This is a genomic window from [Pseudopropionibacterium] massiliense (assembly GCF_900607225.1).
In the GTDB taxonomy this organism is placed as follows: domain Bacteria; phylum Actinomycetota; class Actinomycetes; order Propionibacteriales; family Propionibacteriaceae; genus Arachnia; species Arachnia massiliensis.
In genome coordinates this window covers 2693298-2749602 of the sequence record NZ_LR027842.1, presented here as the reverse complement: position 1 = coordinate 2749602, position 56305 = coordinate 2693298, and the positions used below count along the sequence as shown (strand labels likewise).

Sequence of the window (56305 nt, the reverse complement as noted above, 5' to 3'; positions counted from 1 at the left end):
GAGCGTTCCATCGCCATCGGCATCCTCATCGTGGGGTCGCTGGTGGTTCTTGGTTCGCTTCTGGGCGGCATCTGGGTTGTTCGCGCCGGTGCCGTCGTGGCCCTGGTGATGGCGGTGGCCGCCGTCTCCGTGGCCTGGATGGAGTTGAAGCGCGAACGAGCGGAACATCGCGAGGAGGTCAAGCGCCAGGTGGCGATTCGCGTCGAGCAGGCCGAACGGCATCACGCGGAATCCGTCGCGATGATCGATCGCTTCAATGAGCGCGCGCAGAACCTCAAGTCGATGATCGCCAAACTGCGCCGCCAGCTGGGAGCCGCCAACTCGGAGCTCAGCACCATGCGCGGAAATTCCGCATGGCTGCGTGGCGAGGTTGCCGAGCGGCAGTCCCGCATCGACGCACTCGAGGCCAGGATCGCGGAGCTGGAGGAGCGTCTCGTCGCGGAGGAAGAGGCCCGCCAGGAGATCGAGGAGTCCAGCAACATCGTCGAGCTGCCCCGTTACGCCAAGGGCGAAGAGGCCATCGAGCTGTGGATCAGCGACGACGAGCACCCCACCATGGTGGACCTTGCCAAGCTCAACATGGCCCACTACGACGAGTCGCTGCCCATCCGCAAGGAGGCCTGAACAACCGTCCCGTCGGGTGTGCAGAGCTCACCCGACACACACCACCACCAACGGATCCCCGCCCAGATGGCCTGAAGGCCACTCGGACGGGGATCTTTCTTTCGCCCCGCGGGGCATGCGCTCCACGGGAAACACCCCATGGGCTTGGCCTCCGCCGATGCGCACAGTTCGGCCAGAACGCCTTCGTGAAGGTCTCGAGGACGAGGCTCACGACGCCGTCATGGGGCATCACATGCCGCGAAGAGACCAGCCGGCATGAATGACTTTGTCATCCAAACGGCCAATATCTCCTGTCATCCGATAGGTCAGCAAGGTGGCGTCCGAGGGATGATCATGCCCTAATCGTCAAGGTTTCGTGCATGGCAAGCGGTATTCCCCGAGGCCCCTTCGCATTGATCGTGGTTCATATTCGACTTCAAATTTTGTGAAAGTGATGTATTGTTGCCTACGTCCCAAGCAAGCAAAGAGCTTGTGCAAGTTTTAGATGAACAGGAGTTCCCATGGCTCGTGAGGTCCAGATCTTCCTCAAGGATGATATCGACGGTTCTGTCGCGGACCGCAATGTCACTTTCGCCCTCGATGGTGTCGAGTACGAAATCGACCTGAGCGAGGCCAACATCACGAAGCTGGTTCAAGCTCTCGAACCTTGGACCGGTTCCGCTCGTCGCGTTCGCAAGAGCTCCAAGCGCAACAACCAGCGTCGTTCCAATGACGGACCGTCCACTAACGATGTTCGCAACTGGGCGCGCGCTCAGGGCCACGAGGTCAGCGATCGCGGTCGCATTCCCACCGCCATCATGGCGGCCTATGAGGCTGCCCACTGAAACCTGAACGGTCGGCTCTGCTTGGGGGGAATGGGCCGAGAAGACACAAGTCACTTCAACTGAAGCGAACCCTGCAAGGGGGCGGGAGCACGAGTTCCCGCCCCCTTGGGTGTTGTTCTGGGTCTTCCCGGCGCCCGGTGTGAGGAAGTTCGGGTCGCGTTGGCGTGATTGTCTCCGGAGTAGCGGAATTACCGAAATGTGCAGTGGTTCATGAGAACGATTTGGAGTTTCGAGCGGGTCAGGTGTATAAGCGGGTTGCCCGTTTTTCTCGGGTGCGGAGGGAAACCGGCGCCACTCTCGACGGATCTCCTGATCCACTTCGAGGGAATAACCTTCTCGGTGGGCCGGAAGGCCGTGCCGTCCAAGAATCGGCGAACGCGTTCGGGTTCCTCGCCCCGCTCCCGAATCGGGAGATGTCGCTTCGCGCGAGAGACCGAGCCGGTGACTCGCCCCTGCGCACGTCCCCGACGCCGGGCCATCGCGACGGCGAGTCGGATCGCGCACGCCGTGAGCAGCGATCCCGAGACTCTCCATCACATCGTGTGGGGCTTGCCGCGCCTGTCCGGTGCCTCCGACACGGGTCCCGGCTCCGTGCTTTGCGGGGAGGCGGTTCCGGGCTCTGTGGGCCATGATCCAGCAGGATCCTTGTGTAACCCTCTAAGCTGGTATGAGCGGAGTCGACGCAACTTCGTCGCACACCGCAGGAGGAGATAGAGAATGTTCGAACGCTTCACTGATCGCGCCCGCCGTGTCATCGTGCTGGCGCAGGATGAGGCCAAGCTGTTAAACCACAACTACATCGGTACGGAACACCTGCTTCTCGGTCTGATTCACGAGGGCGAGGGAGTGGCCGCCAAGGCGCTGGAACAAATGGGAATCTCCCTGCAGGCCGCACGCGAGCAGGTGGTCGAGATCATGGGTCAGGGGCAGCAGGTGCCGTCCGGGCACATCCCCTTCTCGCCGCGCGCCAAGCGCGTGCTGGAGCTCTCGCTGCGCGAGGCCCTGCAGATGAACCACAACTACATCGGCACCGAGCACATCCTGCTCGGGCTGGTGCGTGAGGGCGAGGGAGTGGCCGCCCAGGTGCTCCTGAAGCTCGGCGCCGACCTCGGCCGGGTGCGTTCCACCGTCATCCAGCTGCTGGCCGGCTACCAGGGCAAGGAGGCGTCCATGGCCGGCGCCCCCGAGGCCGGGCCGGAGAAGTCCAGCTCGCAGGTGCTCGACCAGTTCGGGCGCAATCTCACCCAGGCCGCGCGCGAGAACCGGCTCGACCCGGTGATCGGTCGCGTCAGCGAGATCGAGCGCGTCATGACGGTGCTCAGCCGCCGTACCAAGAACAACCCGGTGCTGATCGGCGAACCGGGAGTCGGCAAGACCGCCGTCGTCGAGGGCCTCAGCCAGGCCATCGTCCGCGGCGACGTGCCCGAGACCCTGCGCGACAAGCAGATCTACACCCTCGACCTGGGCGCCCTGGTGGCCGGTTCCCGCTACCGCGGCGACTTCGAGGAACGCCTGAAGAAGGTGCTCAAGGAGATCAAGACCCGCGGCGACATCATGCTGTTCATCGACGAGATCCACACCCTCGTCGGTGCCGGCGCCGCGGAGGGGGCCATCGACGCCGCCAGCATCCTCAAACCCATGCTGGCCCGCGGTGAGCTCCAGACCATCGGCGCCACCACCCTCGACGAGTACCGCAAGCACATCGAGAAGGACGCCGCCCTGGAGCGCCGGTTCCAGCCGATCCAGGTGGCCGAGCCCTCCGTCGCGCTGACCATCGACATCCTGAAGGGCCTGCGGGACCGCTACGAGGCGCACCACCGCATCACCATCACCGACGAGGCCCTCACGGCCGCGGCGACGATGGCGGACCGCTACATCCAGGATCGGTTCCTGCCGGACAAGGCCATCGACCTGATCGACGAGGCCGGTGCGCGGCTGCGCATCCAGCGGATGACCGCACCGCCCGATCTGCGCGAGTTCGACGAGCAGATCGCGAAGCTGAAGATGGAGAAGGACGCCGCCATCGACGCGCAGGACTTCGAGACCGCGGCCCGGCTGCGCGACGACGTCACCCGCATCCAGGCGCAGCGCGCGGAGAAGGAGGAGGCCTGGAAACAGGGAGACTCCGACATCCCCGCCGTGGTGGGCGAGGAGGAGATCGCGGTCGTGCTGTCCAGCAGTACCGGAATCCCGGTGTTCAAGCTGACGGAGGAGGAGTCGGCGCGCCTGCTGCGCATGGAACAGGAGCTCGGGAAGCGCTACATCGGGCAGGAGGACGCCGTCAAGGCCCTCGCGCGCTCGATCCGCCGCACCCGTGCCGGCTTGAAGGACCCGAAGCGTCCCTCCGGTTCCTTCATCTTCGCCGGCCCCTCGGGCGTCGGGAAGACGGAGCTCACCAAGGCGCTCACGGAGTTCCTGTTCGGCGACGAGGACGCCCTGATCACCCTCGACATGAGCGAGTACTCCGAGAAGCACACCGCGTCCAGGATGTTCGGTTCCCCGCCCGGCTACGTCGGCTACGAGGAGGGCGGCCAGCTCACCGAGAAGGTGCGCCGCAAGCCGTTCTCGGTGGTGCTGTTCGACGAGATCGAGAAGGCCCACCCGGACATCTTCAACTCGCTGTTGCAGATCCTCGACGAGGGGCGCCTCACCGATGCCCAGGGTCGCGTGGTGGACTTCAAGAACACCGTGATCGTGATGACCACGAACCTCGGTTCCCGCGACATCAGCAAGGGGGTCAACCTCGGCTTCTCGCGGGCCGGTGACGAGGCCTCCAGCTACGAGAAGATGAAGGCGAAGGTCTCCGACGAGCTGAAGCAGCACTTCCGCCCCGAGTTCCTGAACCGCGTCGACGAGATCGTCGTGTTCCACCAGCTCACGCAGTCCGACATCGAGCGGATCGTGGACCTGATGGTGGCGCAGATCGAAACCCGTCTGGCGGACCGGGACATGGGCATCGAGCTGACCCCGGCCGCGAAGACCCTCGTCGCCAAGCGCGGCTTCGACCCGGTGCTCGGGGCGCGTCCCCTGCGCCGCGCCCTGCAGCGCGACATCGAGGACGTGCTCGCCGAGAAGATCCTCTTCGGGGAACTGGCGTCCGGGCAGATCGTCCAGGTGGGCGTCGCCGAGGAGGGCGCGGAGCTGCCGTTCAAGTTCACGGGAATCTCCAAGACCCCGCCGGAAATTCCCGCGGAGGCCGGTCCCGTCGAATGAGTGACTGAACGACGAGGGCCCCGACCACATGGTCGGGGCCCTCGTGTCGCACCAAGAGGGTCGTGTCGATGGTGGTTGAGCAGGGTTGCGAGGAACGAGCGGCCCGTGTCGAAACCCCATGGTGAGGGTGTCGACAGAATCTTTCAGACGGGGGGCTGGGGGCGGGCGTATGCGGCCTCGGTGATGCGCAGCAGGGCGTCGCGGATCAGGCGGGCCCGCGCCGCCCCGATCCCGTCGAGCTGCTGGAGCTCCGAGACGGAGACGCTGAACAGCTCCTGCAGCGAGAACCGGTCGATGAGTTTGGTCGTCATGCCCTCCGACAGTCGTCCCACCGAGATCAGCAGTCGCGCGCCGCGGGTGTGGATCGGGGTCTCCAGGTAGGGGGATTCGCCGAAGCCGATGCGTTCCGCGACGAGCTGAGGGCTCAGCAGCTCCTCCGCGGAGAAGTTGTGCAGCGGCTCCAGGGTGAAGAGCGACGGGTCGGCGAGGTTGTGTGCGTAGTCGGTTCTCAGCTGCTCATCGAGGCCGGTGAACTCGCCGACCAGTTCCGCGTGCTGCAGCGCTATGAGACGACCCTCGACGCCGAGGGTGTCTATGTGGAACTGGGCCTCCGCGGACAGGCGCCGGGTCATCTCGAAGCGCTGGGCGACGAGCACCAGGTCGCGGGTGGTGACCTGTTCGCCGACCTCGAGGGCGTTGAACTGGTGGAGGATACCGTTCAGCCGGTCGACGAAGCGGGCGAGGGTCGCCAGGGTCTGGTTGGCGCGGCTGATCATCTGCCCGGAGGTCTCCACCACGTGCCGGTCGCCGTCCATGAACAACGAGATCGTGGACATCGACGCCGACACCGTCACCACGGGCACCCCGGAGGCCTGCGCGGTGCGGTCGGCGGAGCGGTGCCGGGTGCCGGTCTCGGCGGTCGGCAGATCGCCCGCGGGGACGAGGTGCACGCCCGCGGCGATGATGCGGCTGAGGTCGTTGGACAGGATGATGGCGCCGTCGAGCTTCGCCAGTTCCCGCAGGGCCTGGGGGGTGAACTCGACGTCGAGCCGGAAACCGCCGGTGGAGACCTGCTGGACCTTCGGGTTGTTCCCCAGTACGACCAGGGCGCCGGTGCGGCCGTGCAGGATGCGGTCCAGGCCGGCGCGCAGTGGGGTGCCGGGCGCGAGGCGCCGCTGGTACTGGCGTAGCCGATCCCGCTTCATTTTCCTCCCGAGCCGTCGATACCGGAGCAAGTTTACAAACCCGGTGAAACCCGGTCTTCCGGAGGCGTGGCCGGGCGACTATTGTTGAATACATGGAAACCAACTCGCCGGATCGCGAGTCGGCGGCCCGTCTCCTCGAACTCGCCGACGACGCCCGCGCGGCGACCGTGCGGGCAGCAGCTGCGCCGTGGTGGTCATTCGCGGTGCTGGGCGGGGCTTTAGGAGTCTGCTGGGGTCTCCTTCTCGCCCGCGCCTGGGTGCTCATAGGTATTGGGCTCGTGGTGGTGGTGCCCGTGAGCATGTGGCTCAACCGGCAGGTACGCTCCCGTGGGCACTATCTCTTGTCGCCCTGGTTCCATCTCCAATTTCTGGTGCCGTCCTCGCTCCTCTACCTGCTGAGCGGTGTGGCGATTGGCCGGCTCTGGGTCTCGATCGCTTACGGCGCGGCCATGTCCGTGGTGTGCCTCGTCACGTTCCTGCTCGACGAACGCTGGCGCAACCGGCGGTTCGCCGAGGGACGGTTCGAGGAGCACGATATCTGGTGACCACCTTCGACGAGACCATCCATTCCCCGAACCGGCTGCGGATCTGCGCGGCGCTCTCCGCCGCCCGGCAGGTGGAGTTCGCCGCCCTGCTGGAGGGGCTCGGGGTGTCGAAATCGCTGCTGAGCAAACAGCTCAAGGTGCTGATCGACGCCGGCTACGTCACGCTGGAACGCAAACCCCAGCGCATCGGCCGGCCGCGCACCTGGGTGGGGCTGACCGCAGCGGGTCGCAAAGCCTACCGGAATCACGTCGCCGCCCTGCGGAAGATCATCGAGGAGAACTGAACCCGGTATTCCCCCTCAAAGCGGGTTGGGCCGGGCCGCGGCGAAGGATCGGCCCGTGTCGAAACCATCTTGCGGGTGTCTGGGGTCGGGTTTGCCTCTCGGTTGCGGGGTGGTTTCGACTCAGCCGTTCGCTGGCGCTCACGTGCTGGCTCAACCAGCTTCGGGGGAGGGATGCTCGCGACTCGGCTCAACCGGCTTCACAGGGGCTTCGGTTCAGGTTGCTTCTTCGCCGTGTGGGGGAGTGCCGGCGGGACGGCGCAGGTCCAGGATGCCCAGGGCGTCGGCGAGGGTGTCCACCTCCACCACCTTCAATCCGGCCAGGCGGGGCACCCTCACCGTGACATCCCGCGACCCGCGGGGCACCAGCGCCAGTTCGAAGCCGAGCCGGGCGGCCTCCGCCAGGCGGCGTTCGGTGCCGGGGACGCGACGCAGGTCACCCGCCAGACCCACCTCCCCCAGCGCCAGGAGACGCTGCGGGTGCTGCCGGTCCAGGGCGGCCGAGGCCACCGCCACCGCCACCGCCAGATCAACCGACGGGTCCGTCACCTTCGCCCCGCCCACGGTGGAGGTGTAGACGTCCGACTGGCTGAGCGGCAACCGGGCCTTGCGTTCGAGGACGGCCAGGACCATGGCGATGCGGGACGAGTCGAGGCCGTGGGTGGCGCGTTTCGGGGAGTTGCCCGGGGTGGGGGCCACCAGGGCCTGCACCTCCGCCAGCAGCGGCCTGCGTCCCTGCAGGGTGACCGTCACGCAGGTGCCCGGCACGGGGGCGGAGCGGGCGATGGTGAACAGGCCCGACGGGTCCGGCACCTCGGCGATGCCGGTCTCGCTCATCTCGAAGCAGCCCACCTCGTCCGCGGGGCCGAAGCGGTTCTTGGTGGCCCGCACCATGCGGAACCCGGAGTGGCGATCCCCCTCGAAGCTGAGCACCACGTCCACGAGGTGTTCCATGGTGCGGGGCCCGGCGATGGAGCCGTCCTTGGTGACGTGGCCGACGATCAGCACCGCCATGTTGCGGTTCTTCGCCACCCGCGCCAGGGCGGCCGTCACCTCCCGCACCTGCGCGGGTCCACCCGGGGTGCCGTCGGCCCCGGTGGCGGAGATGGTCTGCACCGAGTCCACGATCAGCAGCGACGGCGAGACCTCCTCGACGTGCCCCAGCACGGTGGCGAGGTCGTTCTCGCTGGCCAGGAAGAGGTCGTCGTGGACGGCGCCGGTGCGGGAGGCACGCAGCTTCACCTGCGAGGCCGACTCCTCACCGGAGATGTACAGGGTGGTCTCCCCGGTGCCCGCCCACTTGGCGGCCACGTCGATCAGGAGGGTGGACTTGCCCACCCCGGGTTCGCCGGCCAGCAGCACGACCGCGCCCGGCACCAGGCCGTCGCCCAGCACCCGGTCCAGCTCCTCGATCCCGGTGCGTTTGCGGCGGGCATCGTCGGTGGGGACCTGTGAGATGCGCTGCGCCGAGCGCGACGGGGATGCCGCGGCGACCTTCGTCAGCTTCGGGCCGCCCCGTTCCACGACGCTGCCCCACGCCTGGCACTCGCCGCAGCGCCCCACCCAGCGGGCGGTGGTCCAGCCGCACTCGGTGCACTGGAAGGAATCCTGTTTCGCCATGCCGGGGAGTCTACGGACGATCACCGACAAAGCCGGTCCCCTACGTGACACCACCCAGGCGGGGCGAACAACAGGGGAAGGAGCGCGGATCCCACCGAAGCCGGCTCAACCGGTCTCGGTCAGATGACCACGGTGCCCTTCGTCGGTGACTCGAAGGTCACCTGGGTGATTCCCGGATGTCCGTTGGGGGCGATCAGGTCCAGATGAACCCCGTCGAGTGAGTCGCTCACGGGGATCCCGAGCCACTCGGACAGACGGTCCGCGGAACCGGAGATCTGGATCTCGGTCAACCGCAGCGTGGACCCCAGCGCGGTTGGGCGCAATCGCGCATTCGAAACCCATTGCAGGAAGAACGGAAGCTGGGGGTCGGCCATCAAACCCTTGATCCCGAGTTGGCGCCACTCGAGGATGCGGCCGTCGGGAAACTGGCGGGAACCGGGCACCGCAGCACGTTCCAGGCGTTCCTCGAAAGGCGCGATGTCATCGACGCTGACGGCCCAACCCAGCCAGCCGCCGCCCATCTCGGAACGGGCCCGCACCGCCTGCCCGAACGGAGCCTTCTCGGCCGCGGGGTGGTCGAGGACCTCCACAACCTCCAGGTAGCGGGAATGCGTGAGGGGAATGATGCAATTCCGGGTTCCGAACCGGGGGTGGAAACCACCTTCCTTGAAATCAACGCCCAGCTGTTCGGCCAAGCAGGCGACATCGGCCTTGATGCCCTGCGGTCCGCTGGCAAAGATGATGTGATCGACGCGCATGTTCTCATTCTGCCTTTTACGATGTGCCATGTCCCAATCGGATGGTGCGACACGTCGTGACGATCCCGTGCCCTGGCCTCGGCGCCGTCCGGTGGGTGCGACGTCATGGGCGAAAGCGCGGTGAGATTTCCCGAGATTTGCTCTGCGCATACCGTGTGGTCTGTGGACGGCGCTAGGGTGGGGCCGTGCCCGACCCATCGATATTGCTTTCAACCACATCGGTCTATCCCGATTCCACGTCCAGCGCATTTGATTTCGCGGCCGAGGCGGGATTCGACGGGGTGGAGCTGATGGTCGGGGTCGACCAGATCAGCTTGGACATGGAGGCCATCGCGGGGATCAGTGACCGCTACGAGGTGCCGGTGAGGTCCCTGCACGCACCGACCCTGCTGATCACCCAACGGGCCTGGAGCAGTGACCCGTGGGAGAAACTGCGGCGCTCGGCAGAGGCGGCAGAGCGAATCGGCGCCGACATCGTCGTGGTGCATCCCCCTTTCCGGTGGCAGCGTGACTATGGCGAAGGGTTCGTCCGGGGCATCCGGGAGTTGAACCGCACATCGGGGGTGACCTTCGCGGTCGAGAACATGTACCCGTGGCGCACCCCAGCGGGTTCGTTCACCGCCTATCTGCCGGACTGGGACCCGACGAACCTCGATTACGACCACCTCACCCTCGACCTCAGTCACGCCTCGACAGCCCGGCTGCGATCCCTCGACCTGGTGGAGCGGTGGGGCGACCGGCTGGCCCACGTCCACCTGACCGATGGGAAGGGCTCGTTCAAGGACGACCACCTGCTTCCCGGAGAGGGCGACCAGGAGGCCTGGGCGGTGGTGCGTGAGCTGGGGCGGCGTGGTTTCGAGGGGCACATCGTGCTGGAGGTCTCCACCCGCCGGGCCAGAACGGGGGGAGAGCGGGCCGAGCTGCTGCGCTCGATGCTGGAGAAAACCCGGGAGAACCTGAAGTCGGGGGTGGGGGAAGCGGCTAGGAAGGGCTGAGATGCGACGCTCGGGAGACTGGATTCGGTGGCTCGTTCTCGGATCGTGGGTGGCGCGTCGCGCCGCCCGGGACCCCGGGGTCTGGGACCTGGCCAGCAACTACGTGGCCGGACGAGAGGTCGGCGCCGCCGTCGAGACCGGGGTGAAGTTGCGCAGACAGGGGCTGAAGCTCGGATTTTCCTACCTGTCGGGTCACGAACCCGGGGAGGACACCCACGCGGTGATCAGCGAGCTCCTGGAACGCCTGCAGGACATCTCGGAAGGATCCGAGGTCGCGGTGAAACCGTCGGCCCTGGGGATGAAGGGATCGCGCAGACAGGCACGGAAAGCCTTGGCGGAACTGTGTGAGACGGTCGAGAGCCGCGGCGCGCACGCGACCCTGGAGATGCAGTGGCCCGCCGACTATGACGACGTGATGGAGCTGTACCGAACGGTCCGCGAGGATCATCCAATGCTCGGGATCACCCTGCCCGCGAACCTCCTACGGGTGGAGACGGAGTGCAGACGGCTCGGGGCCGAAGGGGCCAGAGTACGGTTGTGCGTCGGCTCCTACCCCGCGGGGCATGCACTCGCCCACATCACCGAGCAGGACAAGGCCCTAGCCCTGGTGCGCTGCCTGCGAATCCTCATGGAGTCCCGGGCCTACCCGATGCCCGCCACCCACGATCCCCGGATCATCGAGCTGGCCCAGGAACTGGCGAGACGCAACGGGCGCGGACCCGAGACCTTCGAGTACCAGATGTTCCACGGGGTGCGGCCCCTGGAGCAGCGGCGGCTGGCAGACATCGGGCTGCGGTGCCGCACCTACATCCCGTTCGGTCCCGGCTGGTACGGCTACCTCGCCACCCGCATGGCCGCCCGCCCGCGCATCCTGTTCAGCTACGCCCGCGCTCTCCTCGACAAACGCTGAGGCCCGGGTTTCCCCTGAAGCCGAGCCGACCTGCTGCGTCGCCGCGGCCGGGGATGACTTTCGGAACGGGGCCTAGACTGATCCGGTGATGAATCCGGACCCGGAGGCGCGGCGACGGCTGCGCGTCGAGATGCTGGTGGTGCTGGGAATCTCGCTGGGGCAGTCGGCCGTCTACGCGTTGCTGTCGCTGATCAACAAGCTCACCCAGGAGGTGGCGCTCAACCGGCAGACCACCTCCATCAACACGTCGAAAACCCCCGACCGGCCGTGGCTGGACCTGGCCTACCAGGTGGCGAACCTGGTGTTCCCGCTGGTGCCGGTCGCCCTGGTGCTGTACCTGCTGTGGGTGTACCAACGACCCCACGGCGGTCCATTCCGTGCCATGGGTTTCGACCTGCGGCGACCCGGTTTCGATCTCGGCATTGGGTCGGCGGTGTTCGTCGGCATCGGGGCCGGCGGTCTGGTGCTGTACTACGCCTCCCGCGAGCTGGGATACAACACCTCCGTCTCGCCCGCGAACCTGACCGCCGCCTGGTGGACCGTGCCGGTGCTGCTGCTGTTCGCCGTCAAGAACGCCGTCCTGGAGGAGGTGGTGATGGTGGGCTACCTGTTCACCCGCTGGCGCCAGTCCGGCGGTGGGGTCGCCGCCGTGCTCGTCGGCAGCGCCCTGATACGCGGCGCCTACCACCTCTACCAGGGCTTCGGGGGGTTCGTCGGAAACGTCGTCATGGGTCTGCTGTTCGGCTGGCTCTACCTCAGGACCAGGCGGGTGATGCCGCTGGTGGTGGTGCACTCCCTCCTCGACATCGTCGCCTTCGTCGGCTACGCCCTCCTCAAACCCCACATTCCCTGGCTGTGAGGGAACCCGTCCGGCGGTGGGTATTCCGCGCGACCGGTACTGGTTGTTCTTCTAGGATTGGGCCCATGCGAGTTGGAGTTTTTGGAGCCACCGGTCAGGTCGGCGGCGTGATGCGCAAGTTGCTGGCGGAGCGGAACTACCCCGTCGACGGGATCCGCTACTTCGCCTCCGAGCGTTCCGCGGGCAAGGTCCTGCCCTGGACGGATCGCGAGGTCGTGGTGGAGGACATCGCCGAGGCCGACTTCCGCGGCATCGACGTGGCCCTGTTCTCCGCGGGCGGCGGTACCTCGAAGCGGTGGGCCCCGGAGGTCGCCCGGGCCGGAGCCACCGTCATCGACAACTCCTCGGCTTGGCGGATGGATCCGCGCGTGCCGTTGATCGTCTCCCAGGTCAACCCGGAGGACGTCGACAAGGCGGAGCTGGGCATCATCGCCAACCCCAACTGCACCACCATGGCCGCCATGCCCGTGCTGAAACCCCTCCACGACGCGGCGGGCCTCGAAGCCCTGCAGATCGCCACCTTCCAGGCCGTCTCGGGATCCGGGATCTCCGGGGTGCGCACCCTGGCGGAACAGATCCGGCGGATCGACGACCCGCAAGTGCTGGTCCACGACGGCTCCCTCCTCGTGCCCGACGACCTCGGCCCCTACGTCAAACCCATCGCCTTCAACGCCCTTCCCCAGGCGGGTTCCTTCGTCGACGACGGTGAGGGCGAGACCGACGAGGAGAAGAAACTGCGCAACGAGTCGCGCAAGATCCTCCACATCCCCGGGCTGCTGGTGGCGGGCACCTGCGTGCGTGTGCCCGTCTTCACGGGGCACTCCCTCAGCATCCACGCCCGGTTCTCCCGCCCCATCACCCCCGACGAGGCCCGTTCCGTGCTGACCGGCGCCCCCGGCGTCGAGTTGTCGGAGGTCCCCACCCCCCTGGAGGCCGCGGGCAAGGACCCCAGCTACGTGGGTCGCATCCGGCAGGACCAGAGCGTCGAGGACGGGACCGGTCTGGTGCTGTTCGTCAGCAACGACAACCTCCGCAAGGGGGCCGCGCTCAACGCCATCCAGGTCGCGGAGCTGCTGGTCCGATGATCGCCGTCATCGGGGCAGGGGCCATGGGGGAGGCGCTCATGGCGGGCTGGATCGCCGCGGGCACCTCACCCGACGAGATCGTCGCCGTCGACCAGGACACCGACCGCCTGGCGGGGCTGCGGGAACGCCGCGGGGTGCGTTCCGTCGAGGTGTCCGGGGTGAGCGTGGCCGAGGTGGTCGTGGTGGCCGTCAAACCCCACTGCGTCGCCCAGGTGCTGGCCGACATCGCACCTCATCTGGGGCCGAGCGCCGTGGTCGTCTCCGTGGCCGCCGGCGTGACCCTGGCGCGGCTGGCCGAGGCGTTGCCCGAGGGGCAGCCGGTGATCCGGGTCATGCCCAACACACCCGCGCTGGTCGGCAGGGGGGTCGCGGGTCTCGCGGCCGGACCCACCGTCGCCCCGGAGCAGACCGCCAGGGTGGCCGGAATGATGGGGGCCGTCGGGATCTGCGTGGAACTGCCGGAGAACCAGTTCGATGCGCTCACGGCGATCTCCGGCTCCGGCCCGGCCTACCTGTTCCTGATCGCGGAGGCGATGATCGAGGCCGGGGTCCACCAGGGCCTCGGGCGGGACATCGCGACGACACTGGTCAACGGCACCTTCGCCGGGGCCGCGGCCATGCTGGAGGAGGTGGACGCCTCGGCCACCGAGCTGCGGGAACGGGTCACGTCCCCGGCCGGCACCACGGCAGCCGCGCTGCGGGTTCTCGACGAACGCGCCGTGCGGGCCGCCTTCCTCGCCGCCGTCGAGGCCTGCGCCCGCCGCAGCTCGGAACTCTGAGCGAGCAAGGACCAGCCCCGGCTGGTGGCCCGCGGCACCGGCACGGGAAACATCAAGGTCAGGAACCCGAACCGTTTCGACGACTGGAAGAAACGCGGCCATGACTGCAGGGTCGCCCGCGAGATCGCCGCGGGGTGAGGCCCGTGACCCTCGGCCGTGCCCGCGTCTCACCGGGCGTGTGAGCAACGGTTGGCGCCCCGGTGGCGTCGCACGTTACGATAAGGAACCTGCCGGGATCGTCCCGGCATTTCCCTGTACCCCGCTTCCGGAGCGGTTACTGAAAGGCGAACAGTGGGCTCTGTCATCAAGAAGCGCCGCAAGCGCATGGCCAAGAAGAAGCACCGCAAGTTGCTGAAGCGTACGCGCATTCAGCGTCGCCGCGCCGGCAAGTGAGCTGATCCCCGCCCGCCCGAGGCGGTGCGGGCCAACCCTGCAGGAGTCTGTGCGTGATCCACACCGAGGAGACGGAGCCGATCGGGACGCCCATGGGCGCGGTCACATTTGTCGGTTTCGGCCCCGGGGACCCCGGGCTCATCACCTATGCGGGCAGCCGCGAGGTGGCAGGTGCCGATCTTCTCGTGGTCGACTCCCCGGCCATGGTGGAGGAACTCGCCTCGGTCGGCATCGAGCCGCTGGGCGAGGTCGTCCTGGTCGAGGCCGACGAGGTGGCCCAGCTGGTGGCGGCCGTCACCGACGGCCGTTCCGTCGTGAGGCTCGTCGAGGGGGATTTCTTCACCGAGGCCGGGCACGTGGACGTTCTGCGGCGGCTCCTGGACGGCAAACGCATCCGCACCCACCTGATTCCCGGGATCACGACCTGGAACGCGGCCCTGACCTACGGTGCCGTCGCCCCCACCTCGGTGATGGGTTTCTGCGACACCTCCGTCGGACTACCCGGCAAGGACGGATGGCCCAGACGCGGCACCGTGGTGATCCGCGCCACCGACGAGACGATCGCCCAGGTGGTCGCCGAGGCCCGTGAGGTCTACGGGGAGGCCGCCGAGGTGCTAGAACTGACAGGGCTCGGCGGCACATCCCAGAAGACCCGCCTCACCACATGGGGTGAGCTCGGATCCGACCCCTGCGGTGGGTCGCGCTTCCTGCTGTTCGGGCCCGGCATCGGTGATGTCGCGCGTGCCCGCGTCGACTGGTTCGAGTCCAAACCGCTGTTCGACTGGAGCGTTCTCGTGCCGCGCACGAAGGACGAGGTCACGGAGCTGACCGACCACCTGACCCGTTTCGGGGCCTCCACCGAGGTGGTGGCGACGATGTCCATCGAACCGCCCCGCACGGAACAGGCCATGGAGAAGGCGGTTCGCGGCATCGTCGACGGGCGTTTCCTGTGGGTGGTCTTCACCTCCCAGCACGCGGTGCGGGCCATCGTCGAACGACTCGCGGAGTACGGCCTGGATTCGCGTGCCCTCTCCGGCATCCACCTGGCGGCGGTCGGCCGCGGCACGGTGGAGGCGCTCGGTCGTGTCGGCCTCACCCCCGACCTGACACCCTCGGACGGGGACACCGCCCACGACCTGGCGTTGGAGTTCCCCGCCTACGACGACCTGATCGACCCCATGGCCCGGGTGCTCGTACCGACCGCCGACGTGTCCGTGGCAGACCTGGTGCAGGGATTGACGAACCTCGGCTGGGAGGTCGAGGAGGTCACCGCCTACCGCACGGTGCGGGCCGCCCCGCCACCCGCCGAGATCAGGGATCGCATCAAGACCGGGTTGTTCGACGCGGTGGTGTTCACGTCGTCGTCGGCGGTGCGCAACATGATCGGTATCGCAGGCAAACCCCACGTGACGTCCATCATTGCCGCCATTGGAAAGGCCACCGCGGCGACCTGCGAGATGCACGGCCTCAGGGTGGACGTCATCGCGGACTCCCCGAGCTTCGAGTCGGTTGCCGTCGGCCTGGCGAGGTTCGCGGACGAACGTCGCGCCACCCGCTTGGCGCAGGGACTGCCGGACACGAAACCCTCCCAGCGGCGGCGTCGACGTCGCAAGGACCCGAACCGGGGGTCGTGATGCAGCAGCCGACGGTGGTTCACCTGATGCGGCACGGGCAGGTACACAACCCCGAAGGGGTGCTGTACGGGAGGCTGCCCGGTTTCGGGCTCTCGGAACTCGGCCACGAGATGGCCGCCCGGCTCGCCGACCACTGGGACGGTGTGCCGTTGACGCACCTGCGCTGTTCACCGCTGCAACGGGCCCGGGAAACCCTCGCGCCCACCGCCGAGCTGTTCCCGCAGCTCGACGTGGTCATCGACGAACGCGTCACCGAGGCGGCCAACGCCTTCGAGGGCAAGGTTTTCGGCGCCGACAACAAGGCCCTGCGCGACGTGCGCATGATCCGGTACGTGTTGAATCCGCTGCGCCCCAGCTGGGGTGAGCCCTACCGGGAGATCGCGGCGCGGATGCGGGCCGCACTGGTTGATGCCTCCGCCGCGGCCGGGCCGGGCGGGCAGGCACTGGTGGTCAGCCATCAGCTTCCCATCGAGATGGTCCGCCGCGACGCCGAGGGCAGGCCGTTGGTCCACGATCCGCGTCGCCGCCGCTGCACCCTGGCCTCCGTGACCTCCTTCACCTTCTGTGACGGTTTCGTCACCGCCGTCGACTACGCGGAGCCCGCGAAGGACCTGCTGCCTCCCAAACGGGGGCGGCGATTCCGGGTCGGGACCTGACCATGCGGCGCATGCCGAGGCCCCTTGTCAGCTCTGGGGGATGGGAGTGCACAATGGTGGCTTGTTTTCCCAACTCCCGGAAGGAGCCGACGTGAGGGAATCCTGCACCACGTGCCCCATCGGGCACGGGCGGAAGTGACGTCCCTTGTCCGACACCTCCACGTGGCTGATCGACCTGTTCGAGGAACAGGGACCGACGATGCACCGGCTGGCCGTGATGCTCGGTGCCGAATCCGAGTCGGGTCACATCCTGCGCACCTCGCTGCTGGGGCTGGCGAAACGTTCCAACAGGATCGTCGACCCGTCGGCCCGGGTGGAATACCTGGCGGAACAGGTGGTGCACCAGGCGCGTTCCGTGCGCGGACAGAGCGGAACGCTGGAGCTGCTGAAGATCGCCGATCCGCGGCAGGAGGAGATCCGCCGCGCCGTTCTCGCCCTGCCCATCCGGCTGGCAGAGATCCTGCTGGTCTCCCACTATCTCTCCGTTTTCGGACCGGAGCTGGCCGGGATCATGCGGATGACGGTGCGGGGCTGCAACCAGCGACTCGAGGAAGCTCTCGACGCGCTGCGCCGGGCCGTCGGCGAACCGGAACCGGTCAGCCTGCCCGGGGTGATCGAGTCGCTGTCGCAGGAACTGACGGCCGCGCTGCGCTCCGCCGCGCGACTGGTCCAGTCCCCGGGGACCGAGACCCTGGAGGCGGAACTGCGATCCCTCAAAGGAGCACGGGCGCCCGGGGTTCCGCTGCTGCTTGCCGTGCTGGTGGTGCTGCTGGTCCTGTTGCTGGTGATCTCCGCGACGTGGTTGTTCGGGCGCACCCACCAGTCGACAACCGTGCCGACCCTCGTCGAGTCGCAGCAATCCGTTTCACCGCAGGTGCGAGTGCTGCCTGCGCAGGTGCAGGCGGTCCCGGTGTACTACGTCGGCCGGCAGGACGGGAAGCTGCACCGGGAATTCCGCAACCTGGCGGCGTCCGGGGACATGGTCTCGACGGTCGTGAACGCCATCCTGGCGGTGGCCCCCCTCGACCCCGACTACAGGTCCGCCTGGAATCCCGGGGGGGTCATCGGCGTCAGCCGTGACGGGGCGGTGGTGACCATCAACCTGCCCGCGGACGCCTTCCCCGAGGGCACTGACGACGGGATCGCGCAGCAGGCCATCGGCCAGGTCGTCCATGCGGTCCACGAGGTCCTCGACGTCCCGGACCTGAAGGTTCGATTCACGGCGAACGGAGAGGCCCCACCGGCCGCGTTCGCGGGCGAGCACCAGATGCAGGGGCTGGCGTCGCTGGCGAAGTTGTGGATCGACACCCCCGGAAACGGCGTGCGACTGGCCGCGGGGGCCGTGACCTTCTCCGGCGTGGTGCAACCGGATGCGGGGCAGCCCCGGGTGCTCATCACCGACTCCAACGACACCCTGCTGGCCTCGCAGGACGCCCAGACCGAGGTGGTGACGGGCGCCGACGGCTGGCGCGCGTGGTCGGTGTCGCTGACCCTGGCGGCCGGAAGCTACCTGGTGCGGGTGGAAACCACATGGACCGACGAGGCGGGAAACCAGCAGGTCTCGCAGGAGACCCGCAGCATCACCGTCGAGTGATTGCGCGGTCCGGTAGTTGCCTCTTCAGTGGGAGGCGACCCAGCCGGCCACCCTGGATGTCCAGCGGGCGGGCATCAGACGGGTGGCCTCGGCCAGGATCGTGTTGCCCACCCCGTCGACGACGTAGGGGCGGTGACGTCGCAGCGCCCGGAAAGCGCTGTCCACCACCTGATCGACGCTGCGGCGCTGCTGCATCACCTGGTCGTTGCCGGCGTTGGAGAAGAAACCGGTCTCGGTGGGGCCGGGACACACGGCCAACACCCGCACGCCGCTGTCGTGCAGCTCCGCCCACAACCCGATCGACAGACGCAGCACGTAGGCCTTCGTCGCAGCGTAGGTGGAGAAACCCGGGATCGGCTGGAAAGCGCCGGTGCTGGCGATGTTGATGACCGCCCCGCGGCCCCGCTGCTTCATGCCCGGCAGGGCGACGCGGGTCAGTTCGGTCAGGGCCACCACGTTCAGCTCCACCTCGGCGGCGATGCGCTCCGGTGGCAGGTCGGTGAAGTCGCCGATCGACCCGAAACCCGCGTTGTTGACCAGGGTGTGGACCTCGCGGGAGGCCAGGTCGGCGGCCAGCACGGCCCGGGCACCGCGATTGGTGAGGTCGCAGGGCCAGGTCTCCACCTGGACGCGATGCGCGGAGCGCAACTCGGATGCGAGCGTCTCCAGCTTGTCGGTGCTGCGGGCCACCAGGATCAGGTTCGCCCCCTGCCTCGCGAGTTCCCGCGCAAAACCGGCCCCGAGCCCACCCGAGGCCCCCGTCACAACTGCCCAACCTGTCATGGGGGAAGTTTAGGCGTTCAAATACTGGATGCCCCAGTTGCGCAACGCCATTGCCAATCAGGGGGCCGAGAATACCTGAGCCGGTCCGCGATTCCTTATCCCAAGGCCGGTTGAGCCGGTCGTGTCGATGGTGGTTGGAGCCGGCCTGCGAGCGTCAGCGAGTGGGTCGTGTGCCCCAAGCTGGTTGAGCCGACCTGCTCGCTCTGCGAGCTGGGCGTGTCGAAACCTCGTGCGTGTTCGGGGACTGGGGTCGGGTCTGCTGTTCGGCTGCGGGTGGTTTCGACTCGGGCTGCTCGTTCCTCGCAGCCCGGCTCAACCGGTTTCGGGGAAGGCGGGTTCGGTGGCGCATGACAAGATGGAGCCATGCAGCATTTCGACATTGCCGTGATCGGATCCGGTTCGGGCAACTCCATCATCGACGAGCGCTTCTCCCACCTGGACGTCGCCCTGATCGAGGACGACCCGGTCTTCGGTGGCACCTGCCTGAACCGGGGCTGCATCCCCACCAAGATGTTCGTGGTGGCCTCCGAGAACGCCCGCACGCCCGGGCATGCCGCCCGGCTCGGGGTGGACCTGGAGTTCAAGGGCGCCGACTGGCCCGCCATCCGGGACCGCGTCTTCGGTCGCATCGACCCGATCTCGCGGGCCGGACGCGAGTGGCGTCGCAAGGGGGGTGGGGTGACCCTGTTCGAGGGCCACGCCAGCTTCGTCGACGAGCACACCCTCCTGGTCGGTGACGTGCAGATCAGCGCCGATCAGATCGTCATCGCCACCGGGTCGAGGCCCCGGCCGCTGCCGGTGGAGATCCCGGAGGAGCTGCGGTCCAGGTTCCACACCTCCGACGACGTGATGCGCATGGACGAGCTGCCCCGGCGGCTCGTCGTGCTCGGGGGCGGGTTCGTGGCCTGCGAGTTCGCGCAGATCTTCGCGGGGCTCGGGTCGCAGGTGACCCAGATCAACCGATCCGAGGTGCTGCTGCGCGGCGAGGACCGGGAGATCTCCGAGGAGTTCAAGCAGGAACACGCCAAACTGGTCAACCTGATCCTCAACCAGAGCATCTCCGAGGTCGCCACCGGGCCCGACGGCGAGGTGCTGGTCATCACCACCGACCGCAACGGCGTCGAGTACGAGTACCTGGCCGACGCGGTGCTGGTGGCCACGGGCCGCATCCGCAACTCCGACTTCCTCAACCTGGCCGCCGCCGGGGTCAAGGTGGGGGCGGGCGGGCAGATTCGCGTCGACAAGCACCAGCGCACCAGCCAGCCCCACATCTGGGCGCTCGGCGACGTGTCCTCGGACCGGCTGCTCAAACACGTTGCGAACGCGGAGGCCCGCACCGTCGCCGCGAACCTCCTCATCGACGGAGGCGAACTGGCGGCCACCGACCACCGCTACATCCCCCACGCCGTGTTCACCGATCCGCAGATCGCCGCCGTCGGCGCCACCGAGGAGCAGCTGCACGAATGGGGCACCCCCTACGTGGCGTTCACGCAGCGCTACGCGGATGTCGCGTTCGGCTGGGCGCTGGAGGACGAGGGACACTTCGTGAAGCTGCTGGCCGACCCGCGCACCTGGCATCTCCTCGGCGCCCACATCATCGGCCCCCAGGCCGCCACCCTGATCCAGCCGATGATCCAGGCCATGAGCTTCGGTCAGACGGTGCAGGAACTGGCCCGCGGCCAGTACTGGATCCATCCCGCGCTGACCGAGGTGCTGGAGAACGCCCTCCTCGGCCTGCTCAAAGCACCCCGGCCGAAGGAACTCGACGCCTGAAACCGTGCTCCCTGACCGATCTGGTTCGCTGGCCTTGAGCCCAGTTTGCTGGCCCCAATGCTGTTTTGCTGGACCTGTTGTCGTTTGCTGGCCTCACAGCGCAGGCAAACGTGAAAAAGCCCAGCAAAACGAGATCAAGGCCAGCAAAACGACGGGGAGCCCCGGAGCAGGACCCCGTCCGGTCACAGGATCCTTCTATAGGGTCGGGAGACACGCCTAGGAGGAACCCATGTCCGACAAACCCGCCATCATGACCAACCCGCTCACCAACCGCGGCACGGCCTTCACCCTGGAGCAGCGACGAGAGCTGGGACTGATCGGCAGGCTGCCGTCGGCGGTGGAAACCCTCGGTGAGCAGGCCGACCGCGCCTACAGCCAGTTGCGTTCCCACCCCACCGACCTGGCCCGCTACATCTTCCTCGGCCAGCTGCACAACCGCAACGAGGTGCTCTACTACCGGCTGCTGGTCGACCACCTCCAGGAGCTGCTGCCCGTCGTCTACGACCCGACGGTGGGGGAGGCCATCAAGAAATGGTCACGCGACTACCGCCGCTCCCGGGCCATCTACCTCAGCATCGACCGGCCCGAGGACATCCGGGTCTCCTTCGAGTCGCTGGGGCTGGGGGCGACGGACGTGGACCTGGTGGTCTGCTCCGATGCCGAGGAGATCCTGGGCATCGGCGACTGGGGTGTCAACGGCACCGACATCTCCGTCGGGAAACTCGCCGTCTACACCGCCGCCGCGGGCATCTACCCGGCACGCGCCATCGCCGTCAACCTCGACTGCGGCACCGACAACCAACAACTCCTCGACGACCCCGCCTATCTCGGTAACCGGCACCCACGGATCCGGGGGGAGCGCTACGACGCCTTCATCGCCGAATACCTGAGGGCGGCCTCAGAACTGTTCCCGCAGGCGTTGCTGCACTTCGAGGACTTCGGGCCGTCGAACGCCCGCCGCATCCTGGAGCGGTACCGCGGCACCTACCGGATCTTCAACGACGACATGCAAGGCACGGGCGCCATCGTCACCGCGGCCGTGATCTCGGGCATGAAGGTGACGGGAACGGGTTTCGCTGACCAGCGGCTCGTGGTCTACGGCGCGGGGACCGCGGGCACCGGCATGGCCGACCAGATCCACGCGGGAATGGTCCGCGACGGGCTGAGCGATGCCGAGGCGAGGTCGCGGATCTGGCTGATCGACCGCAACGGCCTGGTCACCGACGACATGCCGGACCTGCCCGACTACCAGCAGGCCTACGCCCGTCCCGCCGCGGAGGTCGCGGACTGGGAGCGCGGGACCCGCGGAATCGGGCTGCTGGAGGTGGTGCGGCGGACCAGGCCCACCATCCTGATCGGCACCTCCACCGACCACGGCGCCTTCACCCGGGACGTCATAGAAACCCTGTGCGCGGGGGTGGAGCGCCCCATCGTGCTGCCGCTGTCGAACCCGACCGAACGCATCGAGGTCATGCCCGCCGACGTGATCGCCTGGTCCGGCGGCAGGGCCCTGGTGGCGGCCGGCATCCCGGTGGAGGACGTGGAACACGGCGGCGTCACCTACACCATCGGGCAGGGCAACAACGCGCTGCTGTACCCGGGGCTCGGCCTCGGGGTGGTCGTCTCGGGGGCGGGGGAGGTCACCGACGGTATGCTGCTGGCCGCCGCCGAGGCCGTCGCCTCCCAGGTGGATCCGCTGCCGCGGGGCGCTGCGCTGCTGCCGCCGGTGCGCGACCTGCGGATGTCGTCGGCGATCGTCGCGGAGGCGGTCGCGCGACGCGCCGGGACCGACGGGGTCGCATCCCGGACCCACGACGACCTCGCCGGGGCCGTCAAGGACGCCATGTGGGAACCGGTCTACGGTCCTGTGGAGTGAACTTTCCCGGTTGTGCAGCACTCAACCGGAAAAGAAGGCCGAACCGGCCGGAAAATCGAGTTGAGTGCTGCGCAACCGGGATCTGCGCCGGTATCACCCGAAGCGACCGGTGATGTAGTCCTCCGTGGCCTTCTTCTCCGGGTTGTGGAAGATGCGTTCCGTCGGTCCTATCTCCACCAGGTGACCCGGTTCGCCCTGGGCCTTCAGGTTGAAGAAGGCCGTCTCGTCGGAGACCCGCGCCGCCTGCTGCATGTTGTGGGTGACGATGACGACGGTGTAGTGCTCCTTGAGTTCGTGGATGAGGTCCTCCACGGCGAGGGTGGAGATCGGGTCGAGGGCCGAGCAGGGTTCGTCCATCAGCAGCACGTCGGGCTGTACCGCGATGGCCCGGGCGATGCACAGCCGCTGCTGCTGGCCACCGGAGAGCCCCACCCCGGCCTTGCCGAGGCGGTCCTTGACCTCCTTCCACAGGTTCGCTCCCCGCAGCGCCTTCTCGACGGCCTCGTCCAGCACCGTACGGTTCTTCTCCCCGTTGAGCCGCAACCCGGAGGCGACGTTCTCGTAGATCGACATCGACGGGAACGGGTTGGGTCGCTGGAACACCATCCCGACCACCCGTCGCACCGCCACCGGGTCGACACCGGGGCCGTACAGGTCGGTGCCGTCCAGCAGCACCTCACCGGTGCAGCGGGCGCCGGGAATGACCTCGTGCATCCGGTTGAGGGTGCGCAACACCGTCGACTTGCCGCACCCCGACGGTCCGATGAAGGCCGTCACGCTGCGCGGTTCCACCACCAGGTTCACGTCCGAGACGGCGTGGAACTTGCCGTAGTAGATGTTGAGGTCCTTCACCTCGATGCGCTTCGACATGGATCCAGTATCCCTTCGGGTCGTGTGGCGGTCACGTGAGCCTGTTGCGGCGGGCGATGCGCCGGGCGATCAGGTTCAGCACCATCACGATCAGCACCAGGGTCAGGGCGGCCGCCCACACCCGGTCGGCGCCCGGCTGGCCCTCCGGCACGGAGATTCCCGAGTTGATCATGGTGGGCAGCGCCCCCATCGAGTTCCCGAACGGGTCGAGGAACAGGTTCTGGGTGTAGCCGATCAGGATCAGCAGCGGCGCCGTCTCACCCATCACCCGGGCGATGCCCAGCACCACGCCGGTCAGGATGCCGCTGTAGGAGGTCGGCACCACGATCCGCAGGATCGTCTTCCATTTCGGCACCCCCAGCGCGTAGGAGGCCTCCCGCAGCGAATCGGGGACCAGCTTCAGCATCTCCTCGGTGGATCTGAGCACCATCGGGAGCATCAGCAACACCAGTGCCAGCACCGTCGCGAAGGGCGAGGGTCTCTGCTCGAAGGTGGTGATCAGCAGGGCGTAGATGAACAGGGCCGCGACGATCGAGGGCACGCCCGTGAGGACGTCGACCATGAACGACACCACCCGGGCCGCCTTCGTTCCCCGCCCGTACTCGACGAGGAAGATCGCGCCCAGCATCCCGAGCGGCACCGCGATCACCGCGGTCAGCAGACCGAGCATCAGGGTGCCGTAGATGGCCTGGAGGGCCCCGCCCCTGGCGTCGGTGGCCTGCGCCGACCCGAGTGGTGTAGTCCACCACTGCAACGATGGCGTGCGGGCGTCCCCCGAACCGGTGTCGGTGATCATGACGATGTCGTGGGGCCGTGCGGGGTCGGGGGAGACGGGCGCGGTGGTGCGGGTGCGGTAGGTGTTCACCTTCTCACCGACCGCGACGTAACGCCCGCCCGGGACGTAACGCCACTCGACGGTCTCGTCCGGGGGGTCGGTGTTCACGTCGCCCCCGCACGCGTCGGCGGCGAGTCGCACCTTCTCGGAGCGGTCCATGCAGATCACGTGATAGTCGGCGCCGACGCTGTAGAGCAGCGGCGCGCCCTTGACCGCCACCGAGACCAGGATCCACAGCAGCGGGATGGTGGCGGCGGCCACGGAGAGCCACACGAAACCCGTCGCCAGGTTGTTCTTCACGGCCCGCCACCCGGTGGGGCGTTGCAGGTTCAGGGAGCCGGGGGACAACGGGGTGGACATCAGGATTTCGCCTTTCCGCGTTCGGCGACGACGCGCGCCAGGGCGTTGACCGCGAACGTCAGGACGAACAGGACCAGGCCGGCGGAGATGTAGATCCCGGCCTTGTAGGTGGTGTCGAACTCGGCGGCGTTGCGGGCGATGACGGAGGCGAAGGTTTCGCCGCCGCTGAAAACCGACACGTCGAAGGAACTGGCCGACAGGATCAGCATCACCGCGATCGTCTCACCCAGCGCCCGGCCCAGCCCCAGCATGGCTGCCGCGGTGGCGCCGGAACGCCCGTAGGGCAGCACCGCCATGCGGATCGTCTCCCAGCGGGTTGCGCCGAGCGCCAGGGCCGCCTCGATCTGTTCCCGGGGAGTCTGTGCGAACACGTCGCGGGTGACGGCCGTGATGATCGGCAGGATCATCAGCGCCAGCACCAGCGACGCCGTGAACACCGTGCCGGGGGAGGTCACCTGGGTGCTGCCGAGCAACGGGAACCAGCCCAGGTGGGCCTGCACCCAGTGCGCGACGGGTTGCAGGGCCGGGCCGAGCACCTTGATGCCCCACAGCCCGAAGATCACCGACGGTACCGCCGCCAGCAGGTCGATGACGAACCCGATCCACCGGGAGACGCGTCCCCCCACGTACTGGGTCAGCAGCAGCGCGATCCCGATCGCCACCGGTACCGCGACCAGCAGCGCGATCAGCGACGACAGCACCGTGGTCCACAGCAGCGCCGCGATACCGAAGTGCGGGGGCCGGGAGGAGGAGTCGAAGGTGGTGGATGTGAAGAAGTTCGCGGTGTTGCCCAGCAGCGGCTGCCAGGCGTTGCCGAGCAGGAACACGCCGATGACGAGCACCACCACGACGATGACGACGCCGGAGGCCCGCGCGGAGCCGCCGAACAGCAGGTCGCCGAGGTGGATGCTCCTGCGACCCCGGCCGGCCAGGGCATCGGGGGTGGTCGGGAGATCAGGTCTTCCGTTTCCGGGCGGGAAGTGTTCGTCGTTGCTCATCGGATCCCGGAAATGCTCCGGTTCACCTTCTCCCGCAGCTCGACGGGCAGGGGCGCGTAGCCGAGTTCCTCGAGGGAGGTCTGCGCGTCCTCGGAGGCGAACAGTCCAAGGAAGTCGCGCAGCAGTTCCGGGTTGGAACCTCCCGCCGAGCACACGACCTCGTAGGTGGCCATGATCACCGGGTAGGCGTCGCCGCCAGGGGCGTAGTCGATGTCCAGACGGAGGCCGTCGTCGTCGGTCTCCACCTCGGCGTCGGCGACGGCGCGGCTGGCCGTTTTCCCCGACAACTCCACCCCGTCGATGCGGGCGAGTTTCAGATCGCGTTCCAGGGCGGCGCCCCACTCCAGGTAGGTGATGGAGTTGCGGGTGCCGGCGACGGCGTCCGCGACACCCGCGGTCTTCTCCTTGCCCTCGCCCCGGGTGGCGGGCCACTTCTTCGAAGCGTCGTGACCCCAGGTGCCGCCGACGGTTTTGGCCAGGTATTTCGTGAAGTTCTCGGTGGTGCCGGATTCGTCGGCCCGGTGGAACACCGCGATCCCGGCGTCGGGAAGGGAAACCCCGGGATTGGCCGCCGCTATCGCGGGATCGTTCCAGCGGGTGATGTCGCCGGTGAAGATCCGTGCGATCAGTTCGGCGGTCAGGTTCAGGTCCGGAACACCCTCGACGTTGTGGGCGACGGCGATGGGACCGAGAACCATCGGAAGATTCAGGGCGGTGTTTCCCCGGCAGCGTTTCTCCGCCCTGTCGGTCTCGATCACCCCGTCGCGTTCCTTGCGGCTGAGCGGGGAGTCGGAACCGGCCAGGTCGACGGCGCCGCCGAAGAACGCCTTCACCCCGGCGCCGGAACCGGATGTGGTGTAGTCGATGACGGTTCCGGGGCAGGCCGCGGTGTATTCCTGGATCAGTTTTTCCATCGCGGTTCGCTGCGAACTGGCCCCCTCCCCCCGGAGCGTCCCGCCCGGGCAGTCGGGTCGGTGGGAACCTGTTTCCCCCGTGGCGACGGGGTGAACGGCGACGCCTCCGCTCCAGCAGCCGGCCAGCAGCAGGGTGCTGCAACCCAGCGTCGCGGTCAGGCGCAACTTCAGGTCACGAAACCTCACGTTCGACGAAGCTAGACACGCAAGATGACGGCACACCTACACCTGGGTTAACGCCTGGTGAACGCTGGATTGGAGCACCGTCCGATCCGACCAGGCCCGATTCGCTGGCCTTCCGGACAACTGCCTGCGCTGTAGCGCTGGCGTTTGACGCTTGGACAGGCGGACGACGGAAGGACCAGCGCACGGAGATCTGGTCGGCGTCCGGGAGGAACCGGGGCATTGATCTGCCGGCATCGCGTATCGGGGGTGATCGGTACCATGGTGGTACGCGGAAGAACGGAAGCGCCATGACCAAGGAAGCACTGGAAAACCTCCAAGCCCTCAGCGAACCCCAACCCGTTCCCGGAAATGGTGAGGAACAGCCCCGGTGGGACGAGCAGGTACGAACCGCGATGGACGCCCGCCGCATGGGTGCGAAGCTTCGCAGGGATAAACCCAAGAGTTTCCGACCTGTGGTGGGAAGGATCTGACTGCATTGCGCACCCCCACTGTTTCAGGCTGAGCATTCGGGTCGGCACAAACGGCAGGCACTCATAGGGGAGTACCAGCAGATCACCGGAGCCAAGCTCATCGTCGTCATCGACCAGATCACGCCCACGAACATGACGGTTCTTGAGGAACTTCTCTTCGACTGCGACCCTCAAAAGGATCTGCACCTTCTCCTGTCCTCACCGGGAGGCGACGGGGAGACGGCGCTGCGCATGGTGCGTTCAATGCAGCAGCGGTGCAAGGAACTCACAGTGGTCGTACCTGACATGGCCAAGAGCGCGGCCACAATCCTCTGCCTTGGCGCCCATCACATCCTCATGGGTCCGGGAGGCGACCTGGGACCGATAGACCCGCAGATGATTTTTCCGGGAGAGGACGGGCGACGTACCACGGCGAGCGCGAAGGAAATCGTCGCGGCAATCGGGGAGGCCGAAGAGCGAATCCGGGTCAATCCCGGGTCGTTCCCACTGTTCGCTTTGTTGTTGGCCGATGTCAACATGCTCATGGTGGAACAGGCCAAGGCCGCTCTGTCCCGCTCCGAAGCTCTGATGCGTGAGGCCTTGTCCGCGCAGGTGAGAACTCAGGAGGAGGTTGACGTCTTGGCGGCAAGGCTCAAGGAGCCGCTCATAGATGCACCATCCAGCCATTCCGCTGTGATCTCCGTCGACCATGCGAAGGGATACGGTCTTCCGGCAGAGCGCGCCGATGTGAACAGCCAGGAGTGGCGGCTCATCTGGGAACTCTGGACGCAATATTTCTCCGAAGGGTGCTGGCCGGCCGGGCAGAAGGCCATCTACGAGGGCATTCACGCCTCGCACCCCGGTTGATCCGGTTGGCTGTCCCTGTTGAGGTTCGCTGGCTTCACAGCGCAGGCAAACGCCAACAGGGCCAGCAGAGCCGAGGGCGGGCAGGTGGTGGGACCTTCGGCGCGACCTCTCAGCCGAAAAGGTCGAGTGCCGGCTGCTCGGAGGTGAGCCAGGCGGTGTAGGACTCGGCCTGCTTCTCAAGGTCCTCGTCGCTCAAGGTGAGGGTGCCGGCGGTGATGAAGGGCGTGACGAAACGGGTCCCGACCATGTTGCTCATGGCCTGGAAGGGGCGCAGCAGCTCGTGCAGTTCGTAGTGGGCGTCGCCGCTGTGGTCGTAGCTGGAGGCCGGCGCCCCGGGGGAGACCGCGAGGGCGATTTCCTTGCCGTGGAGGGCCTTCCCGGTGGAACCGTAGGCCCAGCCGTAGGTGAGGACGTCGTCCTGCCACTGCTTGAGCAGGGCCGGGGAGGAGTACCAGTACATGGGGAACTGCAGGACGATCCGGTCGGTGGCCTCGCAGGCGGCCTGCTCGGCCGCGACGTCGACGTGGAAGTCCGGGTAGAGGGCGTACATGTCGCGGACCTCGACGGGGTTGTCGCCGCTTCCCGCGCCGCGGGCCGCCTGCGCGAGCCGGGCATTGACCCGGGAGGCGGCCAGGTTGGGGTGGAAGAGCAGGACCGTGGTGTGCATGGGGGACTCCTTGGAGAAGAACCGGTGGGAAACCGTGCGGCCAGCGGCCGCTGTTCCGGGCCGGTGCCGGGGAAGGTCTCCCCGGTTCGCGTGGATGACCCCGCAAGTGTAGTGCGCGGTGACCGGAATCAGCGGATTCCTCGCAGGGCAGGTCGTGTTGTGGGCGCCGCAACCGATGGGACACCTCGATGAGGGGCGTCGTTCGAGTTCGCGGTGCCACGGGGTTGCCAGACGTGGAGGTCCGCGGCGTCAGGGGTGCCTCCGCGTCGCACAATTATCCCAGCTGCTTGGAGAAACTCGCCGATGATCCTGAAAATATTGACTGAAGATTATGACACTTAGTTAAGATAATTGGTGAGCAAGCAAGGAGCGTGAGGAATGCATCGGAACCAAGAAGCCGGACCCCGGCGGGTCGCCCGGGCCGTGACCTGCCTTGCCCTTGGGTTGGCTGCCGCCCTGTCCTTCGGTGGAACTGCGGTGGCCGATCAGGCGGGCACCGAGGAGAGGATCACGTCGAGCGGGGAGCGGCCACTCGCACCGGTGAGCGTGCCGAACTACGGCACCACGACCAGGGAAGGCGCCCCGGTGGCGGTCGTCGTCAGCGGGGGGATGGGCGGCAAGCTCAACGTCGTCGACCTCAGCAGCGGAAAACCCGTCGTCCAGAGGGACTTCGCCGACGAGACGAAAGATGATGTGCAGCCCTGGGGTTTCGCCACCCTCAGCGACAAGTCGGTCCTGATCGCGGCCGGGCTGAGTGGCCTGTGGCGTTACGATCCCGACGGCGACACCGTCGAGCACCTCAGCGAGGACAAGGCCGGGGTGACGGACAAGGCCGAGTTCTTCTGGGACATCGCCGTCGACGAGAACGACACCGCCTACATAGCCACCTTTGCGGGCAAGAAACATAGTGGTGGCCATGTGCTGACCTGGAGCAAGGACAACGGGTTGGGTCTCCTCAAGGGCGGCGACCCCGTCGATGCGGGGCAGCCGCAGGCCCGGAGCATCGCATACGACAACGGCAAGGTCTACGTGGCCGTCGGGGCGACCGCCCCGAAGATCTACCAGATCGACCCGAGGACCGGAGCGAAGAACGCCCTGGAGCTGCCTGCCGGGGTGTGTGCTGGTGGCTCGGGAGGGCTGGTGCCTCATCTCGAGGCCAAGGCTGGCAAGCTCTACGCCGAATCCTGCAATGAACGCCAAAACGTCATGTACGACCTCGCATCCGGCATGCCCGGCGAGGTGTTGAAAGATGCCGGCGTGGATCCTGTGCGAGACGTCGGCGGCAAGATCATTTCCCGCCCCGGGGAGGCCAGGAAGGTCTACTACGTCCGTGCGGGGCAGCTCGTGGAGTACGACCCCGACACCAACAAGCACACGCCGCTGCCCGCCGGAAACCAGCTGCTCGGGCGGCTGAGCCCGAACAGCTGGGCCACCCACGACGTGTTCGTCTCCTCGCAGATGAACAGGGGGGACCTGACCATCCACGACGCCACCAAGCAGGGTGCGGACTCCGTCACAAAGGTCGACGGCAATGACGCGCTCAAGGCGCCGGGCCGTGCCATCCAGTCGATGGTTGCCGCGGACAACGGCAAGCTGTTCGCGTCCTGGTACATGACGGCGGACCAGCTGCTCGGGATCACCCCCGGTGAGAAGGCCGACGGCACCACGTTCGAGCTGCTGGACTCCCCGACCGGGCAGGGTGAGGGGATGGCGGTGAACGGCGGCACACTGGTCGTCGGGCTCTACCCGGGCGCCAAGGTCACGTCCCGGTCCACCGAGAACGGTGGCGGCTACGAACCAGGTGGCGAATACGACAAGGCGTACAATGAATCGCCCACGAAGAAGGCGGTTGACGGGCAGGATCGTCCCTATGCGATCACCCACACCGAGGGCAGCGTGTTCGCCATCGGGACCGTGCCGAAGGACGGCCAGCTCGGCGGGGCGCTGGCTTTCTATGACACCAGTACTCGCACGATCCAGGACAAGGTCTACAAATTCGACGGTCTGAGCTACGCCAACGGCGTCCCTCAGGATCGTCTGGCCAAACAGTCGCCGATCTCCATGGCATACCGGGGCGGCAAGCTCTACATCGGCACCACTGTGCGCGGTGGCCACTCGGTGGAGGCCGAGAAAGAAGAAGCCCATCTCGTGGAGTTCGACGTCGCCAGCGGCACGGTGACGCGCATCCTCAATCCCTTCGAGGGCGAAGGCCAGAAAGCCATCACGGCGCTGACCTTCGGCGACGACGGGCAGCTCCACGGCATCACCGGGAACTACGTGTTCACGGTGGACCCCACATCCTTGGGGATCACCGGCAAGAAGAGCGTGATCGGTGGTGACGAGAAGGAAAAGGTGGCCGAGGCCGGCAAGGAGGTCAACCGGAGCTGGCTGATCCAGCACAACGGCACGCTGTACGGGGTCCTGGGCGGCAACCTCTACGCGATCCGGGCCAGCGACCTCACCGTCACCGGGGGCAAACCGATCGCGGAGAAAGTTTCCGCCCTGGCCCTCGGCAAGGACGGCTACCTCTACTACGCACGTGGCTCGGACATCTACCGCAACGACCACGCGAAGACAGGGCGGTGACCAGCCGGTTGACCTTCCCGATCCAGACCACCCCGGCACCGATCTCGTTGCCGAACTCCGTGGCCCCAACGCCGGGCGCCGTGCCCGACACCGCGGAGTAGCCGGGGAAACGACGTCCCGGGGATGTAGGGGTGCCTCCCCGGGACGTCGGGAGAAGGTTCCCCGGAGGTCACGGCCTCCGGGGAACCTGCACGTCCGGGCCGACCGGGTGGCCGGCAGGTCGTGGGTCACGGCTGTTTCTCCGGGCACGCAGCCTTCCCAGCCCCCAGAGCGCGTATGCGAGGACCAGGAACCCGGCGCTCAGCATCCCCACCCACGGCCACCAACTGGGAAGCAGAGGATTCAGGAAGGCATACATGGGTTTGTCGTGCAGCGCATCCCAGGCGTAGACGAACAGGTAGGGCACCAGCGACAGCGTCCAGACCAGCGGAACCCACCAGGCCAGCAGGGACTGGTTCCTGCCCACGAGGATCCAGTCGATCACTGACAGGACCGGCAGCGCCAGATGCGGGATGAAACTCGTCGGTGCGCTCAGGTCACCGGAGATGATGAAACCGAAGACGAGACCCGTCAGCAGTGACGCGCACGCCGAGAACCCGCGCAGCCAGCCCCGGTTTCCCTCCAGCATTCGGCGCGCAGGGAAGGTCAGGAAGAACAACGGCCGGAGCAGCCCGAGCAACGCCACCAGGAACACGAGGATGGTGGAGATCGTCGTGAAGTAGAGCATCTGGTTCACGATCTGCGCGGGTGTCCTCAACGGGGCGAACATCAGGACCAGCCCGGCGCCGGAGACCAGGGTGAGGACCAACCGCCAGATCAGGGTCAGCGTCAGCTCGGTGCTGCTGGCGGGAGGCAGGCCACCGGTGGCAGCGTTGGGTGGCGTGGGCCTGGTGTGTGGAGCGGGTTCCTGGGTCATGCACGAATGATCCCAGAGGCCGCGCCATCGGGTCTGTGCGGAACCTGGTCGGGCCGATCCGTGGACTCCTTCAGGCCATCAGGTGCAGACGATGCGCATCGAGGGAGTGGGTGAGCGGAAGGCCGTGGGTCCAGGCATGGACCTCCTCGGCGACGATCCGTCCCTGGCGGAGCCTGCCCTCGTGGGTTCCCGCAGCACGATGCGGGGTCGTCACGACGTTCGGCAGGGTGCGCAGCTCGCTGTCTGGGGGCAGGGGTTCCTCGTCGAACACGTCGATCGCGGCATCCAACCGGCCCGATCGTGCCTCGGCCAGCAACGCGTCCTCGTCCACCAGCCACGACCGTGCGGTGTTCACCAGGCCCGCCCCGTCAGGCATCAACGCCAACTCGCGGGCCCCCAGCAGGTGTCGGGTCGTGGGAAGCGACGGGGCGTGCAGCGCCACGATCCGCGCCCGTGCGAGTCCCTTCTCCAAGGGCACCGGCTCTGCCCCGAGCCGCGTGGCCTCCCGAGGGTTCAGGGTCGGGTCGACGACCAGCGGGTGGGCCCCCAGGGCGCGGAGCAGCGACAGATAGGCCCGTCCCGTCCGGGACGCCCCTACCACGGTGACCACCGACCCGCCGAGTTCGTGCTGCGTACCGAAACCGGTCGCGTCGGGCCAGGTGCCCTCGCGCATCGCGTGGTTCATGCGATGAATCCGGTGCAGAAGGACCAGGGTGAACGTCAGCGACACCTCCGCGACGGCGGGCGCCATGGCCTGTCCGGCCTGCGTGACGCGGATGTCGCGGGCGAACACCTCCTCGGTGAAGAACGACCGGATGCTGGCCCCGGTGTGGGCCACGAGCCCGAGCGACGGCATCCGGTCCAGCAGACCCGCGTCCAGACGAGGAAATCCCCAGCTCGTGACGAGCACCCGCACCTCGCGGAGGTCGACGTCCGCATCCGGGGAATCCAGCCGGAGCGGTCCGGGGCCGCCCAGGGCGACCGCGGCCTCCCGGAGCAGGTCGCGGGAGGCCGTGTCGAAGAACTCACGGGACAGGGTCTCGGGCACGACCACGAGCAGGGCGGGGCGGTCGCGCATCTCAGAACCTCCCGTCCCGCACCGCCCACTTCGTGGGCTTTCCGATCATCGGCAAGCCGTCGCGCACCCACTGGGCCTGCCACTGGATCAACCGGTCGGCGGTCACATCGGGGCGACCGAACATTTCCATGCAGCGTGTGGAGTTGCTCAGCAACGCCGTTGGTTCCGGGGAACCGGTGAAGAGCGCCTCGCGACCGAGCAGCTCGGCGAACCGATGCGCCACCCGTCTGATCTCCAGCAGCTCGGGGCCGGTCAGGTTGATCGTGAAAACCTCCGCACCGGCATTCCCGAGGCTGCGCAGCACCACCTCGTTCGCGTACCCCTGCCAGACCACGTTGACGTGTCCCGTGGTGATCGGCACGGGCTTCCCTGCCGCGACGAGCGCGGCGATGTCGGCCAGCACCCCGTAGCGCAGGTCGATGGCGTAGTTGAGGCGGATCACGCTGACGGGGGTTCCCCAGGTGTGTGCCGCGAAACCGAACACCCTTTCCCTTCCCAGACATGACTGTGCGTACTCCCCGACGGGATCCGGGACCGTCGTCTCGGTGGCCCCGCCGCTCCCCGGCGCGACGAAGGGGTAGACGTTCCCGGTCGACAACACCGCGATGCGGGAGGTGCGGTAACGTCGCGCCACCCGGTCCGGCAGCGCGGCGTTGATCTCCCAGGCCCATGACTGATCGTTCCCGGCCCCGAACTTCGCACCCACCATGTGGATCACGTCGGACGCGTCGGGCAGCGTGGAGAGGTCGTCGTTCGCGACCAGGTCGAAGGGAATCACGTTCACCCCGGCCTCGGTCAGGTCGTGACGCAGGTTGTCGTCGGGGAAGCGGGAGACCGCGTGGACGACATCCCCCGTGCGCCCCGCGGCATCCAGCCCGGCCCGGGCAAGCTTCGCCAGGGAGGGACCCATCTTGCCCCCGGCCCCCAGCACCACCAGGTCCCCCGACCCGGTGCGGAGACTCTCGACGAGTTCCGGGCGTGGGGTGCTCAGGAGCAGTTCCAGCGTCGCCTCGTCCGCGATCGTGTCCGGCATGGTGTGTGTGGTCATCGTTCATCCCCTGATTCCGGTGCTCGTGCATCCCTCCTGGACGTGGCGTTGAGCCACGAGGTAGGCCATGAAGATCGGCAGCAGCGCAACCGTCGCCCCCGCGAAGGTGACGTTCAACGGCACGGTCTGCTGCTGGAGCGAGGAGATCCCCACCGTCAGGGTCCACATCTCGCTGCGTCTGCCCACGATCAGGGGCCACAGGAAGTCGTTCCAGTGCCACAGCAGGACGAAGACCCCGAGGGTGGCCAGGATCGGTCTGCTGAGCGGCAGCACGAGGCGCCAGAAGATCGTGAACTCGCCCGCACCATCGACGCGGGCCGCCTCGAACAACTCGTCGGGGAGCCCCTGGATGAACTGGCGCATCAGGAACACCGCCTGCGCGTTCGCCAGGGTCGGCACGATCAGCCCCCAATAGGTGTTGATCCCCTTCCACGCCGTGATGAGCATGAACGTGGGAATCACGGTGACCTGGAAGGGAACCATCACCATCGACAGGAAGGACCAGAAAACGGCTTCCCGTCCGGGGAAGCGTTTCTTGGCGAAGGCGTAACCGGCCAGTGCCGAGACGAACAGCACGGCCACCACCGAGGTCACCGAGTAGATCACGGTGTTGAGGAGCCACCTGGGTAGATTCTGTCCGGAGAACACCTGCCGATAGGAGTCGAAGGAGACATCGCCGAAGGGCCACAGCGATCCGGGCAGTTCGACCGCGCCCGATTTCAGGCTCAGCACGATCATCGCGTAGAAGGGGAAGAGGCAGGCGATGGCCACGAGCGAGAGCCCGGCCCATCGGATCACGGCCGCGAACCGACCGGGGCGCAGGGCGTGACGGGAACGGGTGCGGATCATGACCGCCTTCCCAGGACGACGCGCTGGACGAGTGCCACCAGAAGGGTCATGACGAACAGGATCACGCCGACCGCGGAGGCGTACCCGTGGTCCGAGTATCGGAACCCCTGGTCGTAGAGGAACAGGATCAGCGAGTGACTGGAGTTCGCCGGACCGCCGCCGGTCATGACATAGATGACGTCGAAGACTTGGAAGGCGACGGTGGTCTCGAGCACGGCCAGGAAGAACAGGGCGGGCCTCAACGCCGGAAGGAGGACGTGGCGGAACCGTCCCCAGGTGCCGGCGCCGTCCATCAGGGCCGCCTCCTCCAGGTCCCGCGGAACGCCCTGCAGGACGGCCACCAGAATCAGCATCCCGTAACCGAAGCGCGACCAGACGCCGACCACGATGACGGCGGGAAGCACCAGGACGGTACTGCCGAGCCACGAACCCCCGAGACCGAGAGGGCTCATCAGCGCCGACCAGGGACCGTCGGTGGAGAAGATCCACTTGAAAACCGACCCGACGAGCACCAGCGAGGTGATGAAGGGCAGGAAGAAGACCGAACGGAAGAACCGCGCCCCACGGAACCCGCGACGCACCCCCAGGGCCAGCACCGTTGACAGGGCGATGGAAACGGGAACCGAGAACAGCACGTAGGTCAGGGTCACCGACAGCGCCCGCCAGAACAGTGGGTCGCCGGCCAACCGGGTGAAGTTCCCGCCACCTGCCCAGGAGAGCGAACCGTCCACGCCGAACCTGAAGAGGCTCAACAGGACGCCCGCGGCGGCCGGGCCGAACCGGAACACGAGGAACAGCACGAACGCGGGCAGCACGAACAACAAACCGGTGCGCGCACTCCGACCGGCCAACGGGATCCCGGGGCGGCTCCGCCGTGACGAGCGGGTGGGCAAGGCGCCGCTCCTCACCTGAGGAGCGGTTTCGCGGCCTCGGCGGCATCCGCGAGGGCCTGTCGCGGTGATTTCTGGCCCAGCAGCGCGGCCTGGATCTCGGGGGAGAGCACTCCCATGACCTGACGGGCGGCGGGATTCGGCTCACCGAATCGGACGTTGGGAAGGGTCTGCTCGACCCTGCTCTGGACGGGGCTGCCGGCGTACATCGGCGCTGCTCCCGCGGTGGGGGAGAAGTAGCCTCCGGCTCGGAGGTAGTCCACGGAGTTCACGGGATCGGTCACGAAGGCCGCGAACCTCCCCGCGACCTCCTTGTTCCGGGAACTCCTGAGCAGGGACAGGGAACCGACCGTGCCGTAGGCCACGGACCGCTCATCCTTGAGCGGTGGCAGGACCACGACGTTCTCCTCACCCAGAAGAGGGGCCAGGTCGACGGCCGGAATCGACCAGGTGCAGCCGGAGCGCCCCGCGACGAAGTCGGTCTGTTCGGTGTTGACGGCAGCGCTGAGGGAATCGGGTTCGAGGGCGTTGCTCCGGGCCAACCCGGTCAGGAACTCGAGGGCCCGGATCCCCTGGGGGGAGTTGAAGGCGACCCGTTCGTCGGCGTCGAAGACGGATCCCCCGGCCTGCCAGAGCAGGGGGTAGAAAGACATGTTGAGGGTCTGGCCCGGATCGGCGGAGTAGGTGAGGGCGTACATGCCCTTCTCCGTGAACCGGGGGGCCATCTCGGTGACGTCGTCCCAGGTGCTCGGATAGGTTGTGACCCCGGCGGCCCGGAAGGCAGCGGCATTGCAGACCAGGGGGTTGGAGCTGATCAGCAACGGCGCGCCCAGCAACCTGTCGCCCGCTGTGACGGCCTGTGCCACGTTGGGCAGCAGAGCGCTCGTGCGTTCCGGCCCCAGATACGTGTTCATCGGTTCGATCGCGGTCTCGTAGCTGGAGAGCTGATCCGGCACGAGATAGACCAGGTCGGGCCCGGTCTCCGATGCGATGGCGGTGTGGAGGGCCTCGTCGCGTTTTGCCCAGGGGAAGACCTCGACATCGACCCTGACCCCCGGGTTGGTCTCGTTGAACCTGGAGATCAGGTGCGCCCACAGCTCCTTGTGCCGGGCGTCGTCGCTGATGGCTGGATACATCCAGACGGTGATCACCTGCTCCCCGGGGTCCGCGACCCCGGCGGTGCACCCGGTCAGGCCGATCAGTGTCGCCACACCCAGCGCCACCGCCCGCAAGAGCTTTCTCATGGCCCGTGCTCCTTCGGTTGATCCCGGTTTCAGTGAAGGATTCCGCGGACAGGGGGAGGATGTGGCCGCGGAATCCGGAATTATCATAACCGGGTGTGAAAACCCTTGGAAGAGCCACGCCGTAAAAAAATAAATTATGTTACGGCGGTATGATAATCTTCCGCGAGCCGGGTGTTGTCCCGTGGATGGCACGGGCACTGAGTGGGGTGGAAGGAGCAGCCATGCAGTCCTCGACTGCGATCAAGGCCGCTGCGTGGCTGCGCGACACGGGTCCCGCCGGAATCACGGCCCTGGCCCACGACCTGAAATTGTCGCGCACATCCGTCGAGAACGCTCTCGCGGTCCTGCAACGTCACGATCTGATCGTCGAGGTTCCGGGACGCTCCCACGGGGCCGGCCGTCCGGCCCGGCACTACGGGTTCCACGCGGCCGGTGGGCTGGTTGCCGGCGTCGACATCGGCGTCCACAGCCTGCGCGTGGTGGTGGCCGACCTGGCCGGCACCACCCTGGCCGCATCCACCACCGGCGGAGTGAACCCGACGCTCGATCCGGCAACACAGCTCGACATGGTCATCGCGAAACTCGGTGAGGCCACGGCCGGACTGGACCCCGGGCGGCTACGGGCAATCGGGATCTCCCTGCCCGGCATCATCGACAGGGCCGGCAACGTGATCGCCTCCGTGATCTTCCCGGCCTGGGCAGGGGTCGACATGGTGGGAGAGCTGCGAACACGGTTCGGTTGCCCCGTCGTCATGGACAACGGGGTCAGGCTGGCCACCGTCGCCGAGCATCACATGGGTTCCGGCCGGCGTTTCGACGACGTCCTGTACCTGTCCGTGGGAACCCGGATCGCCGCGGGGATGATCCTGGGCGGTCAGCCACGACGGGGAGCGCACAACGTGGCCGGGGACATCGGACGGGTCGCCTTCCGCGGCCTCAACGAACGCACCGGACAGATCCGATGGCGCAACGGTCGCACCGCCAAGGAGGTCTTCGCGCTGGCCCGCCAGCGGGATCTCCAGGCCCGGAAGGAGCTGCGCGAGTTCATCAACGAGCTGGGCAGGGGAGTCGCGACGGTGGTGATGGCCATCGACCCCGCGATCGTGATCATCGGCGGCGGCATGTCCCTGGCCGACGAGGAACTGCTCGAACCGCTCCGGGAAGCGATGGCCCGCCACATCGGCCTGCCTCTCGGGCTGCCCGTCATCGCGTCCCGGCTGGGGGATGAGGCCGCGGTGCACGGAGCCCTCGTCTTCGCCTTCGACCGGTGCTCCGAACACATCTACCGGGTCGGTGCCCTGCCACCCCCGATGATCACCCCGATGACCGGACGAACCGCCCGGTGAGATCATGGCTCGGTTGCACCGAGACCCGGTGCCGACTCGAAGGAGAGTTCCCATGCCGTCCCTGATACCTCTTCCAGCACTCGTCGAATGGGGAGAGGGGGAGTACGTACTGACCGATCGGAGCACGATCGGTTGCCACGCCGGGGCGGGTCCGGAGGAGGCCGAGGCCGTCCGGGCCGCACGGCTGGTGTTGTCCACCACCACGGGTCTGCCAATGCCTCTCGCCGACGAACCGGGCATTCTCGTCGGGATCGACCCCGACCTGCCCGCCGAGGGCTACCGGCTCGAGGTGCGATCCGACGGCGTGAACATCAGCGCGGCCGACCGGCGAGGCGCGCTGTGGGCGGCCCAGACCCTGCTGCAGCTCGGGGGCGACGACGTCTACACCGCCGCGTTGGGTAGACCGGTGAGGGTGGCGACCGCACGGATCGAGGACTCGCCCCGGTTCGCGTGGCGCGGCGCGATGCTCGACTCGGCCCGTCACTTCCTCCACGTGGCGGAGATCCTCGACTTCATCGACTGGATGGCCCGCCACAAACTCAACGTTCTCCACTGGCACCTCACCGATGACCAGGGCTGGCGGATCGCATCGGAGCAATACCCGCTGCTGGCGGAGAAGGCCAGCTGGCGTTCCCACACCTCGAACCCGACGTGGGGTGGCGACGGCACCCCGCACGGCGGCTGCTACACCATCCCCCAGATTGCCGACGTCGCCGAATATGCCCGGCAGCGGGGCATAGGGATCGTCCCCGAGATCGACCTGCCCGGGCACGCCACCGCCCTGCTGGTGGCCCACCCCGAGTTCGCCACCGACCCCGCGGCGGTCACCGAGGTCGCGTGCCACCCGGACGTCTTCGACAACGTCCTCAACCTCTCCCCCGGGGCACTCGATTTTGTGCACGGGATCTGGTCCGAGGTGCTGGAGGCCACCGGTGCCCGCTACGCCCACATCGGAGGCGACGAGGTACCGACCGTGCAGTGGGAGACCTCCGGGGAGATGGCGCGCCGGGCCGCGGGACTCGGAGTCGACGACGTCACCTCGCTCCAGCGCTGGTTCACGCTGCACATCCGCGATTGGATGCTGCGGCGCGGGGTCACCCCCATCGGATGGGACGAGGTGATCGGCGACGGGCCCGTCGCAGGCATGGTGTGCCAGGCGTGGCGGGGCGCAGCGCACGGCGTCAGGGCCGCCGAACAGGGCATGGACGTGATCATGAGCCCCAACACCCACACCTACTTCGACTACTACCAGTCCGACCTGCCGGTCGAACCCTATGCCCAACCCGCCACCACAACCCTGGAACAGGTCCACGGTTTCGACCCGCTCGAGGGCATGCCGCCCGGGTCGGCGTCGCGCGTTCTGGGAACACAGTTCCAGCTCTGGTCGGAATTCCTGCCCACCTACCGGGCCGTGCAGTACGCGGCCTGGCCGCGCGGCTGCGCGCTGGCGGAGGTGGCATGGTCGCGGCCGGAGGGACGGGACCACGCCGAGTTCATCTCCCGGCTCGCAGGGCACATCAAGCGTTTTGACGCGGCGGGCCTGGGCCACCGTCCCTTGACCGGCCCGCACCCTTGGCAGGAGGGTGGCACGGGGTGGCGTCGCCGCCCACCCGCGAGCTGAGCGTGCGCCTCTGGTTGTCCAGGGCCTTGACGAGGTTGTCGGCCTTACGGGTGGAGGCCTCTTTCTATCCAGGCGGTGCAGATCACCGGGTACAACGCCTTGTCGACTCGTCGGCGGGATGCGACATCGAGGGGAGGAACGAACCTTCGCGTAGTTTAGGGATGGCGAGTTCGAGTTGCCCTGTGGGGGTGGAAAGGACCTTCTCGCGGGTGCCGTTGCGGCGGGTGGTGCTCTGACTGGTGCGTTCGTAACGGTCCGCGCCGATCCGGGCGGTGACTTCGGCGTTGATGAGGTTCTGCAAGCCGGTCTGCAACAGGCGTCGGAACGCTTCCTCGTGGGCGAGGCTCGGATTGTCGAGGAGTTCCTGCAGGCTTCTTTCTCAGGAGGCTTATTCACAGCCATCCTCAAGCGCGCTCCGACTAGGGGTTTCACTGGTCGACGCGCCGCCTGTGAATAAGCCTCCAGGTGTGATGAGTAAGCTTTTCTTCTCGTCTTCTGTGTGGCATCTGCGGGGGGAGGAGGGTGCCGGGGTGGTTCTGCCCGGACGGGTGTCGTTATGCTTGGGGGTGCCGGGTAGGTTGCTTGGCGAGGGGTCTGTGGTGGTGTGGGCTGTTGCGAGACCTCTGGTCGTGTCGTCTCCCCCGGGGAGCGCTCGCAGGGGTTTGACTAGGTGTTTTACCTCCTGACAACTCAACAGGGTGTTGTTGCGGAGCCCCGCGAGACGGAGCGCTCGCAGAGGCTGGTAAAGTTCCTTGTCAGGACCGCCTTCCGAGGCGAGCCGACTTGTTCCGGTCTTCCAGACCGGACTTCATTGAGACCCGTTGACCTCCCATACGGACGGGTTGATGACGAGATGTTGTTCCGGTCTTCCAGACCGGACTTCATTGAGACACTTGCAGGGAAAGATGACGAATACCTTGAGATGCGTTGTTCCGGTCTTCCAGACCGGACTTCATTGATACTAGAGAGTTACGGCGTCGCCGCATTGCGGATTGTGATGGCCGGTGCTCCGCCTGCGAACAAGCATCCAACTGCATAACTTTTTCGTAAGTCCTTGGCTTGATTGAGGCTTGTTCACAGGATGCTGGTTGAGCCAGCTCGTGAGCGCCAGCGAACGGCTGTGTCGAAACCACCCGGCGGCCGAGAAGCACACTCGGACCCCGGAGTCCTCGGACACCTATGGGGTGGTTTCGACTCGGACTGCTCCTTCGTCGCGGTCCGGCTCAACCAGCTTCGGAGAGGCCATGAACAAGCCTCATTATACTGAGCGATACCGTGATCGCGCTGGTATTTTCTTCAAAACGTGCTACGAAACGAGAAGAATCGGAGAGAATGAAGAGAATGAATTGCAAATCCTTAAGAGCATGAGAAATGATCTCTCTTATTTTGGTGAAGCTGATTTTATTAATGCTTATCGCGATCAAATGGAATCTCAATCTATGCGCAACTTTCTGAGTTGGCTGGAAGAAGCCAAAGCTATTGCATCGGTGAAATGGTAGCTGATCTTGCACAAGTTGAAAAGTCGGTGGTTCGAAACCAGTATGGATTCTGGGCTCGATTGCTTGGTGGCTGACCATACCGATCGTAGCCAGAGAGATCGTCGGCAGTAGCGGAAGTGAGATCTCCCTGCTGGTCACCGCAATGAGCGTCGCCGGGGCGGTCTTCGGTATTCCCCTGTCGCGTCTGGTGACACGACTTGGGACGTCGGGTCTATGGACGATTGGCGTGTTCCGGGTTGTCGTTGTCGGTGTGACTTTGGCATTACTTTTTGGGTTCCCTAAGGGAGGATTCTGGATACTGCTTGTGGCGTCGATCGTCATGGGTGGGATTGAAGTTTCTCATGCGATGACGCAACAAATCACCGTGTCATTGCTCTTTGCCCGCAAAAATGTCGTGTCAATCAATGGCCGTCTGACGCTTGCTCAGTCCTTGTCCCAGGTCGTTGGGGCGGCAGGATTCGGCGCTGTTCTTGACCGCATAAACCCAGTATTCGGGTTTCTGATCGACGCGATGCTGAATCTGTTCGGGATGGGAGCCGCCAAGAAGGTTAAATCATGTGCGCGAGGATCTGAGTCGGAAGGGAAGGGAGAGGGGGTGGGTGAGCGTTCCGGGATGTGGGTAATTCGCAGGCGCGGTTTTGTCTTTCTCCTGGTAGCGGCCTTGGTGATGCGTTTCTTCCTCAACATGTCAGTGGCTGTTCAATCTGCCTACATGGTGACGGATCTCTTGGCTGGTGCCGCACAGTTGGGGTTTGCGTTCGCCATCGGGTCAATTGGTGGCGTGCTGACAGGTTTCTTCGTCTCGCGCTGGGGGGAACGGATTTCCCTAAAGGTGCTGATGCGAGTGGGGTCGCTGATGGTTGCTGCTCCTCAGCTTTTGATCCTGATCGCCACTCCTGGCTGGGGTGTGCTCATGGTTGGTGTCGCCAACATGTTCTCGGGAATTGGTGCATCCCTGTTTTCTATCGCATCGATTTCCTTGAGGCAGCGAAAATTGTTCACTTCTGAGCTTGGTGCAGTGGCAGGTGTCTTTGCGAGCCTAGGTAATGTCGTTGGGATCCTTGGATCGCTGCTGGGGGCGAGCTTGGCTTTCATCGTTTCATTGAAAACGGTGCTTGTCATTTCGGTTCTTGGGTTGGCTTTTCTCCCGGTGATCTGTCTCCGGATTGCGGCTATGGAAATGAAGAATTAGAAATGAGGTTTATTCGCGGGCAGAGAGTTCGTCGGTGCGATCCTCCCATCAGGGTCCGGCGTTTCCCCCGGCCTGGCTCATATTGGTTTCGTGTTCGTGAGGTGGGGCGGATGGTTTTGTGCCAGGTTCGGGTTTCGTATGGGAGGGGTCTTGGCGGTGACAGTGAGGTGTAGCACTCCTATGCGGAACCACACCGATCCCGGTCTCCTCCGGGCGTACTGACCGCCACCGCTTCTCCAGAGACGGAGACCGCCAAGCCAACGCCGCCTTGCACCACATCGTCAAAGTCCGCATCCTACGACCCGACCACGATCACGTACCGCGATGAACGCTTAGCACGAGGATGGACCAGCAATGACATCTTTCGAGCCCTCAAACGAGCCGTCGCCCGCGAGATCTTCCACGCCCTCGCCGGCCACACCACCGCTCCTGACTACTCCGGATTTACGACCAGCGCGACGCGCCAAGAACCTCACCCTGACGGCAGCCGCCAACCACCTCGGCGTATGGCCCGCCCGCATCGGCGAACTCGAACTCGGACGACAACCCGACGAAGAACTCCCCACCCGCTACCGAGTATGACTCCACGCCGCCTGACCAACTCGCCCCAAAAGCCGTCCTCACCACTTGACACGGCACAGGAGCATCACTCCCAGTCGTGTCTGGCCAAGGTCTTGATGTGTGGAAGTGGTTGAGCCGGGCCGCTCCTTCGTCGCGGTCCGGCTCAACTGTGAACAAGCCTCAGGCATACCCGTCGGTGAGGTGTCACGGTGCGAGGTGCAGCACCACCGGCCAGTTGTTGTCCCCGCCCGAGGCCGAGTAGTTCCAGAAGTTGGTGTCCAACCACTGGTTGCCGTGCAGGTGCTGGGCCCGCGACTCGGTGAAGGCGGCAGGCCAGGTGAAACCCCGACCGGAACCGTTGCGATGGGCCGCGAACTTCCAGCGGCTGCCGCCCTCGGGTCGCAGTTCCAGGTCGTAGGTGCCCCCGGCGCGCAGCACGACATCCTGCGGGGTGGACACGTCGTACCAGACGAAGTTGGTCACGTTGACAGGCGCCTTCTTGCCGTCCACGGTTTTGTACCCCATCGTGTACGGCGCGAACCTCACCTCGTCCTGGATCGTCCCGGAAGCCAGCTCCCGTGATCCCTCCAGGATGCGCCACCGCAGGCTGCCCGCGACGGTGGCGACGGCCGCCACCGACACTCCCGTGACATGCTTGTCGACGGAGGGGGTGAAACGCTCCCGGATCGGCCTGGACGCGTCGGTTTCGTAGGTGCGATCGGGGTCGACGCTGCCGCTCTCCATGTCGGAGGACCCCTGCGACGCCCCGTCGGTGGTGGTGAGCTGCATGATCGGGGCGGCCAGCCTGTCCTTCGTCCCTGCCGATGTGAGGTCGAGCCAGGTGCGTTCCGCCCCGGCCCCCTGTGGACGGTCCCCGATCAGCGTCGCCCAGTCGGTGTTGTTCAACCACCGGGCGGGGCGGCCGACGGTGCTCGGGACGAGCACGTTGTTGTTGCTGATGTAGTTCGCTCCCGGCAGCGGATCGATGTTCTCCAGCACCACGTGGTACAGCTCGCCCGCCACCAGGGGAGCCGGGCTCTCCTCGAAGGTGAGCTCGTCCAGCAGGGAAGCTTGTGCTCCCGGCGCCAGCCCCGGGACGAAGTGGGTGCGGGCCAGCGGGGAACCATCCAGGGCGGGCAGGTGCTGGTCGGAGCCGTCGTCGGGCAGCACGGTGATGCGGATCCTCCCACCCGTGCCGGCCGAGTAGCCGCCTGGACCTGCCGGCCAGTAGAGGCGGATCTTCTGCAGCGACCCGGCGATCACGGCGCGAAACCGCAGGGAGGAGATCCTGTCCACCGTGCCAATGGTCCCGATGGGGACGTTGTACAGGGTCGACATGGTGAAGACCCCGGGACCGTAGAGGCGGGCGAAATCCGCCGAGTCCAGACGGAGCCCACCCTCGGGGGGCAGCACCAGACGGGAGGGGTCTCCGGTGCCGGTCGAGTCCGTGGTCCCGGCGCGGGCCAGTGCGCCGGGAAGGCCCAGCGACGCCGCGGCCGACAGACCCATCACGCCGAACGACCGGCGCGAAATGCGGTGCTGTTGCGGGAAGAAGCTGTTCATCGCAGTCCTCGTTTCCCTCGTTGCCTGATCAACAATCCTACAACCTGTTCACCACCGTGCCACCGGAGCACACCCGGTTGAGCCCGGTCGTGAACACCCACGTCGAAACCACGCGGGTGGGCAATGGCTTCGACACGACCTGCTCCTTCGTCGCGGGTCGGCTCAACCAGCGCGGAGATGTGTTCTCAGGCCGTCGGTTTGAAGGTCTCCATGGTCACCAGACCGTCGGGGCCGAAGTGCAGGGCACGCACCTCCGAGACCACCATCGGTTTGTCCTTGACCCCCAGGCCCGCGTACATCTCCGGCAGCACCGGACGGTGCCCGCACACCGCCGTCGGGCGGTCGAGGTTCCTCAACAGCTCCGCCATGAGTTTGCGCACCGCCTTCGGGTTCTTCGCCGCGGATTCCTCGGTGAGCTGATCATAGGTGTCGATGCCGATCTTCTGGGTTTTCGCGTAGGGCTTGAGCGTTTCCTTGCAGCGCGCCGACGCGGAACTGACGAGACGCTCGACCCCGAAGGCCGCCAGCACGTCGACGAGGCGTTCCGCCTGGTCCCGGCCCCGGCCCGAGAGGCGGCGTTTCCGGTCGTCACCGGACCAGTGTTTGCGCTGCATCGCCTTGGCGTGGCGGACGATCAGCAGCGCGTTCGTCGGCGGAGCGGCGACGGCCGCCTCGATCACGGCGCGTTCATCCGGGTAGGTGACCTTCTCCAGCGCCGCATCGACGGGAAACCACTTCACCGCCGACACCTCGTGGTCGGGTCGGCGGGGGCGTTGTGACAGTGTTGCGGAACGCCAGTAGTGAACGGCCTTCGGGCCCTTGCCGACCTTGTAACGAATACTGGGCAGCCGCAGCCCCAGGCGTGCCGCCACCCCCGTCTCCTCCCGGATCTCGCGGATCGCGGTCTCCGGAAGCAGCTCGTCGGCCTCCCCCTTGCCCTTCGGCAGCGACCAGTCGTCGTAGTGCTTCCGGTGGATCAGCAGCACCTGGAGACCGTTGGTGTGCTCGCGCAGCACCACACCCCCCGCGGAGACGATCTTCGGTTTCTTGCTCATCGGCGTCGCCTCTCGCGGGTGAGCCGGATCAGCTCCTCCTGCAGGTCGGTCAGCGGCCGGCCATCGGGGTCGGTGGTGTGAACCGACCAGGTGCGGTCCCGCAGCTCCCAGTGGACGGTGCGGTCGTCGAAGGCGCGGTCGAACAGGTCCCTGATGCGGGCGATGTGGTCCGGGTTCGACAACCCGACGACGGCCTCGACGCGCCGGTCCAGGTTGCGGTGCATCAGGTCTGCCGACCCGATCCCGACGTTGGGTTTCCCGCCCGCCTCGAACCAGTAGATGCGGGAGTGCTCCAGGAACCGCCCCAGGATGGAACGCACCCGGATGTTCTCGCTCAAACCCTCCACGCCGGGCCTGATGGTACAGATTCCTCGCACCCACACGTCCACCTTCACCCCCGCCCGGGATGCGCGGTAGAGGGCGTCGATGACGGCCTCGTCGACGATGGAGTTCACCTTGATGCGGATCCCCGACGGCAACCCGGCGGCGTGGTTGGCGATCTCGGTTTCGATGCGTTCCAGCAGACCGCTGCGGATGCCGTGCGGGGCGACGAGCAGCCGCCGGTACTCGGTCTGGTGGGTGATCCCCGACAGGTGGTTGAACAGGCGCGCCACGTCGTCGGTGATGACGGGGTTGGCGGTCAGCAATCCCATGTCCTCATAGCTGCGGGCGGTCTTGGGGTGGTAGTTGCCGGTGCCGACGTGGGCGTAGCGGCGCAGCCCGCCGGATTCCTCGCGCACCACCAGCGACAGTTTGCAGTGGGTCTTCAAACCGACCATGCCGTAGACGACGTGCACCCCCGCCTGCTCCAGCTGCCTGGCCCAGGAGATGTTGTTCTGCTCGTCGAAACGGGCCTTGATCTCCACCACCGCGAGCACCTGCTTGCCCGCCTGCGCGGCCTCGATGAGGGCGTCGACGATGGGCGAGTCACCGGAGGTGCGGTACAGGGTCTGTTTGATGGCCAGCACCGCCGGGTCCGCGGCGGCCTGCTCGATGAACCGCTGCACGCTGGTGGCGAACGAGTCGTAGGGGTGCTGCACCAGCACGTCGCGGCGTTTCAACGCCTTGAACATGTCGGCGGGGGAGGACGACTCCACCTCCGCCAGGTCCGGGTGGGTGATCGGCAGGAAACCCGGGTACTTGAGATCCTCGCGGTGCGAGTCCTCCAGGGCGAACAGGCCCGTCAGGTCGAGGGGAGTGGGCAGGTGGAAGACCTCGCCGGGGGCGACGTCCAGTTCGCTGATGATGGTGGCCAGCATCGTCTCGTCGATGTCCTCCTCCACCTCCAGGCGCACGGGCGGGCGTCCCACCTTGCGTCGCAGCAGCTCCTTCTCCAGCGCGTAGAGGAGGTTCTCGGCGTCGTCCTCCTCCACCTCGATGTCCTCGTTGCGGGTGACGCGGAAGGTGGCGTGGTCCAGCACCTCCATGCCCGCGAACAGCTGTCCGAGGTGCCGGGAGATGATCTCCTCCAGGGGCACGAACCGTCCCTCCGCCAGTTTCACGAACCGCGACAGATTGGTGGGCACCTTCACCCGGGCGAACTGGCTGGCGCCCGTCGCGGGATTGCGCAGCAGTACGGCGAGGTTCACCGACAACCCGGAAATGTAGGGGAACGGGTGGGACGGATCCACGGCGAGGGGGGTCAACACCGGGAAGATGCGTTCACCGAACAGGGTGCGCATCCGGTCCTTCTCCGCGGCGGTCAGCTCGTCCCAGGTGAGGATCTCGATGCCCTCGGCGCGCAGCTGGGGTCGGATCTCCTGCTGGAACAGGCGGGACTGTTCCGCGACGAGTTCGGCTGTGCGTTCCAGGATCGAGGCGTGCAGCTGACCCGGCCGGGCGCCCGTGATGGCGGTCACCGCCACCCCGGCCTGGATGCGGCGTTTCAACCCTGCGACCCGCACCATGAAGAACTCGTCGAGATTGCTGGAGAAGATCGCCAGGAACTTCACGCGCTCCAGCAGGGGGATGCGTCCTGCGTCCCGGGCCAGGTCCAGCACCCGGTTGTTGAAGTCCAGCCAGGCCAGTTCCCGGTCCAGGTATCGGTGCTTCGGGAGTTTCCCGTTTCCCTGCCCGGTCACGGCGTGTCTCCCCCCGTCCGGTAGGCGGTGTCGACGCTCAACGTGCGGAAACCGGTGGCGGCATACAGCGCCACCACCCGCTCCTCCGTGGCCTCCACGTACAGTTCGACGTTCTCGCAGCCGACCGAGCACAGATGGGCCAGTCCCGCCGTCAACAGGGCGCGCCCCAGCCCCGCGCCCCCGTGGTCGGGATGGACCGCCAGGACGTAGACCTCCCCCAGGGTCGCGTCGTGACGTTTCGTCCAGTGGAAACCCACCACCTCGTCGTCGTGGTGTGCCACCAGCAACCCGGCCGCATCGAACCACGGCTGCCGGGCCAGCGCCTGGAAGTCGTCGACGGTGAGGCGTCCCTGCTCGGGGTGGTGCGCGAAGGCAACCCGGTTGACCTCCACCACCCCTTCGGTGTCCGCCGTTTCGAAGGGGAGGATGCGGTAGCCGGGAGGTGCGGGTACCGCGGTGATTCCCGGGAGGGGACGTCCCATCCGCAGCAGCTCACGTACCGGCCGGAGCCCCAGTTTCGCCGCGATGGCACGGGCGGCCGGCAGGGTGCGGAACGCCCAGACGGAGTGCCCGGGACGGGCCCTGACGGCCTCGGCCACCAGGGAAGTGCCGAGCCCCTTGCCGCGTGCTCCCGGGGAAACGGCGACCAGGATGGTGCCGTCGTGGTCGTCGAGGATCGCGAAACCGTCCTGGTGGGCCAGCACCTCACCCTTCCGGGCGCGCTCCAGCACCAGGAGAGCGGAGTCGTTGAGCGGACTGAAACCGTCACGGGCCTCGCAGGCCGCAGCTATCACACGGGGGTCGAGTTCAGGCATCGTGATCCTCCCAACGGGCCGTGAACCGGTAACCGACGTTGCGCACGGTCCCGATGAAATGGTCGAACTGGCCGAGCTTCGCGCGCAGCCTCCGGATGTGGACGTCGACGGTGCGGGTGCCGCCGAAGTAGTCGTAACCCCACACCTTGCTGAGCAGCACCTCGCGGGTCAGCACCTTGCCCTGGTGCTGCACCAGGTAGCGGAGCAGCTCGAACTCGGTGTAGGTCAGGTCGAGGGGGTCGCCGGAGATGGTGGCGTGGTAGGCGTCCTCGTCGATGCGGATGGGGCCGGCCACCAGTATGTGCGGCTGTTCTCCCGCGTGCAGCAGCAGCCGCAGCCGGACGTCGATCTCCGCCGCCTCGCAGCCGTCGAGCACGAAGTCCGAGAAGCCCCAGTCGTGGCTCAGCAGCCCCAGGGCCGAGGTCGTGACCATGAGCAGCACGGGCATGTCGGGATGGGTTTGCCGGACGATGGTGGTGGCGGTGCGCGCCCAGGCGAGGTCGCTCCGGGCATCGACGACAACAACGTCGACGACGTCCATGCGGCGCAGGGCCTCCTCCGCGCTCGCGGCGGTGCTGAGGTCGTGATTCAGCAGCGACAGGAAGTCGGGCGCCGGACCGGTGGGGGAGACCAGTAGGATCGAACTCACCATCACCTCCCAGTCTCTGCGAGTCCCTATCGTATCCGTACACGCAGCGTGACGGGCCCGCCCGAGCGGGGCGTACCGGGATTTGAGGGACGGCGTGGTGCGGTGGAGGCCGTACGACACGAACCGGGAGTCCCGAAACGATTCGGCGCGCATCTGCGCCGTGACATTTCCCGTTCACTAGGATGACGGTGAACAGTAGAAGGGAGACCGCAATGTCGCAACAGGGTCTGGAAGCCGCTCGCAGGAAGATGATTGAGGCCCGGGTGGTTCCCTCCGCGGTCGAGGTGTTCTCCCACTACTACCGGCTCCTCGAGTCGGGGGAAACCGGACTGATCCGGGAGGAGAGCATCGACCCCCTGCTCGATCCACCGATGCTCGATGACGTCGAGGTCAGCGACAACGAGGCCCGCGAAGCGATCGGTGCCACCGTCATCATCAAGCTCAACGGTGGGCTTGGCACGTCGATGGGGCTCGACAGGGCCAAGAACCTCCTCGAGGTGCGTGATGGCCTGAACTTCCTGGACCTCATCGTGCGGCAGGTGCGGGCCGCCCGGCGGGACTGGGACGCCCCGTTGCCGTTGTTGTTCATGAACTCCTTCCGCACCGAGGCGGACACCCTCGCCCACCTGGAGCGCTATCCCGACCTTCCCGTCGATGATCTGCCGCTCAGCTTCCTGCAGAGCCAGGAACCGAAACTCCGGGCCGATGACCTGACCCCGGTGGAGTGGCCGAAGGATCCTTCGCTGGAGTGGTGCCCGCCCGGTCACGGTGATCTCTACACCGCGCTGTGGGGACACAACCTGCTGCAACGGTTGACCGAGAAGGGGTTCCGCTACGCATGCATCTCCAACGGGGACAACCTCGGGGCCGCGCCGAACGCCCGTCTGGCAGGGTGGTTCGCGGCCTCGGGTGCCCCCTACGCCGCCGAGCTGTGCCGCCGCACCATCAACGACCGCAAGGGCGGGCACCTGGCCATCCGCAAACACGACGGGCAGCTCATCCTCCGTGACACGGCCCAGACCGCACCCGAGGAGATGGAGTACTTCACCGACGAGCACCGGCATCCTTTCTTCCACACCAACAACCTGTGGTTCGACCTGCAACGCCTGCTCGACACCATCCGCGAACGCGACGCGGTCCTCGGCCTGCCGATGATCCGCAACGAGAAAACGGTGGATCCGGCCGATCCCGACTCGCCCGGGGTCATTCAGGTTGAGACGGCGATGGGGGCCGCGATCGAGGTTTTCCCGGGGGCCACCGCCATCTGCGTCGGGCGTGACCGGTTCCAGCCCGTCAAGACCACCAATGAGCTGTTGCTGCTGCGTTCCGACGTCTACGACCTCGACGAGGACGGTCATCTCGTGGCGCGTTCCGCGACACCCGAGATCAGCCTGGACCCCCGGTACTACAAGACCATTCAGGATTTCGACGCCCGCATCCCGCGGACCCCGTCGCTGCGCGGGGCCGAGAGCCTCCGGGTCAAGGGCGACTGGACCTTCGAACCGGACGTGAGGGTGGTGGGTTCCGTCGAGCTGTCCGATGAGGGGGAGCCGCGGGTCATCCCGAGCGGTACCGTCCTGGGTGCCTGACCTTGGCCGACGAGGCGGTGGAACTCGCTCGGGCGTTGACGGGTGAGACCTTGCCGGTCACCGGGGATTCCACGGGCCTGGTCGCAGAGCTGACCCGGCTCGGATGGGGCGTTGAACGGTTGACCGCATTGCGGGAGGAGCGGATGCGGCTGCGGCTCCCCTGGCCCTTCCCGATCGACCTGGAGGTTCGTGACGAGCTGGGTTTCGCGCGCTTCGATGCGCTGCTGGCCCGGGTGAGGAAGGAACTGGGTCTGACCGGGACGAGGTCCCGGGCGCAGACCCCGGTGCGTCCGCTCAATGCCGACGAACGCCGGCTGCTGGCGGATCGGCCGCCCCACTGGGGATGATGGCTCGCCGAAGCTCTCACCCAGTGGAGCGGCACGTTGATGGAATCAGCCGCGGTTGCGGAGCAGGTCGCGGATCTCGGTGAGCAGTTCCTCGGAGCTGGGACCCTTCTCCTCTTCCTTCTTCGGGAAGTAGCGGTCGCGCAGCATGTTGTACGGCTTCACCACGCAGAAGTAGACGACGGCGGCGGTGATCAGGAAGGTGATCAGCGCATTGATGAACAGACCGACATTGACGTCGAGCAGGGTCACTTCAGAGAAGTCCGGCTGGCCGCCGATCTTACCTATGAAACCCATGAGAATCGCGGTGAACTCTTTGACCACCGCGGAGAAGACGGTACCGATGATGACTGCGACGGCAAGCTCGACGAGATTGCCCCGCATGATGAATTCTTTGAAGCCCTTCATCTGCTTTCCTCCTGTGCTCCGGCCTCGTGAACGCCGGAGAGCGGCCCGGGGCCTGGGGATTCAGACCCGGGTGGTCCTCGCGCAGAAGACCGGCATCACTCTATGCAGACGATGCCGGGCGAAGCCAGCATTTTCGGTCACAAACACCGGTTGGGGGTGAATTCTGGCCAATCGGATGACGTCGGTGGTGCCGAAAGCGACTTCTTCGGCGCGCGACCGAATGATGGCCGGAGCTCTGTTGATGGGCGTCGGTTCGCAATGCGCAGGGAGGACGTGTGTGTCGCGAGTGAGGATTCCCGGACCCGGTAGCGCGAGGGAACTTCACCGGCCGCCCCGTCCGCATGCAGAACTTCTATGGCTTGTTCCCGAGGATCACCGTCAGTTTTCCCTGCTGCCCCAGGGCGGAGATCTCGGGTCCGATGTCCGAGGGGACATCCACCAGGACGAGGGGTTTCGCATCGCCGCCCGGGTTCAGCAGCGTCCCGCTGGAGCTGGTGGGCGCGGCCGAGATCCGGGCGTCGGCGGTGACCACCTGCCCTGAATCGGCCAGCACCAGTGTGATCGGGGTGCCGGGGGTCATGAGTGATCTCAGCGAGTTGTCGCGAATCAGGACCGGCACCAGCGATCGTCCCTCGGCCAGCGACGGCGAGGCCGCCAGCATTCCGGGTTGCAGCACGGTGCCGGCTTCCAGGCCGAACCCCAGGGTCTGGCCGATGATCTCCCCGGGGTCCGCGAACCGCTGCCCGGGAAGTGCCTCGGATGGTAGCCGTGCGACCTTCAGGTCGTCGTTTCTCAGCACCGTCCCAGCCGCAACGGAACGGGTCAGGACAACCGCCGGTACCCGATCCTGGTCGTTGGGCGACAGGTGCGTCGCCATCGCGAAGGCACCGAGCCCCGCCAGCAGAGCCGCGATGGCGCGTCGATGCCAATTCAGGAAGCGCCCCAGGCGCCGGATGAAACTCTCCACATTCCCTTTATGGGCACGAACGATCCGCGCGGATCACTTTTCCACATGTCGACGCGAGGAGGGTTTCGTCGGGAGAGCCGGCCGAACCGAGCCATGCGCTGATGTTCGCAGGTCGGTTCGACCAGTTCGGGTTCTCCCGGTCCTGGAGTTCTCTCAGGATGCGGTCGTGGTGGTTTCCGTGGACTTGGTGGGGGTCGGGGCCGACTCCTTCTTGTCCTTCCCGGACTCCGGGACGGAGGCCGGTTTGGAGGTGGAGTTCGACGTGCGGGAGTCCGTCGCGTAGAACCCTGAACCCTTGAACACCACGCCGACGGCGCTGTAGACCTTCCGCAGGTCGCCACTGCAAGCCGGACAGGTGGTCAGGGCAGGGTCGGAGAACTTCTGGACGGCCTCGAGTTCCTTGCCGCAGGCCGTGCAACGGTACTGATAGGTGGGCATTCACGCTCCCGCTTCGGTGGACAAACGCGATTCAGGATACGCTCCCCGCCCCGAGACGGGTGAATCCGTTCTCCGTGACCACGGCATCGACGGGGAGATCGTGCGGTTCGCTGGGCAGCGCAGGCAGCACCTCGTCGGCGTTCGCCAGCGCCCAGACGGAGGCCCCGGGGCGGCGGTGGTGGAGTGCGCGGTCGTACCAGCCGCCCCCCATGCCCAACCGGGCGCCGTCGCGAGAAACCGCCAGACACGGCACCACGATCACGTCCGCCTGTTCGAGGGCCTCGATTCCCAGGGGAGGACCGGAGGGCTCGGGTATGCCCGCCCAGCCGGAACGCAGGTCATCGGTGGCCCAGGCCCAGTCCGGCCTCCTGGACAGTTTCGGGAGCAGCACCCGCCAGCCCCGGCTCCGCAACTCCTCGATGGCGGTCAGGGTGTCGGGTTCATGCCGACGTGACGCGTAGATGGCGATCACCCCGGGGGGTGGGAGCTCCTTCAGGAGAGCCGCGAGGCGGGCCTCGTCGCGGCTCTGCCAGCTGGCGTCGTCCAGTGTCCTGCGGCGCGCGGTGATGGTCTCGCGCAGCGCGCCCTTCTCATGTGTGAAATCCATTGGCCTATCGTAGAAACATGGCGCTTTTCGGTCGCAGGAAGCATGTGGAAGAGGAACCTCAGAGTGTGGAGGAGATCCCCGTCCCGACCCTTCCGCCGCCACCCGAGCCGGATCTCAACGGGCTGCGCCGTGTCCAGGACCACGTCGAGTATCTGCTGGAACTCGTCGAACCCCTCAAACCTTTCGGCATGTCGGTGTTGGAGGCGTGGAACCAGGTGATCTGTGAGGACATCGACTCCATGATCAACGTTCCACCGAATTCGACGAGCAAGGTGGCGGGCTATGCCGTGCGGGCCACCGATCTGTGGCAGGACAACCAGCTGGTGGAGTCGCTCCAGCTGGCCACCGGTACGGAACATCTCGGGATTGGTCAGGCCGTGCCCGTCGACGTCGGGGAGGTGGTTCCGCGCGGCACCACCGCGGTCCTGCCCTACTCCTACGCGACGATCGCCGGGGAGCGTATCGAGATCATCCAGGAGGTGGCCGAGGGCGAGTACCTGCGCTCCGCGGGCGAACACCTCGCGGTGGGGGACCGACTCCTCTCGGAGGGGGAGGTCCTGACGGACCGCAGCGTCGGGATGCTGGCAGCCGCGGGCATAGACAAGGTGCTGGTGCGTCCCAGACCGCGCGTCGTGGTGGTCAGCTCCGGAGCGGATCTGGTGGAGCCGGGGGAGAACGTCGGTTACGGCGAGTCCACGGACGCCAATTCGTTCCTGATCTCGGCCGCGGCCCGGGCGGCCGGGGCAACGGTCTTCCGGGTCGCCGTGCACTCCAACGACAAGCAGGAGCTGAAGCAGGCCATCACCGACCAGCTGATTCGTGCCGACCTGGTCATCTCCACGACCGGGGGGCGTCGTGAGGAGTACGAGGCCGTTGCCGAGGCCATGTCGGAACTGGGACTGGTGGATGCCGTCGAGGTCGCGATGTCACCGGGGCGCACCCAGACCTTCGGACTCATCGGCGAGGAACGCGTCCCGATGGTGATGCTGCCCGGGAATCCCGTGTCGGCCTACGTTTCCTTCCAGGTTTTCGTGTGGCCGCTGTTGCGACGTCTCATGGGCGCCGACGTGCGTCGCAGATCCGTACGTGCCATCGCCAGGACGACCATGCGCTCGATCTGGGGGCAGCGGCACCTGCTGCGCGCCGAGGTGATCGACGACGGGCGGCTCCGCACCGCCACCCGGATCAGCGACCCTTTTGCCATGGCCGAACTGGGTCGCGCAAACGCGTTGATCGTTTTGGACGAGGACACCGAGCTGGTGCGTCCCGGAGAGGCCGTCCACTGCTGGCTCCTGGACGAATCCTGAGGTTTTTTCAGGTTTCTTGGCGCGTCGGCGGCGTGCCACCAGTGCGAATCACATCGGTGTTGTTTAACGTGTGATCGTGCTCGCGGGAATTGTCATCAGTGTGTTGGTCCTGGCCGTTCTGGCCTTCGGGCTGCCCTGGTTGTCGGTGCACAAGGACGACCTGGACGCCCTCGACGGGGACCCGGCGGAACGCTTCTCCGGCTCCATGCGAATTCTGCGCGAGAACACCGTCGCCGACTACGACGACGAGCCTCCCGTGGAGGTGTCCACCCCCTTGACCCGCAGGGCCGAGCTCACCGAGTTGCGTCTGAGGGCCCGTGCTGCCGCCATGCGGCGGCGGCGCATGGTCACGATGCTCGGGGTGATGACCCTGCTGTGCGTGGGGCTCCGCGTGTTCAACGTGGTACCCGGCTGGGCGGTCGCGATCCCGGTCGTGGCGCTGGGAGCATTTCTGATCTCCGCACGGGTCGGGGTGAAGAGAATGCATCGCAGACTCGACGAGAAAGCCGCGCAGGTCAGGGCCGGTTACGTCGACAGCGAGTCCACCTCGATGATGAAGGCCGTCGAGGAGGAAACCTCCCACGAGTTCTCCGTCGACCTGACGGCACCCGAGAAGACCGGGCCGCTGTGGGACCCGATCCCCGTGATCACCCCCACCTACGTCTCGAAGCCGCTCGTGCCGCGAACCGTTCGCACCATTGACCTGTCGGCTCCCGTCACCAACACGGTCATCATTCCCACGGCCGAGCGCCCGGCGGCAGGACCGAAACCGCGGCGCGCCGCTCCTGCTGACTGGGACATGGAGGAGGAGAGCCACTGGCCCAGAGCCGTGGGGCAGTGACGATTTGCCACACCGCCGGATGCTGGTGCTACCATCGTCCGGTACTCGGGGCTATGGCGCAGCTGGTAGCGCGTCTCGTTCGCAATGAGAAGGTCAGGGGTTCGAATCCCCTTAGCTCCACCACAAGCGACTTACACGAAACATCACCCACGTGAATGTGGGTGTCGCCCTCCGGGAGTTCCTCCTGGAGAGTTTTTTGGTTGCCGGGGAGCTGGCGGCGGCGGTGTTGACGCGGCCTATGCCGCCTCGTCCCAGCAC

General features: G+C 66.7%; 52 protein-coding genes, 1 tRNA gene and 2 pseudogenes (1 of these 55 running past the window's edge). 29 read left to right on the top strand and 26 right to left on the bottom strand.

Annotation, left to right across the window (positions count from 1 at the left end):
* From E0E39_RS12245 to E0E39_RS12235, 3 genes are all read left to right on the top strand, one after another.
* Positions 1–624 carry the 3' portion of a cell division topological specificity factor MinE gene (locus E0E39_RS12245; protein ID WP_130874993.1) on the top strand. 33 nt of this gene lie to the left of the window's left edge, so the window shows 624 of its 657 coding nt (coding positions 34–657); its start codon lies beyond the left edge, outside the window; it ends in the stop codon at positions 622–624.
* 500 nt (positions 625–1124) lie between these two features.
* Positions 1125–1448, top strand: a complete 324-nt coding sequence (locus tag E0E39_RS12240; RefSeq protein WP_130874992.1) for a histone-like nucleoid-structuring protein Lsr2 — start codon at positions 1125–1127, stop codon at positions 1446–1448.
* A 717-nt stretch (positions 1449–2165) separates the two neighbouring features.
* Positions 2166–4661, top strand: coding sequence for an ATP-dependent Clp protease ATP-binding subunit (locus E0E39_RS12235; RefSeq protein ID WP_130874991.1), 2496 nt, complete (start codon positions 2166–2168; stop codon positions 4659–4661).
* A gap of 143 nt (positions 4662–4804) precedes the next feature.
* Here the strand turns inward: E0E39_RS12235 and disA are convergent, their stop codons facing one another.
* Positions 4805–5866, bottom strand: coding sequence for a DNA integrity scanning diadenylate cyclase DisA (disA, locus tag E0E39_RS12230; protein WP_130874990.1), 1062 nt, complete (start codon positions 5864–5866; stop codon positions 4805–4807).
* Between the two features lie 92 nt (positions 5867–5958).
* Between disA and E0E39_RS12225 the strand changes: the two genes are divergently transcribed.
* Together E0E39_RS12225 and E0E39_RS12220 are read left to right on the top strand one after the other, a co-directional pair.
* Entirely contained in the window at positions 5959–6411 is a 453-nt protein-coding gene (locus E0E39_RS12225; RefSeq protein WP_130874989.1) for a hypothetical protein, read from the top strand.
* Complete coding sequence (locus E0E39_RS12220) at positions 6408–6695, top strand: transcriptional regulator (RefSeq protein WP_130874988.1); 288 nt, start codon at positions 6408–6410, stop codon at positions 6693–6695. The genes E0E39_RS12225 and E0E39_RS12220 overlap by 4 nt, the downstream gene beginning before the upstream one ends.
* Positions 6696–6908: 213 nt before the next feature.
* Here the strand turns inward: E0E39_RS12220 and radA are convergent, their stop codons facing one another.
* Entirely contained in the window at positions 6909–8312 is a 1404-nt protein-coding gene (gene radA, locus E0E39_RS12215; protein WP_130874987.1) for a DNA repair protein RadA, read from the bottom strand.
* A 119-nt stretch (positions 8313–8431) separates the two neighbouring features.
* Complete coding sequence (locus E0E39_RS12210) at positions 8432–9070, bottom strand: VOC family protein (RefSeq protein ID WP_130874986.1); 639 nt, start codon at positions 9068–9070, stop codon at positions 8432–8434.
* A gap of 185 nt (positions 9071–9255) precedes the next feature.
* On the opposite strand from E0E39_RS12210, the gene E0E39_RS12205 reads away from it, so the two are divergent.
* The 9 genes from E0E39_RS12205 to E0E39_RS12165 all read left to right on the top strand — a co-directional run bounded on the left by E0E39_RS12205 (position 9256) and on the right by E0E39_RS12165 (position 17975).
* Positions 9256–10065 carry a sugar phosphate isomerase/epimerase family protein gene (locus E0E39_RS12205; RefSeq protein WP_130874985.1) on the top strand — a complete coding sequence of 270 codons (810 nt, stop codon included), beginning with the start codon at positions 9256–9258 and terminating at the stop codon, positions 10063–10065.
* Between the two features lies 1 nt (position 10066).
* Positions 10067–10975 (top strand): proline dehydrogenase family protein, encoded by a 909-nt coding sequence (locus E0E39_RS12200; RefSeq protein ID WP_130874984.1) that lies wholly within the window; start codon positions 10067–10069, stop codon positions 10973–10975.
* An 88-nt stretch (positions 10976–11063) separates the two neighbouring features.
* Positions 11064–11834, top strand: coding sequence for a CPBP family intramembrane glutamic endopeptidase (locus E0E39_RS12195; RefSeq protein WP_130875721.1), 771 nt, complete (start codon positions 11064–11066; stop codon positions 11832–11834).
* Positions 11835–11890: 56 nt separating this feature from the next.
* Positions 11891–12919 (top strand): aspartate-semialdehyde dehydrogenase, encoded by a 1029-nt coding sequence (locus E0E39_RS12190; RefSeq protein WP_130875720.1) that lies wholly within the window; start codon positions 11891–11893, stop codon positions 12917–12919.
* Positions 12916–13698, top strand: coding sequence for a pyrroline-5-carboxylate reductase (gene proC, locus E0E39_RS12185; RefSeq protein WP_130874983.1), 783 nt, complete (start codon positions 12916–12918; stop codon positions 13696–13698). The genes E0E39_RS12190 and proC overlap by 4 nt, the downstream gene beginning before the upstream one ends.
* A 291-nt stretch (positions 13699–13989) precedes the next feature.
* Entirely contained in the window at positions 13990–14091 is a 102-nt protein-coding gene (locus tag E0E39_RS12180; protein ID WP_042842924.1) for a 30S ribosomal protein bS22, read from the top strand.
* A gap of 53 nt (positions 14092–14144) precedes the next feature.
* Positions 14145–15725: a bifunctional uroporphyrinogen-III C-methyltransferase/uroporphyrinogen-III synthase gene (locus tag E0E39_RS12175; protein WP_130874982.1), complete on the top strand. Its 1581-nt coding sequence runs from the start codon at positions 14145–14147 to the stop codon at positions 15723–15725.
* Positions 15725–16381 (top strand): histidine phosphatase family protein, encoded by a 657-nt coding sequence (locus E0E39_RS12170; RefSeq protein ID WP_130875719.1) that lies wholly within the window; start codon positions 15725–15727, stop codon positions 16379–16381. Before E0E39_RS12175 ends, E0E39_RS12170 begins: the two co-directional genes overlap by 1 nt.
* 145 nt (positions 16382–16526) lie before the next feature.
* Positions 16527–17975 (top strand): GerMN domain-containing protein, encoded by a 1449-nt coding sequence (locus E0E39_RS12165; protein ID WP_130874981.1) that lies wholly within the window; start codon positions 16527–16529, stop codon positions 17973–17975.
* A gap of 24 nt (positions 17976–17999) precedes the next feature.
* On the opposite strand, the gene E0E39_RS12160 is transcribed toward E0E39_RS12165, so the two are convergent.
* The gene (locus E0E39_RS12160; protein WP_130874980.1) at positions 18000–18758 is read right to left on the bottom strand and encodes an SDR family NAD(P)-dependent oxidoreductase; all 759 of its coding nucleotides are present in this window, start codon (positions 18756–18758) and stop codon (positions 18000–18002) included.
* Between the two features lie 363 nt (positions 18759–19121).
* Between E0E39_RS12160 and E0E39_RS12155 the strand changes: the two genes are divergently transcribed.
* Complete coding sequence (locus tag E0E39_RS12155) at positions 19122–20531, top strand: mycothione reductase (RefSeq protein ID WP_130874979.1); 1410 nt, start codon at positions 19122–19124, stop codon at positions 20529–20531.
* A 229-nt stretch (positions 20532–20760) separates the two neighbouring features.
* Complete coding sequence (locus tag E0E39_RS12150) at positions 20761–22407, top strand: NAD-dependent malic enzyme (protein ID WP_130874978.1); 1647 nt, start codon at positions 20761–20763, stop codon at positions 22405–22407.
* Between the two features lie 93 nt (positions 22408–22500).
* Here E0E39_RS12150 and pstB read toward each other — a convergent pair whose 3' ends face one another.
* From pstB to pstS, 4 genes are read right to left on the bottom strand one after another with little or no spacing between them, the layout of a single operon-like run.
* Positions 22501–23277: a phosphate ABC transporter ATP-binding protein PstB gene (pstB, locus tag E0E39_RS12145; protein WP_130874977.1), complete on the bottom strand. Its 777-nt coding sequence runs from the start codon at positions 23275–23277 to the stop codon at positions 22501–22503.
* A gap of 31 nt (positions 23278–23308) precedes the next feature.
* A complete protein-coding gene (gene pstA, locus E0E39_RS16685) occupies positions 23309–24472 on the bottom strand; it encodes a phosphate ABC transporter permease PstA (RefSeq protein WP_342770200.1) in 1164 nt (387 codons plus the stop codon).
* Positions 24472–25470 carry a phosphate ABC transporter permease subunit PstC gene (gene pstC / locus E0E39_RS12135; RefSeq protein WP_130874976.1) on the bottom strand — a complete coding sequence of 333 codons (999 nt, stop codon included), beginning with the start codon at positions 25468–25470 and terminating at the stop codon, positions 24472–24474. Before pstC ends, pstA begins: the two co-directional genes overlap by 1 nt.
* Positions 25467–26570: a phosphate ABC transporter substrate-binding protein PstS gene (pstS, locus tag E0E39_RS12130; RefSeq protein ID WP_165444775.1), complete on the bottom strand. Its 1104-nt coding sequence runs from the start codon at positions 26568–26570 to the stop codon at positions 25467–25469. Before pstS ends, pstC begins: the two co-directional genes overlap by 4 nt.
* Before the next feature lie 287 nt (positions 26571–26857).
* Between pstS and E0E39_RS12125 the strand changes: the two genes are divergently transcribed.
* Complete coding sequence (locus E0E39_RS12125) at positions 26858–27040, top strand: hypothetical protein (RefSeq protein WP_130874974.1); 183 nt, start codon at positions 26858–26860, stop codon at positions 27038–27040.
* A complete protein-coding gene (locus E0E39_RS12120) occupies positions 27041–27886 on the top strand; it encodes an SDH family Clp fold serine proteinase (RefSeq protein WP_342770214.1) in 846 nt (281 codons plus the stop codon). It abuts the gene before it with no gap.
* A gap of 109 nt (positions 27887–27995) precedes the next feature.
* On the opposite strand, the gene E0E39_RS12115 is transcribed toward E0E39_RS12120, so the two are convergent.
* A complete protein-coding gene (locus E0E39_RS12115; RefSeq protein WP_130874972.1) occupies positions 27996–28553 on the bottom strand; it encodes an NAD(P)H-dependent oxidoreductase in 558 nt (185 codons plus the stop codon).
* Between the two features lie 378 nt (positions 28554–28931).
* Between E0E39_RS12115 and E0E39_RS12110 the strand changes: the two genes are divergently transcribed.
* Positions 28932–31139: a hypothetical protein gene (locus tag E0E39_RS12110; protein WP_130874971.1), complete on the top strand. Its 2208-nt coding sequence runs from the start codon at positions 28932–28934 to the stop codon at positions 31137–31139.
* A 169-nt stretch (positions 31140–31308) separates the two neighbouring features.
* On the opposite strand, the gene E0E39_RS12105 is transcribed toward E0E39_RS12110, so the two are convergent.
* From E0E39_RS12105 to E0E39_RS12080, 6 genes are all read right to left on the bottom strand, one after another.
* Entirely contained in the window at positions 31309–32055 is a 747-nt protein-coding gene (locus tag E0E39_RS12105) for a hypothetical protein (protein WP_130874970.1), read from the bottom strand.
* Positions 32056–32125: 70 nt separating this feature from the next.
* Positions 32126–33133 carry a hydroxyacid dehydrogenase gene (locus E0E39_RS12100; protein WP_130874969.1) on the bottom strand — a complete coding sequence of 336 codons (1008 nt, stop codon included), beginning with the start codon at positions 33131–33133 and terminating at the stop codon, positions 32126–32128.
* A 1-nt stretch (position 33134) separates the two neighbouring features.
* The gene (locus E0E39_RS12095; RefSeq protein WP_207302491.1) at positions 33135–34181 is read right to left on the bottom strand and encodes an NAD-dependent epimerase/dehydratase family protein; all 1047 of its coding nucleotides are present in this window, start codon (positions 34179–34181) and stop codon (positions 33135–33137) included.
* Between the two features lie 3 nt (positions 34182–34184).
* Positions 34185–35030, bottom strand: coding sequence for a carbohydrate ABC transporter permease (locus E0E39_RS12090; RefSeq protein WP_130874968.1), 846 nt, complete (start codon positions 35028–35030; stop codon positions 34185–34187).
* Positions 35027–35923 (bottom strand): carbohydrate ABC transporter permease, encoded by an 897-nt coding sequence (locus tag E0E39_RS12085; protein WP_207302490.1) that lies wholly within the window; start codon positions 35921–35923, stop codon positions 35027–35029. The genes E0E39_RS12090 and E0E39_RS12085 overlap by 4 nt, the downstream gene beginning before the upstream one ends.
* A gap of 11 nt (positions 35924–35934) precedes the next feature.
* The gene (locus tag E0E39_RS12080) at positions 35935–37164 is read right to left on the bottom strand and encodes an ABC transporter substrate-binding protein (protein WP_130874966.1); all 1230 of its coding nucleotides are present in this window, start codon (positions 37162–37164) and stop codon (positions 35935–35937) included.
* Between the two features lie 221 nt (positions 37165–37385).
* On the opposite strand from E0E39_RS12080, the gene E0E39_RS12075 reads away from it, so the two are divergent.
* Both E0E39_RS12075 and E0E39_RS12070 read left to right on the top strand, forming a co-directional pair.
* On the top strand, positions 37386–38510 hold the full coding sequence (locus tag E0E39_RS12075; protein WP_207302489.1) for an ROK family transcriptional regulator: 1125 nt from the start codon (positions 37386–37388) through the stop codon (positions 38508–38510).
* A gap of 52 nt (positions 38511–38562) precedes the next feature.
* Complete coding sequence (locus E0E39_RS12070; protein WP_165444774.1) at positions 38563–40131, top strand: beta-N-acetylhexosaminidase; 1569 nt, start codon at positions 38563–38565, stop codon at positions 40129–40131.
* A 10-nt stretch (positions 40132–40141) separates the two neighbouring features.
* Here E0E39_RS12070 and E0E39_RS16425 read toward each other — a convergent pair.
* Positions 40142–40501 (bottom strand): annotated as a pseudogene (locus E0E39_RS16425) (transposase); the annotation flags it as partial.
* Between the two features lie 874 nt (positions 40502–41375).
* Here E0E39_RS16425 and E0E39_RS12060 point away from each other — a divergent pair.
* The 3 genes and pseudogenes from E0E39_RS12060 to E0E39_RS16825 all read left to right on the top strand — a co-directional run.
* Complete coding sequence (locus tag E0E39_RS12060; protein WP_130874962.1) at positions 41376–41630, top strand: hypothetical protein; 255 nt, start codon at positions 41376–41378, stop codon at positions 41628–41630.
* 46 nt (positions 41631–41676) lie between these two features.
* Positions 41677–42822: an MFS transporter gene (locus E0E39_RS12055; protein ID WP_130874961.1), complete on the top strand. Its 1146-nt coding sequence runs from the start codon at positions 41677–41679 to the stop codon at positions 42820–42822.
* Positions 42823–43006: 184 nt separating this feature from the next.
* Positions 43007–43150: pseudogene (locus E0E39_RS16825) on the top strand (transposase); the annotation flags it as partial.
* 116 nt (positions 43151–43266) lie between these two features.
* On the opposite strand, the gene E0E39_RS15845 reads toward E0E39_RS16825, so the two are convergent.
* The 6 genes from E0E39_RS15845 to E0E39_RS12020 all read right to left on the bottom strand — a co-directional run bounded on the left by E0E39_RS15845 (position 43267) and on the right by E0E39_RS12020 (position 49546).
* Complete coding sequence (locus E0E39_RS15845; RefSeq protein WP_165444772.1) at positions 43267–43410, bottom strand: hypothetical protein; 144 nt, start codon at positions 43408–43410, stop codon at positions 43267–43269.
* 177 nt (positions 43411–43587) lie between these two features.
* Positions 43588–44946 (bottom strand): hypothetical protein, encoded by a 1359-nt coding sequence (locus E0E39_RS12040; protein ID WP_130874960.1) that lies wholly within the window; start codon positions 44944–44946, stop codon positions 43588–43590.
* A gap of 185 nt (positions 44947–45131) precedes the next feature.
* Positions 45132–46001, bottom strand: a complete 870-nt coding sequence (locus E0E39_RS12035; RefSeq protein WP_130874959.1) for an NUDIX hydrolase — start codon at positions 45999–46001, stop codon at positions 45132–45134.
* A complete protein-coding gene (locus tag E0E39_RS12030; RefSeq protein ID WP_130874958.1) occupies positions 45998–48082 on the bottom strand; it encodes an RNA degradosome polyphosphate kinase in 2085 nt (694 codons plus the stop codon). Before E0E39_RS12030 ends, E0E39_RS12035 begins: the two co-directional genes overlap by 4 nt.
* Positions 48079–48897: a mycothiol synthase gene (mshD, locus tag E0E39_RS12025; protein ID WP_130874957.1), complete on the bottom strand. Its 819-nt coding sequence runs from the start codon at positions 48895–48897 to the stop codon at positions 48079–48081. Before mshD ends, E0E39_RS12030 begins: the two co-directional genes overlap by 4 nt.
* Positions 48890–49546, bottom strand: a complete 657-nt coding sequence (locus E0E39_RS12020) for a winged helix-turn-helix transcriptional regulator (RefSeq protein ID WP_130874956.1) — start codon at positions 49544–49546, stop codon at positions 48890–48892. Before E0E39_RS12020 ends, mshD begins: the two co-directional genes overlap by 8 nt.
* Positions 49547–49758: 212 nt before the next feature.
* On the opposite strand from E0E39_RS12020, the gene E0E39_RS12015 reads away from it, so the two are divergent.
* On the top strand, positions 49759–51135 hold the full coding sequence (locus E0E39_RS12015; protein ID WP_130874955.1) for a UTP--glucose-1-phosphate uridylyltransferase: 1377 nt from the start codon (positions 49759–49761) through the stop codon (positions 51133–51135).
* 2 nt (positions 51136–51137) lie between these two features.
* On the top strand, positions 51138–51482 hold the full coding sequence (locus E0E39_RS12010) for a hypothetical protein (protein WP_130874954.1): 345 nt from the start codon (positions 51138–51140) through the stop codon (positions 51480–51482).
* Between the two features lie 45 nt (positions 51483–51527).
* Here E0E39_RS12010 and mscL read toward each other — a convergent pair whose 3' ends face one another.
* The 4 genes from mscL to E0E39_RS11990 all read right to left on the bottom strand — a co-directional run bounded on the left by mscL (position 51528) and on the right by E0E39_RS11990 (position 53899).
* Positions 51528–51887 carry a large conductance mechanosensitive channel protein MscL gene (gene mscL / locus E0E39_RS12005; RefSeq protein WP_130874953.1) on the bottom strand — a complete coding sequence of 120 codons (360 nt, stop codon included), beginning with the start codon at positions 51885–51887 and terminating at the stop codon, positions 51528–51530.
* A gap of 352 nt (positions 51888–52239) precedes the next feature.
* The gene (locus E0E39_RS12000) at positions 52240–52854 is read right to left on the bottom strand and encodes an SAF domain-containing protein (protein WP_130874952.1); all 615 of its coding nucleotides are present in this window, start codon (positions 52852–52854) and stop codon (positions 52240–52242) included.
* 153 nt (positions 52855–53007) lie between these two features.
* The gene (locus tag E0E39_RS11995; RefSeq protein ID WP_130874951.1) at positions 53008–53292 is read right to left on the bottom strand and encodes an FmdB family zinc ribbon protein; all 285 of its coding nucleotides are present in this window, start codon (positions 53290–53292) and stop codon (positions 53008–53010) included.
* A 31-nt stretch (positions 53293–53323) separates the two neighbouring features.
* Positions 53324–53899, bottom strand: coding sequence for a 5-formyltetrahydrofolate cyclo-ligase (locus E0E39_RS11990; protein WP_130874950.1), 576 nt, complete (start codon positions 53897–53899; stop codon positions 53324–53326).
* Positions 53900–53916: 17 nt separating this feature from the next.
* Here E0E39_RS11990 and E0E39_RS11985 point away from each other — a divergent pair, with 17 nt between their 5' ends.
* The 3 genes from E0E39_RS11985 (at position 53917) to E0E39_RS11975 (ending at position 56170) form a co-directional block, all read left to right on the top strand.
* Positions 53917–55206 carry a molybdopterin molybdotransferase MoeA gene (locus tag E0E39_RS11985; RefSeq protein WP_130874949.1) on the top strand — a complete coding sequence of 430 codons (1290 nt, stop codon included), beginning with the start codon at positions 53917–53919 and terminating at the stop codon, positions 55204–55206.
* Positions 55207–55282: 76 nt separating this feature from the next.
* A complete protein-coding gene (locus tag E0E39_RS11980; RefSeq protein WP_130874948.1) occupies positions 55283–56047 on the top strand; it encodes a hypothetical protein in 765 nt (254 codons plus the stop codon).
* Positions 56048–56094: 47 nt separating this feature from the next.
* Positions 56095–56170 (top strand) — tRNA-Ala (locus E0E39_RS11975).
* Positions 56171–56305: the final 135 nt, after the last annotated feature.

What these genes read in the sequence shown, in the direction of transcription:
- E0E39_RS12090 (WP_130874968.1), bottom strand. Translation starts at nt 35,030, where the DNA reads ATGATCCGCACCCGTTCCCGTCACGCCCTGCGCCCCGGTCGGTTCGCG.
- radA (WP_130874987.1), bottom strand. Translation starts at nt 8,312, where the DNA reads ATGGCGAAACAGGATTCCTTCCAGTGCACCGAGTGCGGCTGGACCACC.
- E0E39_RS12125 (WP_130874974.1), top strand. Translation starts at nt 26,858, where the DNA reads ATGACCAAGGAAGCACTGGAAAACCTCCAAGCCCTCAGCGAACCCCAA.
- E0E39_RS12235 (WP_130874991.1), top strand. Translation starts at nt 2,166, where the DNA reads ATGTTCGAACGCTTCACTGATCGCGCCCGCCGTGTCATCGTGCTGGCG.
- pstB (WP_130874977.1), bottom strand. Translation starts at nt 23,277, where the DNA reads ATGTCGAAGCGCATCGAGGTGAAGGACCTCAACATCTACTACGGCAAG.
- disA (WP_130874990.1), bottom strand. Translation starts at nt 5,866, where the DNA reads ATGAAGCGGGATCGGCTACGCCAGTACCAGCGGCGCCTCGCGCCCGGC.
- E0E39_RS11985 (WP_130874949.1), top strand. Translation starts at nt 53,917, where the DNA reads ATGGCGCTTTTCGGTCGCAGGAAGCATGTGGAAGAGGAACCTCAGAGT.
- E0E39_RS11995 (WP_130874951.1), bottom strand. Translation starts at nt 53,292, where the DNA reads ATGCCCACCTATCAGTACCGTTGCACGGCCTGCGGCAAGGAACTCGAG.
- E0E39_RS12155 (WP_130874979.1), top strand. Translation starts at nt 19,122, where the DNA reads ATGCAGCATTTCGACATTGCCGTGATCGGATCCGGTTCGGGCAACTCC.
- E0E39_RS12225 (WP_130874989.1), top strand. Translation starts at nt 5,959, where the DNA reads ATGGAAACCAACTCGCCGGATCGCGAGTCGGCGGCCCGTCTCCTCGAA.
- E0E39_RS12115 (WP_130874972.1), bottom strand. Translation starts at nt 28,553, where the DNA reads ATGCACACCACGGTCCTGCTCTTCCACCCCAACCTGGCCGCCTCCCGG.
- E0E39_RS12150 (WP_130874978.1), top strand. Translation starts at nt 20,761, where the DNA reads ATGTCCGACAAACCCGCCATCATGACCAACCCGCTCACCAACCGCGGC.
- E0E39_RS12105 (WP_130874970.1), bottom strand. Translation starts at nt 32,055, where the DNA reads ATGACCCAGGAACCCGCTCCACACACCAGGCCCACGCCACCCAACGCT.
- E0E39_RS12160 (WP_130874980.1), bottom strand. Translation starts at nt 18,758, where the DNA reads ATGACAGGTTGGGCAGTTGTGACGGGGGCCTCGGGTGGGCTCGGGGCC.
- E0E39_RS12100 (WP_130874969.1), bottom strand. Translation starts at nt 33,133, where the DNA reads ATGCGCGACCGCCCCGCCCTGCTCGTGGTCGTGCCCGAGACCCTGTCC.
- mscL (WP_130874953.1), bottom strand. Translation starts at nt 51,887, where the DNA reads ATGAAGGGCTTCAAAGAATTCATCATGCGGGGCAATCTCGTCGAGCTT.
- mshD (WP_130874957.1), bottom strand. Translation starts at nt 48,897, where the DNA reads ATGCCTGAACTCGACCCCCGTGTGATAGCTGCGGCCTGCGAGGCCCGT.
- E0E39_RS12110 (WP_130874971.1), top strand. Translation starts at nt 28,932, where the DNA reads ATGCATCGGAACCAAGAAGCCGGACCCCGGCGGGTCGCCCGGGCCGTG.
- E0E39_RS12095 (WP_207302491.1), bottom strand. Translation starts at nt 34,181, where the DNA reads ATGACCACACACACCATGCCGGACACGATCGCGGACGAGGCGACGCTG.
- E0E39_RS12200 (WP_130874984.1), top strand. Translation starts at nt 10,067, where the DNA reads ATGCGACGCTCGGGAGACTGGATTCGGTGGCTCGTTCTCGGATCGTGG.
- E0E39_RS12210 (WP_130874986.1), bottom strand. Translation starts at nt 9,070, where the DNA reads ATGCGCGTCGATCACATCATCTTTGCCAGCGGACCGCAGGGCATCAAG.
- E0E39_RS12170 (WP_130875719.1), top strand. Translation starts at nt 15,725, where the DNA reads ATGCAGCAGCCGACGGTGGTTCACCTGATGCGGCACGGGCAGGTACAC.
- E0E39_RS12075 (WP_207302489.1), top strand. Translation starts at nt 37,386, where the DNA reads ATGCAGTCCTCGACTGCGATCAAGGCCGCTGCGTGGCTGCGCGACACG.
- E0E39_RS12060 (WP_130874962.1), top strand. Translation starts at nt 41,376, where the DNA reads ATGAACAAGCCTCATTATACTGAGCGATACCGTGATCGCGCTGGTATT.
- E0E39_RS12240 (WP_130874992.1), top strand. Translation starts at nt 1,125, where the DNA reads ATGGCTCGTGAGGTCCAGATCTTCCTCAAGGATGATATCGACGGTTCT.
- pstA (WP_342770200.1), bottom strand. Translation starts at nt 24,472, where the DNA reads ATGTCCACCCCGTTGTCCCCCGGCTCCCTGAACCTGCAACGCCCCACC.
- pstC (WP_130874976.1), bottom strand. Translation starts at nt 25,470, where the DNA reads ATGAGCAACGACGAACACTTCCCGCCCGGAAACGGAAGACCTGATCTC.
- E0E39_RS12035 (WP_130874959.1), bottom strand. Translation starts at nt 46,001, where the DNA reads ATGAGCAAGAAACCGAAGATCGTCTCCGCGGGGGGTGTGGTGCTGCGC.
- E0E39_RS12015 (WP_130874955.1), top strand. Translation starts at nt 49,759, where the DNA reads ATGTCGCAACAGGGTCTGGAAGCCGCTCGCAGGAAGATGATTGAGGCC.
- proC (WP_130874983.1), top strand. Translation starts at nt 12,916, where the DNA reads ATGATCGCCGTCATCGGGGCAGGGGCCATGGGGGAGGCGCTCATGGCG.
- E0E39_RS12040 (WP_130874960.1), bottom strand. Translation starts at nt 44,946, where the DNA reads ATGAACAGCTTCTTCCCGCAACAGCACCGCATTTCGCGCCGGTCGTTC.
- E0E39_RS12080 (WP_130874966.1), bottom strand. Translation starts at nt 37,164, where the DNA reads ATGAGAAAGCTCTTGCGGGCGGTGGCGCTGGGTGTGGCGACACTGATC.
- E0E39_RS12195 (WP_130875721.1), top strand. Translation starts at nt 11,064, where the DNA reads ATGAATCCGGACCCGGAGGCGCGGCGACGGCTGCGCGTCGAGATGCTG.
- E0E39_RS12070 (WP_165444774.1), top strand. Translation starts at nt 38,563, where the DNA reads ATGCCGTCCCTGATACCTCTTCCAGCACTCGTCGAATGGGGAGAGGGG.
- E0E39_RS11990 (WP_130874950.1), bottom strand. Translation starts at nt 53,899, where the DNA reads ATGGATTTCACACATGAGAAGGGCGCGCTGCGCGAGACCATCACCGCG.